Annotated in this window: 59 protein-coding genes and 1 tRNA gene (1 of these 60 cut by a window edge); 32 read left to right on the forward strand and 28 right to left on the reverse strand. The window is 38.9% G+C overall.

Translation table 11 applies throughout. The annotated features are described in order from the left end of the window. The 5 genes from PSF28_RS01610 to PSF28_RS01630 form a co-directional block, all read left to right on the forward strand. A protein-coding gene (locus PSF28_RS01610) for a tryptophan synthase subunit alpha (RefSeq protein ID WP_272684535.1) crosses the window boundary here: on the forward strand, positions 1 to 20 show its final stretch. It extends 199 nt beyond the left edge of the window; the window shows 20 of its 219 coding nt (coding positions 200–219); its start codon lies beyond the left edge, outside the window; it ends in the stop codon at positions 18 to 20. Between the two features lie 77 nt (positions 21 to 97). Continuing rightward, on the forward strand, positions 98 to 613 hold the full coding sequence (locus PSF28_RS01615) for a hypothetical protein (RefSeq protein WP_105880961.1): 516 nt from the start codon (positions 98 to 100) through the stop codon (positions 611 to 613). A gap of 184 nt (positions 614 to 797) precedes the next feature. Then, positions 798 to 971 carry a 3-hydroxybutyryl-CoA dehydrogenase gene (locus tag PSF28_RS01620; RefSeq protein WP_080641485.1) on the forward strand — a complete coding sequence of 58 codons (174 nt, stop codon included), beginning with the start codon at positions 798 to 800 and terminating at the stop codon, positions 969 to 971. Then, positions 971 to 1,312, forward strand: a complete 342-nt coding sequence (locus tag PSF28_RS01625; protein ID WP_240105954.1) for a hypothetical protein — start codon at positions 971 to 973, stop codon at positions 1,310 to 1,312. Before PSF28_RS01620 ends, PSF28_RS01625 begins: the two co-directional genes overlap by 1 nt. Positions 1,313 to 1,323: 11 nt before the next feature. Further along, positions 1,324 to 4,671 carry a hypothetical protein gene (locus PSF28_RS01630; protein WP_272684536.1) on the forward strand — a complete coding sequence of 1,116 codons (3,348 nt, stop codon included), beginning with the start codon at positions 1,324 to 1,326 and terminating at the stop codon, positions 4,669 to 4,671. A 456-nt stretch (positions 4,672 to 5,127) separates the two neighbouring features. On the opposite strand, the gene PSF28_RS01635 is transcribed toward PSF28_RS01630, so the two are convergent. Next, positions 5,128 to 5,694 (reverse strand): hypothetical protein, encoded by a 567-nt coding sequence (locus tag PSF28_RS01635; protein ID WP_187128951.1) that lies wholly within the window; start codon positions 5,692 to 5,694, stop codon positions 5,128 to 5,130. Between the two features lie 72 nt (positions 5,695 to 5,766). Then, on the reverse strand, positions 5,767 to 6,186 hold the full coding sequence (locus tag PSF28_RS01640) for a hypothetical protein (RefSeq protein ID WP_272684537.1): 420 nt from the start codon (positions 6,184 to 6,186) through the stop codon (positions 5,767 to 5,769). Between the two features lie 647 nt (positions 6,187 to 6,833). On the opposite strand from PSF28_RS01640, the gene PSF28_RS01645 reads away from it, so the two are divergent. The 7 genes from PSF28_RS01645 to PSF28_RS01675 all read left to right on the forward strand — a co-directional run bounded on the left by PSF28_RS01645 (position 6,834) and on the right by PSF28_RS01675 (position 11,788). After that, complete coding sequence (locus tag PSF28_RS01645; protein ID WP_004266229.1) at positions 6,834 to 7,022, forward strand: hypothetical protein; 189 nt, start codon at positions 6,834 to 6,836, stop codon at positions 7,020 to 7,022. Between the two features lie 37 nt (positions 7,023 to 7,059). Next, positions 7,060 to 7,479 carry a DUF5681 domain-containing protein gene (locus PSF28_RS01650; protein WP_004266228.1) on the forward strand — a complete coding sequence of 140 codons (420 nt, stop codon included), beginning with the start codon at positions 7,060 to 7,062 and terminating at the stop codon, positions 7,477 to 7,479. Further along, positions 7,466 to 7,687 carry a hypothetical protein gene (locus PSF28_RS01655; protein ID WP_004266227.1) on the forward strand — a complete coding sequence of 74 codons (222 nt, stop codon included), beginning with the start codon at positions 7,466 to 7,468 and terminating at the stop codon, positions 7,685 to 7,687. The genes PSF28_RS01650 and PSF28_RS01655 overlap by 14 nt, the downstream gene beginning before the upstream one ends. Further along, the gene (locus PSF28_RS01660) at positions 7,671 to 7,886 is read left to right on the forward strand and encodes a hypothetical protein (protein ID WP_004266226.1); all 216 of its coding nucleotides are present in this window, start codon (positions 7,671 to 7,673) and stop codon (positions 7,884 to 7,886) included. Before PSF28_RS01655 ends, PSF28_RS01660 begins: the two co-directional genes overlap by 17 nt. Positions 7,887 to 8,304: 418 nt before the next feature. Next, positions 8,305 to 8,493, forward strand: coding sequence for a hypothetical protein (locus PSF28_RS01665; RefSeq protein WP_272684538.1), 189 nt, complete (start codon positions 8,305 to 8,307; stop codon positions 8,491 to 8,493). A 1,090-nt stretch (positions 8,494 to 9,583) separates the two neighbouring features. Continuing rightward, positions 9,584 to 10,621, forward strand: a complete 1,038-nt coding sequence (locus PSF28_RS01670) for a hypothetical protein (protein WP_272564493.1) — start codon at positions 9,584 to 9,586, stop codon at positions 10,619 to 10,621. Positions 10,622 to 11,659: 1,038 nt separating this feature from the next. Further along, positions 11,660 to 11,788 carry a hypothetical protein gene (locus PSF28_RS01675; RefSeq protein WP_272684539.1) on the forward strand — a complete coding sequence of 43 codons (129 nt, stop codon included), beginning with the start codon at positions 11,660 to 11,662 and terminating at the stop codon, positions 11,786 to 11,788. Between the two features lie 65 nt (positions 11,789 to 11,853). On the opposite strand, the gene PSF28_RS01680 is transcribed toward PSF28_RS01675, so the two are convergent. After that, positions 11,854 to 12,222, reverse strand: coding sequence for a MerR family transcriptional regulator (locus tag PSF28_RS01680; protein ID WP_210835311.1), 369 nt, complete (start codon positions 12,220 to 12,222; stop codon positions 11,854 to 11,856). Positions 12,223 to 12,300: 78 nt separating this feature from the next. On the opposite strand from PSF28_RS01680, the gene PSF28_RS01685 reads away from it, so the two are divergent. From PSF28_RS01685 to PSF28_RS01710, 6 genes are all read left to right on the forward strand, one after another. Further along, a complete protein-coding gene (locus PSF28_RS01685; protein WP_210835310.1) occupies positions 12,301 to 13,083 on the forward strand; it encodes an SDR family NAD(P)-dependent oxidoreductase in 783 nt (260 codons plus the stop codon). A 412-nt stretch (positions 13,084 to 13,495) separates the two neighbouring features. Then, entirely contained in the window at positions 13,496 to 14,179 is a 684-nt protein-coding gene (locus PSF28_RS01690) for a DUF2103 domain-containing protein (protein WP_247605227.1), read from the forward strand. 211 nt (positions 14,180 to 14,390) lie between these two features. Further along, entirely contained in the window at positions 14,391 to 14,666 is a 276-nt protein-coding gene (locus PSF28_RS01695) for a GNAT family N-acetyltransferase (RefSeq protein ID WP_164529360.1), read from the forward strand. Between the two features lie 27 nt (positions 14,667 to 14,693). Then, a complete protein-coding gene (locus tag PSF28_RS01700) occupies positions 14,694 to 15,587 on the forward strand; it encodes a pirin family protein (RefSeq protein ID WP_272665288.1) in 894 nt (297 codons plus the stop codon). Between the two features lie 244 nt (positions 15,588 to 15,831). Then, positions 15,832 to 16,590, forward strand: coding sequence for a YnfC family lipoprotein (locus tag PSF28_RS01705; RefSeq protein ID WP_272684540.1), 759 nt, complete (start codon positions 15,832 to 15,834; stop codon positions 16,588 to 16,590). A gap of 16 nt (positions 16,591 to 16,606) precedes the next feature. Beyond that, positions 16,607 to 17,035 carry a TOBE domain-containing protein gene (locus tag PSF28_RS01710; protein ID WP_210835299.1) on the forward strand — a complete coding sequence of 143 codons (429 nt, stop codon included), beginning with the start codon at positions 16,607 to 16,609 and terminating at the stop codon, positions 17,033 to 17,035. A 54-nt stretch (positions 17,036 to 17,089) separates the two neighbouring features. Here the strand turns inward: PSF28_RS01710 and PSF28_RS01715 are convergent, their stop codons facing one another. Next, on the reverse strand, positions 17,090 to 17,770 hold the full coding sequence (locus PSF28_RS01715) for a Crp/Fnr family transcriptional regulator (protein WP_272684541.1): 681 nt from the start codon (positions 17,768 to 17,770) through the stop codon (positions 17,090 to 17,092). 132 nt (positions 17,771 to 17,902) lie between these two features. On the opposite strand from PSF28_RS01715, the gene add reads away from it, so the two are divergent. Continuing rightward, the gene (add, locus tag PSF28_RS01720; protein ID WP_210835295.1) at positions 17,903 to 18,928 is read left to right on the forward strand and encodes an adenosine deaminase; all 1,026 of its coding nucleotides are present in this window, start codon (positions 17,903 to 17,905) and stop codon (positions 18,926 to 18,928) included. Positions 18,929 to 18,978: 50 nt separating this feature from the next. On the opposite strand, the gene PSF28_RS01725 is transcribed toward add, so the two are convergent. Continuing rightward, positions 18,979 to 19,422 carry a hypothetical protein gene (locus PSF28_RS01725; RefSeq protein ID WP_210835292.1) on the reverse strand — a complete coding sequence of 148 codons (444 nt, stop codon included), beginning with the start codon at positions 19,420 to 19,422 and terminating at the stop codon, positions 18,979 to 18,981. A gap of 364 nt (positions 19,423 to 19,786) precedes the next feature. Here PSF28_RS01725 and PSF28_RS01730 point away from each other — a divergent pair, with 364 nt between their 5' ends. Next, the gene (locus PSF28_RS01730) at positions 19,787 to 20,077 is read left to right on the forward strand and encodes a putative quinol monooxygenase (protein ID WP_210835291.1); all 291 of its coding nucleotides are present in this window, start codon (positions 19,787 to 19,789) and stop codon (positions 20,075 to 20,077) included. Between the two features lie 60 nt (positions 20,078 to 20,137). On the opposite strand, the gene PSF28_RS01735 is transcribed toward PSF28_RS01730, so the two are convergent. Next, positions 20,138 to 20,716 (reverse strand): NAD(P)H-dependent oxidoreductase, encoded by a 579-nt coding sequence (locus PSF28_RS01735; protein ID WP_210835290.1) that lies wholly within the window; start codon positions 20,714 to 20,716, stop codon positions 20,138 to 20,140. Positions 20,717 to 21,094: 378 nt separating this feature from the next. Between PSF28_RS01735 and dkgB the strand changes: the two genes are divergently transcribed. Continuing rightward, the gene (gene dkgB / locus PSF28_RS01740; RefSeq protein WP_210835288.1) at positions 21,095 to 21,898 is read left to right on the forward strand and encodes a 2,5-didehydrogluconate reductase DkgB; all 804 of its coding nucleotides are present in this window, start codon (positions 21,095 to 21,097) and stop codon (positions 21,896 to 21,898) included. A gap of 34 nt (positions 21,899 to 21,932) precedes the next feature. Here dkgB and yafC read toward each other — a convergent pair whose 3' ends face one another. The 3 genes from yafC to PSF28_RS01755 all read right to left on the reverse strand — a co-directional run bounded on the left by yafC (position 21,933) and on the right by PSF28_RS01755 (position 24,068). After that, complete coding sequence (gene yafC / locus PSF28_RS01745; RefSeq protein WP_210835286.1) at positions 21,933 to 22,832, reverse strand: DNA-binding transcriptional regulator YafC; 900 nt, start codon at positions 22,830 to 22,832, stop codon at positions 21,933 to 21,935. Between the two features lie 121 nt (positions 22,833 to 22,953). Further along, complete coding sequence (locus PSF28_RS01750) at positions 22,954 to 23,535, reverse strand: TetR/AcrR family transcriptional regulator (RefSeq protein ID WP_210835284.1); 582 nt, start codon at positions 23,533 to 23,535, stop codon at positions 22,954 to 22,956. After that, entirely contained in the window at positions 23,532 to 24,068 is a 537-nt protein-coding gene (locus PSF28_RS01755) for a dihydrofolate reductase family protein (protein WP_210835282.1), read from the reverse strand. The genes PSF28_RS01750 and PSF28_RS01755 overlap by 4 nt, the downstream gene beginning before the upstream one ends. Before the next feature lie 296 nt (positions 24,069 to 24,364). On the opposite strand from PSF28_RS01755, the gene PSF28_RS01760 reads away from it, so the two are divergent. The 4 genes from PSF28_RS01760 to fdnI all read left to right on the forward strand — a co-directional run bounded on the left by PSF28_RS01760 (position 24,365) and on the right by fdnI (position 29,689). Next, positions 24,365 to 24,688: a YnfA family protein gene (locus tag PSF28_RS01760; RefSeq protein ID WP_210835279.1), complete on the forward strand. Its 324-nt coding sequence runs from the start codon at positions 24,365 to 24,367 to the stop codon at positions 24,686 to 24,688. 406 nt (positions 24,689 to 25,094) lie between these two features. Beyond that, a complete protein-coding gene (fdnG, locus tag PSF28_RS01765) occupies positions 25,095 to 28,142 on the forward strand; it encodes a formate dehydrogenase-N subunit alpha (protein WP_210835277.1) in 3,048 nt (1,015 codons plus the stop codon). 10 nt (positions 28,143 to 28,152) lie between these two features. After that, a complete protein-coding gene (fdxH, locus tag PSF28_RS01770) occupies positions 28,153 to 29,040 on the forward strand; it encodes a formate dehydrogenase subunit beta (protein ID WP_004909723.1) in 888 nt (295 codons plus the stop codon). After that, positions 29,033 to 29,689, forward strand: a complete 657-nt coding sequence (gene fdnI / locus PSF28_RS01775; protein ID WP_210835275.1) for a formate dehydrogenase-N subunit gamma — start codon at positions 29,033 to 29,035, stop codon at positions 29,687 to 29,689. Before fdxH ends, fdnI begins: the two co-directional genes overlap by 8 nt. Before the next feature lie 80 nt (positions 29,690 to 29,769). Here fdnI and PSF28_RS01780 read toward each other — a convergent pair whose 3' ends face one another. Next, positions 29,770 to 30,336, reverse strand: coding sequence for a GNAT family N-acetyltransferase (locus PSF28_RS01780; RefSeq protein ID WP_210835273.1), 567 nt, complete (start codon positions 30,334 to 30,336; stop codon positions 29,770 to 29,772). Positions 30,337 to 30,338: 2 nt separating this feature from the next. Then, a complete protein-coding gene (locus PSF28_RS01785; RefSeq protein ID WP_210835272.1) occupies positions 30,339 to 30,779 on the reverse strand; it encodes a GNAT family N-acetyltransferase in 441 nt (146 codons plus the stop codon). A 220-nt stretch (positions 30,780 to 30,999) separates the two neighbouring features. On the opposite strand from PSF28_RS01785, the gene agp reads away from it, so the two are divergent. Both agp and PSF28_RS01795 read left to right on the forward strand, forming a co-directional pair. Next, a complete protein-coding gene (agp, locus tag PSF28_RS01790) occupies positions 31,000 to 32,253 on the forward strand; it encodes a bifunctional glucose-1-phosphatase/inositol phosphatase (protein ID WP_210835269.1) in 1,254 nt (417 codons plus the stop codon). Positions 32,254 to 32,361: 108 nt separating this feature from the next. Beyond that, positions 32,362 to 32,838, forward strand: a complete 477-nt coding sequence (locus tag PSF28_RS01795; protein WP_210835268.1) for a GNAT family N-acetyltransferase — start codon at positions 32,362 to 32,364, stop codon at positions 32,836 to 32,838. Positions 32,839 to 33,033: 195 nt separating this feature from the next. Here PSF28_RS01795 and PSF28_RS01800 read toward each other — a convergent pair whose 3' ends face one another. From PSF28_RS01800 to ttrS, 11 genes are all read right to left on the reverse strand, one after another. Continuing rightward, positions 33,034 to 33,471, reverse strand: a complete 438-nt coding sequence (locus PSF28_RS01800) for a universal stress protein (RefSeq protein ID WP_004909739.1) — start codon at positions 33,469 to 33,471, stop codon at positions 33,034 to 33,036. A 199-nt stretch (positions 33,472 to 33,670) separates the two neighbouring features. Then, on the reverse strand, positions 33,671 to 34,240 hold the full coding sequence (locus PSF28_RS01805) for a tetratricopeptide repeat protein (RefSeq protein ID WP_272684542.1): 570 nt from the start codon (positions 34,238 to 34,240) through the stop codon (positions 33,671 to 33,673). Between the two features lie 563 nt (positions 34,241 to 34,803). Further along, the gene (locus PSF28_RS01810; RefSeq protein ID WP_004909747.1) at positions 34,804 to 35,211 is read right to left on the reverse strand and encodes an acyl-CoA thioesterase; all 408 of its coding nucleotides are present in this window, start codon (positions 35,209 to 35,211) and stop codon (positions 34,804 to 34,806) included. A gap of 223 nt (positions 35,212 to 35,434) precedes the next feature. Then, on the reverse strand, positions 35,435 to 35,791 hold the full coding sequence (locus PSF28_RS01815; RefSeq protein WP_210835168.1) for a hypothetical protein: 357 nt from the start codon (positions 35,789 to 35,791) through the stop codon (positions 35,435 to 35,437). Between the two features lie 110 nt (positions 35,792 to 35,901). Further along, positions 35,902 to 37,320, reverse strand: a complete 1,419-nt coding sequence (locus PSF28_RS01820; protein WP_210835166.1) for an NAD(P)/FAD-dependent oxidoreductase — start codon at positions 37,318 to 37,320, stop codon at positions 35,902 to 35,904. A 271-nt stretch (positions 37,321 to 37,591) separates the two neighbouring features. Further along, positions 37,592 to 38,380, reverse strand: a complete 789-nt coding sequence (locus PSF28_RS01825) for a PhzF family phenazine biosynthesis protein (RefSeq protein ID WP_272684543.1) — start codon at positions 38,378 to 38,380, stop codon at positions 37,592 to 37,594. Between the two features lie 156 nt (positions 38,381 to 38,536). Next, positions 38,537 to 40,066: a peptide MFS transporter gene (locus PSF28_RS01830; RefSeq protein WP_210835162.1), complete on the reverse strand. Its 1,530-nt coding sequence runs from the start codon at positions 40,064 to 40,066 to the stop codon at positions 38,537 to 38,539. Positions 40,067 to 40,448: 382 nt separating this feature from the next. Then, positions 40,449 to 41,675 (reverse strand): multidrug efflux MFS transporter MdtG, encoded by a 1,227-nt coding sequence (gene mdtG, locus PSF28_RS01835; RefSeq protein WP_210835160.1) that lies wholly within the window; start codon positions 41,673 to 41,675, stop codon positions 40,449 to 40,451. 402 nt (positions 41,676 to 42,077) lie between these two features. Then, entirely contained in the window at positions 42,078 to 43,022 is a 945-nt protein-coding gene (locus PSF28_RS01840) for a Kdo(2)-lipid IV(A) acyltransferase (RefSeq protein ID WP_210835158.1), read from the reverse strand. A 58-nt stretch (positions 43,023 to 43,080) separates the two neighbouring features. Then, positions 43,081 to 43,677 (reverse strand): tetrathionate respiration response regulator TtrR, encoded by a 597-nt coding sequence (gene ttrR, locus PSF28_RS01845; protein ID WP_210835156.1) that lies wholly within the window; start codon positions 43,675 to 43,677, stop codon positions 43,081 to 43,083. A gap of 126 nt (positions 43,678 to 43,803) precedes the next feature. Continuing rightward, complete coding sequence (ttrS, locus tag PSF28_RS01850; protein ID WP_210835154.1) at positions 43,804 to 45,561, reverse strand: tetrathionate respiration histidine kinase TtrS; 1,758 nt, start codon at positions 45,559 to 45,561, stop codon at positions 43,804 to 43,806. A 254-nt stretch (positions 45,562 to 45,815) separates the two neighbouring features. Between ttrS and ttrB the strand changes: the two genes are divergently transcribed. From ttrB to ttrA, 3 genes are read left to right on the forward strand one after another with little or no spacing between them, the layout of a single operon-like run. Continuing rightward, entirely contained in the window at positions 45,816 to 46,553 is a 738-nt protein-coding gene (gene ttrB, locus PSF28_RS01855) for a tetrathionate reductase subunit TtrB (RefSeq protein ID WP_004909766.1), read from the forward strand. Beyond that, positions 46,535 to 47,581: a tetrathionate reductase subunit TtrC gene (gene ttrC / locus PSF28_RS01860; RefSeq protein ID WP_442958797.1), complete on the forward strand. Its 1,047-nt coding sequence runs from the start codon at positions 46,535 to 46,537 to the stop codon at positions 47,579 to 47,581. The genes ttrB and ttrC overlap by 19 nt, the downstream gene beginning before the upstream one ends. Further along, positions 47,574 to 50,648, forward strand: coding sequence for a tetrathionate reductase subunit TtrA (gene ttrA / locus PSF28_RS01865; protein WP_272684545.1), 3,075 nt, complete (start codon positions 47,574 to 47,576; stop codon positions 50,646 to 50,648). Before ttrC ends, ttrA begins: the two co-directional genes overlap by 8 nt. 168 nt (positions 50,649 to 50,816) lie before the next feature. Here ttrA and PSF28_RS01870 read toward each other — a convergent pair whose 3' ends face one another. Further along, entirely contained in the window at positions 50,817 to 51,818 is a 1,002-nt protein-coding gene (locus PSF28_RS01870) for a nickel/cobalt transporter (RefSeq protein WP_247605219.1), read from the reverse strand. Next, entirely contained in the window at positions 51,809 to 52,444 is a 636-nt protein-coding gene (locus PSF28_RS01875) for a DUF1007 family protein (RefSeq protein WP_210835148.1), read from the reverse strand. Before PSF28_RS01875 ends, PSF28_RS01870 begins: the two co-directional genes overlap by 10 nt. Before the next feature lie 333 nt (positions 52,445 to 52,777). On the opposite strand from PSF28_RS01875, the gene bla reads away from it, so the two are divergent. Both bla and trhO read left to right on the forward strand, forming a co-directional pair. After that, positions 52,778 to 53,635: a class A beta-lactamase gene (bla, locus tag PSF28_RS01880; protein WP_210835146.1), complete on the forward strand. Its 858-nt coding sequence runs from the start codon at positions 52,778 to 52,780 to the stop codon at positions 53,633 to 53,635. A gap of 216 nt (positions 53,636 to 53,851) precedes the next feature. Next, positions 53,852 to 54,898, forward strand: a complete 1,047-nt coding sequence (gene trhO, locus PSF28_RS01885; RefSeq protein ID WP_210835144.1) for an oxygen-dependent tRNA uridine(34) hydroxylase TrhO — start codon at positions 53,852 to 53,854, stop codon at positions 54,896 to 54,898. A gap of 48 nt (positions 54,899 to 54,946) precedes the next feature. On the opposite strand, the gene PSF28_RS01890 is transcribed toward trhO, so the two are convergent. The 4 genes from PSF28_RS01890 to PSF28_RS01905 form a co-directional block, all read right to left on the reverse strand. After that, complete coding sequence (locus tag PSF28_RS01890; protein ID WP_272665257.1) at positions 54,947 to 55,540, reverse strand: LuxR C-terminal-related transcriptional regulator; 594 nt, start codon at positions 55,538 to 55,540, stop codon at positions 54,947 to 54,949. A gap of 209 nt (positions 55,541 to 55,749) precedes the next feature. After that, positions 55,750 to 56,004: a biofilm formation regulator BssS gene (gene bssS, locus PSF28_RS01895; protein ID WP_004909784.1), complete on the reverse strand. Its 255-nt coding sequence runs from the start codon at positions 56,002 to 56,004 to the stop codon at positions 55,750 to 55,752. Positions 56,005 to 56,223: 219 nt separating this feature from the next. Continuing rightward, on the reverse strand, positions 56,224 to 57,273 hold the full coding sequence (pyrC, locus tag PSF28_RS01900; RefSeq protein WP_210840044.1) for a dihydroorotase: 1,050 nt from the start codon (positions 57,271 to 57,273) through the stop codon (positions 56,224 to 56,226). A gap of 212 nt (positions 57,274 to 57,485) precedes the next feature. Then, positions 57,486 to 57,561 (reverse strand) — tRNA-Asn (locus tag PSF28_RS01905). Between the last annotated feature and the right edge of the window lie 110 nt (positions 57,562 to 57,671).

Here is a 57,671-nt window from a genome sequence, read left to right on the forward strand (position 1 = left end):
TGATTAGGCGTTACAGATAGTTATTAGTTGAACACCGCCAACGCATAAGCCGAGGCGGTTATGTATAATTGGCCTTATCAACTAAAGGGATCACTAAATGAAAAAAATCATGATAACGGCTCTATTGGCTTTGTTTCTATCGGGATGTGATAACAGTCCACCAGCACCCTACGGATTTAAGTGGGGGCAATCGGTGGAGGATATCCAAAAGTTAAACTTAGATGGGATAATATGCTATGAGGGGGCTGTTTGTAATGTTGAAGAAATGCCAGACCACGCCCGCGGACAGGCCGTGCTAATGTTTAACAAAGAATCAAAGTTAGTTGAAATACTTTATACAAATACGCTTGAAATCATGAATACCAGCGAAGAGCAGGCGCTTAATGAATATGAACGGGCAATCACCAATTTGACTGCGGTTTATGGTAGCCCAATACAAAATATAAAAAGATTGGATGATGCCTCTAATTTGTTTGGGTGCTTACAAAAAGCTGGCTGTGCTGAATTTGCCACCAAGTTTAATAAAGATGGATATGCCGTAAACTTGTATATGGTAGATGGTAAAAATGACGCCGTATTTATACTAACAGAGTATACAATCCCCAAAAAATGACTATTTAAAACTTAGAAATGAAAGCCGACCTTGAGTCGGTTTTTTGTTGTCTTAAATTTCAATTAAATCAAATTAAGTAGAAAATATTTCTATATTTATATCTTTTTATAGCAATATATTATTGTTTATTTTTCACTCTGAATTATAATTGTGGTGTATATAACAACAGGGTGGATAAATAATCATGGATAAGCAAAAAAGAACCTTCAAGGCAGTGTCAATTGAAAGCGACATAGTAGACCGTGTTAAAAAATTTAAAGAAAAACAGGGTGAAAAAGATGTTTTCATTCAACGAGCGCCTATTGGTCAATTAATTCAAGGTCTATTAAGTGATGCCTTACAGCGTGAGGGGTTCTAATGGAAAAGTTACAGCAGTTAGCAAGTACCATAGCTCAGATTTATGTTGATGGGCTAAAAGCGGAAACGGGAACAACATTAGTGACTTATAACGGCATTACAGGCGAGGTGATCCCTGAATTGCTGGCGGCAGGGCTATTTGATAATGCGGTGTATATCGTTAAAACGGATGGAGAGCAAATTGACGTTGAAGGTAAGGCGTTTAATTTACTGTCACCACTAATTAACCTTTCAACAAAGCCTTACTCACTAACAGAGCGTGCTTATGACGTGATTAATTTTTTAAATGCGAAAGCATTAAAAGCGCGAAATATTTTATCCAATAAAACGAATTGTAATTAATAGGTGATGATATGGCTGACAGTCAAAGTGTAGGTGGTATTCATTATGATGTAGACATGAATATTGAGGGGTTAGTCGGAGGTGGAAAGGCTGTAGAAAAAGAACTAACCAAGCTTGAGAAAGGGTTTGATGGGGCCAGTAAGGGGATTGCCCGATTAGATAAAGCAGCAATGGCAGTATCTAACTCATTAAAAATGCCCGAGCTAAATAGGCTATCCAGAGATATGGCTCAATTATCAGGGAAGATGGGGGCTAACTCCATCGCAACAGATAAGGCCATGCAGTCACATAATAGATTTACAGGTGTACTTAGCACCGTATCAAGCCAATTAAGCGCTGGATATATTGGTAATGTAGGTAGCGCTACGGCATCACTAATCAATCATACTAAAGCAGCCTTAGAAGCGACACAGGCGGAATTAGCGAACGCTGAAGCCAACAAGAAACAAGCTGAGACCTATCAAGCATCAGCGGCGCAAATGGTGTTAAATGCCAAAGAAGAAAAAGCAGCCGCACAATCAGCAATTGAACTCGCTAAAGATAAAGTGGCAGCAGCAGATAGCTTGACGATATCGTTAGAAAAACAGCGAGTAGAGCTAGAGCAGCAGGTAAAAGTCCAAAGGCAGATATTAAGGGACGCTAAAGAAACATATAAAATAGCGCCAAAAGATGAAAATTTTCAAGATGTTGTTGTCGCTAGAAATAAAATGATGGCTACCGAAAAGAAAATACAAGCCATCGGTAATCAGATAGACAAAGAGCAAGTTTCCGCATCACAGGCCCTGAAAAAAGCTAAAGAAGCAGAAATAGCGGCAAGCGCAAAAGTAACAGCCGCTACAGCGCTTGAACAGAAAGCTAAGGCGACACTGGCAACCGCCAATGAAGCAGTTGCTACAGCTAGCGCAAAAGCGACAGCGGCAACCAAAGCACAAGCTATAGCGATGAATGGCTTGCGTGGTGTAATGGCTTTGCTTGGCGGGCCTACTGGTTTATTTCTTTTGGCAGCCGCAGGAGTTTATGCTCTCTATGAGGCAATGACTGATGACACAGCAATAAAAGAGTACAACGCTAAAATCGATGAGATGATCACTAAGATTGACTCTCTGACATCTAAGCAGGCGGAGGTGGTATCGAGGGAGCTAGGCGTTAGGATAGCTAAAACAAAAGAGGAATTAGTAAAAAGCGTTAATGAAGTCAAAAAGCTAGAAGGTGCCCTAGAAAGGATGAATGCCATCCCCAATAAGAACTCGGATGTATTACAATCTATCAAGTTGGCTACTAAACAGTTAGGGGAATACAATCTTGTTATTGTTGAGGGAACAAGAAGAATAAGAGAGCAAGAAGCCCAACGAAAACAACTAAATAAAGTTGAAGCAGATAGGAAAGGACTTAAAGATGAACGCGTAGATGCGATGAACATCTTTAACGATGCTGCTAAAGGTGCTATTGAATCCAACAAAATGCTAGCCAAAACTATAGAGCTAGGCTCTCCTGCGCTGGCCAAGATGGAAATGGAAGTTTCCGCACTTGAACTAAGTTTATCTGCGGCTGGAATTAGCTCAGAAGAAGCTGAAACTCAAATTTCCAATTTAAAGCAAACATTAGAAGCTGGAAGGGCTGACAGCTTTGAATTAATGCTTCAAGGCATTGAGGAAAACGTCCAAGCCTTAAAGATAGAGATGGAAGAAGGCAAAGACGCTGCTATAGAGTATTTGGCTACTGTCCAAATGGCTAAGGCTGGCGTTAGCGATGATGGTATGCTTGATCGCTTAATTAGTGGATTAAGAAAGCAGCATGAACTTCAAACGCAAATATCTAACGGAAAGAAAAAAGGCAGTGGCGGCAAAAAAGATAAGGCAGGAGACGAGCTTAAACGCCAACAAAATGAAGTCGCCGCACTTAATAAAAGGTTTGAATTACTTAGCACTGGTGTAGCTGATGCTAATAGAGATATGGCTATGTTTGAAGCCGTCCAGAAGCTAGGCGCTAAGGCTACAGATAAGCAAAAAGAAGCCACTGAAAAAGAAGCAGCAGAAATATATGACCTTACTCAAAAGGTCAATGACTTCATCCAAGCGCAAGAAGCCACACCAGAATTAAAGCTGGCTCGTGAGTTCGGAGAGGAAGCTAAAACTATTCGCCGCATGTTTGATGAGGGATTCATCGATAAAGAAACGTTTACGCAATTAGGCCGTGAAGCAACTCAGGCATTTGAGCAGGGCATGTCTGATATTCGCATAGAAACAACCTCAAATAATATCATCACAGATATTGGTGAAAACCGCGCTAAATTCGACCCTATCCAAGCATTGGATAATGAAAACACCCGTAAGCTTGCAATGATGAAAGAGTATTACGATCAGGAACAGAAGCTACTGGATGATTCATACGCTAAGCAGCAAATGACCCACGAGCAGTACACAGCGGCTAAATCTGCAACCGATATGCAATATCACCTGTTAATCACAGCAATGGATAAACAATATCAACAGCAGCAATTAGCGGCACAATGGGAGCTAATGAGACAGCAGAACCTAGGCTATGAAATGTTAGCTTCAGCGGTTGATTCTCTGGCTGGAAATGCTTCAAACGTTATCACTGGGTTAATGACGGGTACTATGTCAGCGGCTGATGCTATGCGCTCGCTGGGTAATACGATTCTAAACAGTGTCGTTAACTCAATCGTGCAGGTTGGCGTTGAGATGCTGAAAAACTTCATCATAGAGCAGACTATTGGTAAGGCCTCTCAAGTTGCCAATGCCTTAGCAGCCAAAGCTGGTGGAGCAGCAGCATTAGCAGCATGGACGCCAGCAGCAATAGCCGCTTCAATTGCCACGGGTGGGGCCGCTTCAGCGACAGGGTTAGGCGCTTTCCAAGCATCAATGCTATCTGGTCAAGCTCTTTCTATCGGGTTAGCCGGTGCGAGATATAACGGTGGGCCCGTAAAAGGTGGTTCAGCCTATGAACTTGGTGAGAAGAACCTGCCAGAATTGATGCAAATAGGAAACAAGCTCATCGGCATACCCGGTAATAACGGGAGGGTGTTCAGTTATGACGAAATAACAGGCGCACCAGTGATACCCAAAGCGCCTACAGGTAAGCAGTATCTGAACCACAAGAATAATGAGCGAGCAATATCGAATAAAGATATGCAAGGGGCTGGCGTTGGTGGTGGGCTTACGGTAATTATCAATAATTCAGGGCCACCAATGGAAATTACAAATCAAAGAGAGTTTACAGCTCAGGACGGGCAAAAATTCTTAGAGTTATGGTGTCAGAACTTTACTATAGGTGGCATTACAAGAGATACGGTAACACGGTATACAACCGCTAATAGTAAAGCTCATGGGTCACTATAAGCAATAAGGGCAGGTTTCTGCCCTTTATTTTTGTGCTTTCGTGAGCAGTACGCGCGCGAGGGCAAAATATGACTTTTCGGGCACGTTAGCAAAGACAGTTAGATAGTTTTTATACATCGCATAGTGGGAGTTTTTACACACGTTAGACGGAATTATCGGACACGTTAGCAGCTAATTTTCGGACATCGTAGGAAGCCCATTAAATCAGGTTTAATAGCGACAAATATAGACATTAAATCTTAACAATTCTTAACGTTTATCTAATGCCAAAATCCTAACGTTAATTCAGATGAAATCTTAAGGTTTCTTAGGGTAAATGATAAGGTTTGATAAGGCATGCGTTAACAATTGTAAACGTTTGGATGCTAACATTTGCTAACGTATTTCGGTTAACTCCACCTAATTAAACCTCGCATCTCAATCCTAAAGTTTTAAATATTAGTGAGCGGTAGGGGATTACTGTGCATAAAAAAAACGTCTTATCCCTTCAATTGCTAAAGATGTAAAGATCCACATATTTTCAGGCGTGACGCAATATGCTGCGGTAGTGGTGGTTACATTTATCACTAACCACAAAAAATCATATTTTTTTTGTAGCTCAAAAATGCCTGTTATATAATCTTTGTCTACGAAGAATCTGGTTCTTGAACAATAAATAACTCTTTCCTCATCTGATATATATGGCGGCTCCGCACTTTTTAATAAGAGATATGACATGTGGTATTTATAATATAGAAGCTCAAGAATGCTACCTTTAAAACACCTAGTAAGTCTTGAGCTTGGTATGTAAATGGATAAATGCTTTTCTATAGAAAATCTTTTTGGGTTATATCCTGATTGTACGGTCGAGATTATTTTTATGGAATTGAGTAATGACATCCCGAAGAGTAATTCTATTAAGGTCAACCAAGCCCATTTACAGCGAGTAACTTGAGATTTAACCAATTCACTCCGGCATAAAATTATTTTTAAGTACGGAGTTTTTAAATTATCAGTTTTATCAACTACTTTATAATTTTTCATCTAGATAAGCCTATTTTTGATGAATAACGATGGCATAACTATAGTTAAAATTGTCTAAAGTTAAGCTGTTTATTAAAAATCAAGTTTACTTATGATGTCTTTGTGGCGCTTCCACGCTGAGTAAATATCCTTGTCCCACGCTTTACCGCCTTTAGTTTGATAACCAGCCTCGTTAATTCGTTCTGCGATAATCCGCCCGTTATCTATACCCTCTGATAGCACCAAATTAACCACAGAAACGACAGCAGACTCATTATAAGTATACGGTGGGATATCTGCCTTACCAGCAATTAAAGACGCCACAGACGATTCTAGGCGTTCCACTAGCGACAGCATACGAGCATCAGGATTACTGTCTGGGCGGTTTAACTTCTCTTTGATAGCTGAGACTATCCACGCTGTTTTATCGCTACCAGAGTTCGATACAGCATCATTAAACAGTGCTTGCAGTTCAGCAGGTAAACGAAAGGCAATAAGATTAGATTTACTCATGATAATAGTCCGTTATTAACTCAATGAGTGCTTATTATATCAGCGTATAACGATGTTATACAGATTAGGAAATGTAAAATTGCTGGTGGATTTAACGAGTAATTGTATAACTTAATATAACAAAGTCAGGGTAACTTACTGTAAAACAAGCAAAGCGTATTATTGCGCCTTGTAACTGATTGAATACATGGCAAAGCTCAAATTTGAGCACAGTCTAATTTTACCAATAGAATCAATCGGCTCATTTTTGAGCCTGTATTTATCAATAGAAACAGTGCCCTCAAAATTGAGGAGAGGTAACGATTGTGATTATGACCATAGTCGGAAAGGGTGACAGTTGAAATTCTACCCTTGATACTGAGGACGGCTTGAAATGAAGCTCTCATATCAAAACTACAAATTAGTGCCTTTAGCCAAAGTAGCTAAATATTAGCCAGTACAGCTAACCACTCAAAAACACGGTGTAGTTATTTTGATATCAAAAAGAATCGCGGTAATAACGTACCGAAATGGTACTAACATAAACCACGGTGATATATCTAAAGAGAGAACAACCCTCAAACGTTTACTTCTCATTGTGTTGCTATAATAGGGATAATAAATATAATTATTGCAAATACTGAAATATTAAATGAGAGGTAATCTTTATGGCCTATAACCCTAACTTTAAACCTGTAATGTTAACGATGGCGCAGATGGAGAGAATCCGAGCTATTCAGGATGCCGAGAAAGATAAGTCACCACTGAATCTAGCCCCAACAATTAACGCGATCGCCAGAAGTTTAGTAGATACCGCACTCAATCAAATGGAAAAACAAGTTAATGCCGTTCGGTGAGTTACTTTCTGGATGGCTTATCGTAAGAGGTAAGTAAATGAGTAAGCACCCTACAAGGTGGCAAAAAGGACAATCTGGCAATCCATCAGGTAGACCGGGCAAAGGCGCAGAAATAAGGCGTAACCTCATGGATATGACCCCGCAAGCGATTAAATCAATTCTTGCTGGCATTGAAAGCGGTGATGCTACTTGCCTAAAGATATGGGCTGACCGTTGCGACCCCGTTTCAAAATCCACTATTCAGCCTGTCGAATTCCTTTGTGACACTACAGACTTATCAAGCGCAGCTTTGAGCGTTGTATCGGCTATCAGTCAGGGGCTAGTGCCGCCAGATGTGGGAACCGTGATTTTAAAAGGTATTGCTGATGCTTCTAAGATTATTGAGGTTGAGAGTTTACAGCGTGAAGTTGAGGCACTGAAAGAAGCGATGGAAGAAATTAAAAATGACAATTCGTAATACGTTAAAGCAAATCCGAGAGCAAATATCAGTTATTAAGCCTGATGATAGGATTACAGCTATTAAGTTAATGGCGGTTGAAAAAAATAAAGACACAGGCGAGCTATTCTATTCAGGTCATACGCTTTACGACATAAAAACAAGGGAATCAGTAACGGAAATATACTCAGATAATGACGAGAGGCGAACCTATGAGCACGAAGGTTAGAATTAAACAGATTAAAACGATGATTAAGCAATATGGCGTTACGGGCGAAAATGCCGATTCTATGGTGATTAAGGCTATTATGGATGAGATAGCTTTAATTAAACCTGAAGGTACAGCAGAGAAAATAGTCAAACAACTACATAAGCGCACTGGTTATACTTTCCCAGCAAGCGATGAGCTAAAACGGCTCTTTTCATAGCTTCCTGATAGCACGAAAGAACAGGACGATAACATTGCCGCTATTATTGTCAAAAGTTGACATTAGAACCTGTCAAAACCTGACATCACGTCAAACAAATTTCTAAACCCCGTTAAAAATTAAATGGTACGCAGTAGGTACGCAGCAAAATAAGGGTAATAAGTTTTGACTAGTCTTGACGGGTTTAACTTGGTCGCCACCATGAAACATAACCTATTGATTTATCCAAGACCGTCACTTTGGGTTCGCCATGAGATAGCGTATTTTAACCTGTGCGCGTGGTTGCCATCTTAACGGTTGCCACTCTGGTTGCCAGCAAAACAGCATGTTTTATGCTAGTGGATTGATAGGCTTTGATTATTCCAATTCAGCACAATCAAGGTATAGCGATAATCACAACACCTTTTGAGGTATAACCATGTTACAACGTGAAACAATAGAGGCCGTTATGATGGAGTTAGCCCACCAGCAAGGGCAATCACTCAATGGACGCGATAGGTTAGCAATTAGAACGGGTGTAGCCCAGACAATACAGGCTAAAGAAAGGCACTGGCGGAGAATGACAGCACCAACCTACCAATGGACGAAGCCAGCACCAAAACGGTGATGCGAAGATAATCGCAATGGTCAAATATTAAGCGATGCAAGAAAAAGTGCGACGGTATACAGGCTATAGGTTGCCTTGAAATCAAGGGCACTTAAGGCGACTTAATAGGACTCCTTGATATTAAGGAGTCATGAGGCTCTGAAATTGGAGGCTCGTCACTGGCTGGCAATATTCCAATAATGGCCACGAGATAAAAGTAACCACTTTGGTAACCACCAAAAGTAACCACAATGCAAATAAGCATTGCGATACCCACAGGACAATTTTGTCCTCTGAATAAATATCAATGAGTTACCGTGACGCAAATATGCGTTACCGAGTAAATCAATAGTTTATCTACTCTGAACATGAATAACCAAAGCTAAAATAACGGTCCTATTACGGTCCGTGTAATGCGATTGAACGGCAAGATTACGGCAAGGTTAAACGGGGAGGTTACGGGGAGGATTAAGCCAATAAATAACGGTGAGATTACGGTGAGGATTAAGTCGAAAACGGTAAGGTTACGGTAAGGTGTTAACCCTGATGTTACCCTAATGTTTCAAGTGGTCGCTGTGACCTCTCGTAATGAAAACAATGCGTTGCCACCTATTACCATTGGTCACTGAAACGATGACCAATGAGAGTTAATCTGGTTTTGTGACAGAATTAAACGTTATCAATTAGTTATATTTTGATTCCGTCGATTTAACGGAATTAAGCATAATCAATAGCTTATATCTACATACGGGATTATCCCGTATCATCATGGATAAATTAACGTTTAGATCACCCCTAGAAACTGGAATTATTATCCAATCTTCCAGAGTCCTATCAGCATTTTATTTTAACCAATAGCTTATATTGTGATGGTATCAAGATGAATAAACCAGAAATGAGAAATGCAATATCAATCAGGATCACCACATCAGGGACAGTAATAAAAGTTCTAGGTTAATAATTAGATATCAACATGCTGGTTAAAATAACAGATAACAGATCGTTGTCAGCGTTGTTAATATATTCAAAATTTTATTACATAAGGCGTTGTCACATAGCCTTCTGTTTTAATTCAATTATTAAAAATGACAAATAATATAAAGGAAACTAAGTGAATAACACTGAACTCGTTGATATTTCAACATTTGAAGAATTTGAAAGTTATGTAACTCAAGCTATTGCAGACCCGGAGTTTAGCTTGGATATAACTAACTTAAAGTTTAGCATACTTGATGCCTTTAAAATGAAGATAGAAGGGGATGATTCAAAGTATTATGGTGGAGTAAACACAACTTTAGCCCAAGGTATGAGTGATTTTCAGGTAGAGTTAAACAAAATCTTTGCTATCATTCGATACAACACCGATAATCTACAGAGGTTATCTTCACAGGATAAGAAAGACCTAGAGCTTACTTTTCTAGTTAATGCTGGGTGTACTGAAATATTAACTAGCCTGACTGAATTTGTAAAATCAATAGGAGATGCTGGAGCAAAGGTCATGAATGGAATGACTCCAAACCAAAAAACACTTTGTGTTTTATTTACTGTCGCTGTAATTGGCGGAGGATGGGGTATTTCTAATTATGCTAACAATGTTCATGATGAAAATATGGCTCAGATACAATCTCAACAGTCAGCATCTGAGAGGCAGTCTGAATTAGATAGACTACAACTTCTTAAAGATGGGATGTTGGACGCTATTAATGCCACTAGCAATACAGAATTGAAGGAAAAGTCGGTTGGAATAGAAAACCATGGAGCTAAGGCATATACGGATATAATAAAATCAGCTAGTGATGCAGATAACATAACCATCAGTGGGTTAACAAATATTTCGCTGGACCAACAAGGCATACAAAATGTAATCAGAAACCCTACAGAAAAGCTTGAAAACAAGGAAGATACTATAGAAGTTGAAATAGAAAGTATCAAAAGAAACGCAGATAGCTTGTCAGTGGCATGTAGAATACCTGGTATGGATTATGTGTTTTCAATAAGTGTTAATACTGGTTTTATAGATAGGGATGAGACAGATTTATTATTTGATGCGATGAAAGAGTCAAAAACTGTAAAAATATTAGGTAATTATAAAACAAGAGGCGGAGTGGTTGAGAAGGGGAACGCTTCATCAATCATTATATCTAATTAATAAACGCCTAATTACAGCCCTTATTTTGGTAATGAGGGCTGTTAAGTTCCCTCATATAATTCTGCAAATCACCCTGCGCTATATTTGACATTATCCACATCAATTTTGACGCTACGTTAACCTAAAGTCTTAGAAATCGTTGACATTACGCTGGTGGGCTTGCCTATATGTTTGACGTTATCGAAAATCACCCTTATACAAATTAATTTCTATAAGTCCGAATTGACCATAGTTAAATATGTGATAAAGCCAGTTGTATCAATGCTTACGGAATGGTTGATAGATAAAACATACGTCAACGTAACGTCAACAATATAAGGTGTTTTTTGTTGATCTAATGGCGTATTTCTCTGTATTTATTAGTCTCTGAAATTTCAGCCTTATAGCTCACGGTAAATAGGCTATTTCTCCTATTTAAACTAACCCACAATTAGTTACCTACCTTTAACTGACTCTCTTTAAGATGACCAGCTCAACTACCCCGAAAATATCGGGGCAGTTCGAATATATCCACCAGCTTACCTATTCTATTTTGTACACCTCATATTGAGGTGCGCAAATCAACTAGAACTCTTTAAGAGTTACACTTATCAGATGAAAAATATTTTTCGGTTGCTATTGCTCCGTTTGAAACGGAGTCGTGAAAAGACGGGCAGGGTTATTTTTGGTTTTTGTTTCATTATCTGCAATGAAATTGCCATTGATGATATTTATGCAATGATGTTACTGGAAAGTGTAGGGCTAACATTGAGATTAAAAATCACCTCAAAACAGGCATGACAAAAATATTAGGGGGTACATTTGGGGGTATCTATAAAGTTAGAATTTAAATAACTATTAAGTATCAATTAAATAAGTTCTTTGTATGGCTCTCTCCTCACCGCCATTTCCACTTCTAGTAACGTCTTCCAAAGTCTTCCAATCCCAAGTAAATCAAGCATTCCAACTAAATTCCATTATTCCAACGTTTACTATCGTCTATTGAAAACTTCCCCCTTTAGGTAGTACATCTATACTCCATGATTTGAGTACCTCCCAATGGAGCTAATCATTATACTAACTGATACCAGAAGAAAGCGTGATGATGCAAAGAGATTGCTGGCGGATGAAATTGACCCAAATCAACAACGTAAAGAGCAAAAGCTGGCGGAATGGGTTAAAAAATAGCAGGGGAATTTATTAAGCACCATAATTCACAATAAGATATGGTGCTTGTGAATTAGCCGTGTAAGTTAATTGGTATTCATTTTTAATTGTTCTTGATAATGCTGAATTTTAAGCTTTAAGTTACTTAAGTGTTCATTTAGAGATAAAATTTGCTTTTCAAGATTAGCGTAGTGTTCAGTAAGCAAATTCATTCTCTCAAATGAAGTTGATGTTCCTATATTTCTTAGTACCGCATATTCTTTAATCTTTTTTAAAGGCATGCCAGTTTCTTTTAAACGAGTGATAAACTTAACCCATTCAATATCATCTTCAGAATAGTACCTATGATTGTTTGCTTGTCTGGATGATTTCAATATTCCTTCTTTTTCATAGTATCTAAGGGTGTATATGGTGAATCCGGTTAGTTGTGCAAACTGACTGATTGAATAATTCATGTATTACCTAGAAATTTCTTGACCTAGAGTTAACTCTATCCTTTACCCTTTTGAAACTTTTGTCAAAGAGGGTATGTCATGAGAAATAAACATTATGCGGTTATTACAGGTGCGAGTTCAGGTATTGGTCGTGCAATTTCAATAAAATTAGCTGAGCGTGGATTTAATATTATTGCTGTAGCAAGGCGAGATTCCTTGTTGAATGAATTGAAAATCAAATTGCGTAAGATTAATCAATACATTGAGGTCGTAACAAAATCATGTGATTTATCTATTACAGATGATGCTATTTCACTTTATGAGGAACTGAAAGCTTTTGATATTCGGGTATGGGTAAATAATGCAGGTGTTGGATATTATGGGGAAGCATTCTCTCAGCCAATAAAGGATGCACAAACTTTATTAAATTTGAATATCAATACACTCGCAGTTCTATCGTTAATGTTCGTGCGGGATAATCAGAATATTGATGACTCACAGTTGATCAATGTAAGCTCTGCAGGAGGATATACTATCGTACCTACAGCCGTTACCTACTGTGCATCGAAATTCTTTGTTAGCTCTTTTACTGAGGGATTGGCTCATGAATTATTGAACTTGGATGCTAAGGTTAAAGTAAAATTACTGGCTCCAGCAGCGACCAAAACAGATTTTGGTCGAATTGCTAACGGAGTAGAATATTATGATTACGATAAAGTTTTTGGTACATATCATTCTAGCGAGGAACTAGCTGATTTCTTCATTCAGCTATATGATTCAAACAATGTTGTTGGATATGTAGATAGAGAGAGCTTTAGCTTTAAATTACTAGATAATAAAATGCCTTACGCAAATAACAATAAATTTAATCAAAAAATATAAGTACGAAAAAACCGCCAAAGCATAAGCTGAGGCGGTTATGTATAAATGGTCTTATCAACTAAAGGGATAACCAGATGAAAAAATTATGATAATAAAGCCAGTTGTGCCAATGCTTATATGATGCTTTCATGGCAGAATATACGTTAACGAAACGTCAATAATATAAGGTGTTTTTTGTTGTTCTAATGACGTTTTTATTTGTATTTTTTGGCTTGTTCAGACATGAGAGTAATTAGCACACAGTTTTGAGTTACCATCCCACATAACTAAATGATGATTAATACCATGGGTTATAACTAAATCATCAAGGTTAGTTTCATCAAAAAATTTCAGTGGATAGAAAAATAGTAACTTGTTGAAATTGTTTTATAAATATAATATTTAATATCTTAATGCCATGGATTTTATCAAGATGAATAAATTATTAGTTCCAGTTTTTTGCATTGCTTTTTTATCAGGATGTGCGGTGACTGAGTATAATTATGTTCCTGACTCACAAAAAATCAGTGAGCCTAAAATAGGTCAGGTCAACCATATTACAGTAGGGCAACCCTTAGTTAGAGAAGGCAATATTAGTGAAATAGATGGAATTAAAGTATTAAACCCTGTACAGATAGATTTGGCATACAAAATTATTCCGGGTGTATTCAAAAAAGTGGGTTCAAGTGATAAAGGCGATTTTTATATGCCAGACCAAATAATTGACTCTGGTTCGGTCGCTGTTGAGGTTTTAGGGCAACCTTGGAATTCACTTTTAATTAAAAAAGGATCTAGTCCTAATGAGATTTGTATCGTAACAGATGTCAATGTTGCTGTTTGTAGCGATAAAGCACAAATCGAACAGGTGAAATTAAACAATTCTGATGGTAATTCATTTGAACAGGCTTTAATTTTCAATGGGATAAATGACCAAGTTGTCGATATTAGTTATCAAAAAATAGGTTCGAATATTGAGAACCAAGGATTTGGCGATACGATTCAGTATAACCTTAAAAATAGCGACATTATTTCTTATCGAAATGTAAAATTAAAAGTTATCGATAGCTCAGAAAACTCATTAACCTATACAGTGATAAGCAACTTTTCTGACAATTAATTAATGTGTGTCACATTAATTAACCAATTGAAAAACAGCGTTTAACTAAATTTAATCTCTAGTTAAGCGCTGTCGTGGCATCTTTTCTTACTTTGTTATCTCGCTAACTTCAAAATATTTGGATCACATCGACAATTGTAGAATATTGTCTTTTTAGTATACGTCACATACTCTAAGTTAAATTGATTTAACTTAGAGGGTGTTATTTATGATGAATATCCAATCTGACCACAATAGCTTTTTTATTTTATCCGATGACAAGCAAACTCGTCTTGCCGAGATAACTTTTGTTTATACTGGCGATGAACTGGTGATTATTGACCACACCGTGGTTGATGAAAGCTTAAAAGGACAGGGAATTGCAAAGTTATTAGTTGCTAAGGTTGTTGAGCGAATGAGAAATGAAGGACGAAAAATTATTCCATTATGCCCTTTTGCAAAAGCAATATTCGATAGAACACCTGAATACAGTGATATCCGCCAATAACATTTGCTAATTACTGATGAGGTAAGTATGAGTATTCAATTTAATGATAAAATACCTGATTTACAGTTGATTACAGCACGTTCGAAGGATGTTGGTGGGCTTCTTGTTGCACGAGTTTTGCCAACAAGGGAGCGTAGGCTAATAGGAGCTTGGTGTTTTCTTGACCACGCGGGCCCGACGGTTTTTAAAGGCGACTCAGAGGGAATGAAGGTATCACCTCACCCTCATACTGCTTTACAAACATTCACTTGGATGATTGAAGGTGAAGTATTGCATCGAGATAGCCTTGGTTATGAGCAGGTTATTCGGCCAGGACAGGTTAATTTAATGACAGCAGGTCATGGGATCAGTCATTCTGAAGATACCTATGGAGAGAGCCGGCAGTTACATGCTGTGCAATTATGGATTGCTTTGCCCGAAGCAGTTAAAGATATTTCCCCACGCTTTGACCATTATCCTACGTTACCTCGTTGGGCTGAAGGCGAAATCTATTTCAATTTATTAGTTGGGGAATATGGCACTTATAAAGCACCAACATTGACATTTTCACCGTTGATCGGGCTTGATATTATTGCGAAGAAAACCGCTCGACAAGTTTTAACTTTACGATCTGAATTTGAATACGGTATTTTTGCCGTAAGTGGAAGTGCCATTATTGAAGGGCAGCAAATTAAGAGTAATGAATTAGTTTATTTAGGCAAAAATATAACAGAAATTTCTATAGAGCTAGCTTCAGATAGCCACATTTTATTACTTGGTGGTGAGCCTTTAAATGAGTCAGTACTAATGTGGTGGAATTTTATTGGTCGAACTAAAGCCGATATTCATGCCGCAGTTGAGGAGTGGAACCAAGGAAACCTACGTTTTGGCCGTGTTTATAACGATGAGCGCGAGCCAACACCGGCTCCAATTATGCCATAATCAATTTAAGTAACTCCTTTATTATTATTTTAAAAAAAGGAGTTACAGTCATTGTTATTGTTTATTATTTTTTCGTATTTATATTTGTCTTTAGCCGAAAATGGCTTTTAATTTAATTTAAGACTCGTTTTATACTCAGTTTATGAGTTCATAACCTGACTTTTATCGAAAAACTGATAATATGTATACAAAAGGCTATTTTTAAGTCAAAACAAGCCGTAGCCGTTAGAGGTAGACGATAGAAATGAGTAAAAAATACCCATTGGGAATCGTTTGTTTAAGTTTATTCCCTGTTTCTTTTGTATCATTAGCGTTTCAAGAACAGCAATATAACCCAGTGGTGTTTAATCTGGCTCAACTTTATGATTTCAATCCTGTCAGAGGTGCTGTTAAGCAAATAAAATCAGTTGTTTATAATGAAGATAAATCAATTAATTATGAATCAATGTTAAAAATTGGTCATGATGGTTGTGTGGAAAGTTTTACTTTTGATCAAAAGAAAGATGAGTATTTAAATGGTGCTCATAACTATCTTTTTGTAAAGCGAGTTAAAAATAAATTGATTGGTAGGGATGTTAGTGGTCCTGTTGAAATGGTGATAGGTGATAACTGTCAAATAATGTCTAAAAAAGATTCAAATGGTGAATTAATCTACCAATATAACCAAGATGGCATTATTTCTGGCTCATTGCTTGCTGATACGAAAAAACAATATAGCAAAAATGATTATAATGAATTTAAACTTCCAACAACGATAAAATATTTTAAAGATAATACACTCATCTCAGAGACTATAGTTACTTATGGGAAAGATATGAGTAAGCCGTTTGATCATACGATGGATATCCGTGCATTGGGACAAACGATATTATTAGTTAATTCTAAGTGCGATTATAATACTAAAAATATTGCCTATAAATGCAACTTTATTTTAAATCTTAATTCGAATGGTAATAATATTAAATTACTAAAAAATAGTATTACTGAGGTCAATTTTTATTAAATATAGGAGATGTTTAATGGCTATTTCTGCAAGAAATCAACTTACAGGTGTTGTTGAGTCGGTTGTTGTCGGCTCAGTAAATGATGAAATTATTTTAAATTTAGGTAATGGAGAAAGCATTGCTGCAATCATCACTAAAAACAGCACTAAACAATTAGGATTAGAAAAAGGTAAACAAGCAGTTGCGGTGATTAAAGCACCTTGGGTTGTTCTTGTTTCTGATGCACAAGAATACCAATTTTCAGCACGTAACCAATTCAATGGCAAAGTAGAGTCTATTGAAAAAGGTAGTGTAAACTCAGTCGTTAATTTAAAAACGGGTGCAGGAACATTATTATCAGCGGTAGTAACGAATAACAGTACAATTGAAATGGGGTTAGCAGTGAACAGCAAAGTAACTGCGATAATTAAAGCCTCTTCGGTTATTTTAGCAACCAAAAAGTAATTATGTCCTTATTTTATAAAAAGGCTGCCATTGTGAATGAAGTGGTGGCCTTTTCTATTTCTGACATGAAGTTAAGAGCTGTTTAGTATTTAATATCTTAATTTTCTTACCTTTTTTCTCAATCAATTTATCACTGACGAGTTTAGATAGTGTTCGATTTAATTGCCTAACAGAGACGCCTAGCATTGCGGCTAAAGAGTCACGATTTTCTAATTGAAAACTTTCTCCATTCTGCTTTTCAGCAAAAGTAAGATAGCGTCTTAATTTATATTCAACTGAATATGATGCACTGGAGTGTAACTGTGATGTGTTATAAAGCTTTTTGCTAAGGTGCTGACAGATAAATTGCAAAAATAATGGAGCGTAAATTTCTTTTTTTCGGATCATAGATAAAGGTAGTGCAAGCAAGTCTGCATCTGTAACTGCTTGGATCGTATTATAGATACGGTCATTTTCAAGGTTACTTTGAAAAAGTTCTAAATCACCAATTATAGAAAATGCATTTTCAAATGAAAAAATGACTTTGCAACCGTTAGTTTCATAACGTTCAATTTGCAATTTTCCGCAAACAAGGAAGTAAAGGTGGCTGATTTGGCTATCTTGAAATATTAAATATTCTTTGGCCTTTATGTGGATAAGTTTTGTTTTTTTGAGAGTTTCGTCAGAAATGATTTTATCAAGTTGATGATGAGTAATAAATTCTTCACGCTTTATTGTAGAGTTTATTGCTTTCATTTTTATAACCATTTTCGCTTGAAATTATACTTAAATCATACTCGTTTTTTTCATTTAAAAAAGGACATATGTCCTTTTTTAAATGGTAGTAACCTTGCTAGTTTATTAAAAAATAACTCGCAGGATATTAACATGAAAGTACCTTTAAAACCGTCAAGCGTATTTACTAAAAGCATAAAAACAGCAATTAACGTTATGCCAAAAATTGAACTACACGTGCATTTAGATACATGTTTAAGTTATTCTTATGTTAAACAAACCATCCCAACACTAACGTTTAATGAGTTTAAACAAGGCTTTATTGCACCAGTAAGATGCGAAGATCTTGGCGATTTTCTACGTTGCATTAAACCTCAACTTAATATATTACAGACAAAATCTGCTATTGGACTCGCTGTTGATGATTTGTTTGAGCAATTAAAAATGGATAATGTAATTTATACAGAAATTCGGTTTGCTCCTTTATTACATACTCAACAAGGTCTTTCAAGCCGAGAGGTTGTTGATATAACATTAGATGCGATGAATTCGGCAGTTGTAAAGTATGAAATAGAAGCTGGCTTGATTTTGTGTACTTTGAGGCATTTTACTGCCTCTCAGAGTCTTGAAACGGCAAAATTAGTTGTAGAGTATCAATCTCGTGGTGTTGTAGCACTAGATTTAGCCGCAGATGAGGCTCGCTTTTCATTAGATAATCATGAAATTGCATTTAACTATGTCAGAGAACATGGCGGCAATGTTATCGCACATGCTGGTGAGGCTTTAGGCTATGAAAGCGTGATTGAAACATTAGATAAGCTAAATGTTTCGCGTATAGGACATGGAGTTAGAAGTATTGAGAATTCAAATACGATTGAAAAGCTCAAAGTGTTAAATGTATTACTTGAAGTTTGCCCAAGTTGCAATTTGGTGTGCAATGTCTTTGATAGTATCGAAAACCACCCTATTAATAAGTTGAAACAGCAGGGCGTTAAATTAAGCATAAATACAGATGCGCGAACAGTTGCGGATGTAACATTAAATAAAGAGTACCAATTATTGCATGATATATTTGGTTGGGGTATTGCTGACTTTACTGAGTGTAATGTAAATGCATTACTGGCGAGTTTTATTGCAGAAGAAAAAAGAGCATTGTTAATGAAAAAGCTACTAAACTAATAGGGCTGATAGAAAAAGAAGGAGGGCTTTATCCTCCTTCGCTATTGTGATTAATTATATGTAATACCATTCAAACTCCAATGATGAGTAATCTCTCTAATGATTAATAAAAAAGCACTGAATTCGCTATTTGTTGGCAATTGTGTTGAATGAATGGGGCTACCATTAATCACATCGACCAATTCATTAAAAGCATCTTCAATTTGCGGTGTCGTGATAAAGTTACCATTAATATGCCTACTTTCTATCAGTAAATTTAATTTTTTTTCATGACTAAAAAGCAATATTTCCCCTGCAGGGAGCTGTTTTTTTATCGGAATAATCGCGTTTTCTATATGTTCAATTGCCATTTCAGCTTCATAAGCTGTAATAGGGGAATGCTGAAACTTAAAGCCATTAAAGCTCTTAATGCCAATAGGTAAAATTATTTTATCCGATAGGTAAGATAAAGTGGCTTCATTGTCTTTAATATCCAATTGAATATGATTTTTCATTGTGGCCTCATTCATATATTATGATTTCATCATGCTACGCTGGTTAGTATTATCTGTATAGTAAATCCATTAATGTGAATGAATTGTTAATGTGTTACCCAGCACGGTAATGAGTATAAATTGAAAATTCCCATCCCATGATGGGCTAAAATTCAGCCTTTGCTCATCAGCGAAAATAAAATGTAATGAAACGATAAAGTTGATTGTATTATCTTTTGAATTTACACTATTTTTGCAATATAACAACATGATTAAAGCTGGAAAAGTATTTTCTAATTTATAGAATAATAAAGGTTAAATTCTAACTTCGAGTTATGCTATAAATAGATGAGTTAAAATTATCTATTTATAACAGGGTGAGCTTATGTCAGAAATAAGAATTGTTGCAACAGTAATTGCAAAAGATAATGAAGTTGATTTTGTGAAAGCAGCAACTAAATCAATTGTTGAGTCAAGCAATAAGGATGAAGGTTGTCTTCAGTATGAATTACACCAAGATAATGCTAATCCAAACATTTTTATTTTCTTTGAGATTTGGAAGGACCAAAAATCATTAGATAAACATAATGGAACACAACATTTGAAAGACTTTATTAAGAAAATAGAAGATAAAATTGATTCATTAGATGTGAAATTAATAAGCAAAATTGCATAATATTAATTAATAATGACTAAATAATAAAAAGGAATACAAATGTATTCCTTTTTAAGTTGATTATCCAAAAATTTCGGTGAGATGTGCTTTGTAATCATTGATGTATTTTTCAATATTAGGCTCTTTGATCACGTCATTAACCATAAAGGTTGGGAATTTTTTCAATCCGAGAAATTGTTGTGATTTATGAAAGGCAAAATAGACACCATCGACACCTCGACCATCAAAAAAATTATCAAATTCATCAAATGCATCAAGAGGAGCATTCCAAGTAACGGAAAGCATATATTTTCTTCCATGAAGTAGGCCTCCAGTACCATATTGCTTGCTTGGATCTTGGCGAGTACGGCCATCATTTGCATATAAATGGCCGTGACCGAGGGTATAAACGTCATCCATATATTTTTTTACCATCCAAGGCATCATCATCCACCAGCCAGGCATTTGGTAAATAATCGTATCCGCCCAAAGAAATTTTTTAACTTCATTTTCGGAATTGTAGCCCGACTCAATATGCGTTTCTTGAATAGTGTGCCCTAACTTACTTAGCGTGGTTTTGGCTACATCATGTAACGTACGATTAAGTTGGCCTGCCGAGTGAGCAAATGTTTGCCCACCATTGAGAAGAAGAATTTTCATTTGTATTGCCTTATTCGTTAATTGCTAAGTTATATTTAGGCTAACAAACTAAAATAAAGATGAAAAGTAGAGTAATAAAATGTAATTTATTGTTTTTATGGTTTTATTGTCTTATTTGATAATTTAATTAGGCGAAGTTTAGTCAAATATCACTATAAAGACTATTTTTATAGTTAAAGCTATTAATAATAGGGATTATTGATTTTTTAGCAAAAGTCTATTGAGCTTACGGCTATTTTTCTCTGCATTATCTCATCGTATTCTTTGTCGTATTCAAATTGTCGCAGTAATTATGGGGTAGTTCGTAGCGAATGAACATGGACTATCCAGATAATTACCCGTGAAGCTTAATGTATAAAATTTAAGAAAGGTAACACAATGACTATTCCTGTAATTGGTGTGGGTACATTCCGTTTAAAAGATGATGTGGTGATTGCTTCAGTAAAAAATGCATTAGATGTTGGGTACCGCGCCGTTGATACTGCACAAATTTATGAGAATGAAGCTGCGGTTGGGCAGGCTATTGCAGAAAGCGGCGTTGAACGCAGCGAGCTTTATATCACAACAAAAATTTGGATTGAGAATTTAAGTAAAGATAAGCTCATCCCAAGTCTGAAACAAAGTTTAAGTGATCTGCAAATGGATTATGTGGATTTAACACTAGTGCATTGGCCATCTCCAAATGATGCTGTTTCTGTTGAAGAGTTCATGCAAGCATTATTGGAAGCGAAAAAACAAGGGTTAACACGTGAAATTGGTATTTCTAATTTCACTATTCCATTAATGGAAAAAGCAATCGCGGCAGTCGGCGTTGAAAATATTGCGACAAACCAAATCGAGCTTTCACCTTATCTGCAAAACAAAAAAGTCGTTGAGTGGGCAAAACAACACAATATCCATATTACTTCTTATATGACATTAGCGTATGGTAACGCATTAAAGGATGAGGTTATTGCGAGTATTGCACAGAAACACAATGCAACATCCGCTCAGGTTATTTTAGCGTGGGCGATTGGTGAAGGGTATTCTGTTATTCCATCATCAACAAAACGTGAAAATTTATTAAGTAACTTGCAAGCAACTCAATTACAGTTAGATAGTGACGATAAAGCGGCGATTGCAGCATTAGATTGTAATGACCGTTTAGTTAGCCCAGAAGGTTTAGCGCCAAACTGGGACTAACTGATTATTCTATATGCCCAGAGGCTAGAATTTGTTATGGCCTCTGAACTTCTGCAAGATATTGAGTTAAGCTATCAATAAAAACCCGAATACGCTGGCTGACAACGCGGTCACTGTAATACACGGCATGGAATGGTAAAGGAATAGGCTGCAATTCATCTTTTAATACTTCGACAAATTGGCCATTTTGAATATCTTTATTCACCATAAAGTCAGACAAACATGCAATCCCATTTCCAGCTAAACAAAGCTGTCTTAGCGTCTCTCCGCTATTTGATGATATCCCTGCAGTAACTTCTATTAGTTGCCCATCAATGCCTTTAACTGGCCACATATTTAATGATACGGGTTCAGTAAAGGTTAAGCATGTATGATGCAAAAGATCTTGAGGGTATTTAGGTTCATCATGTTGTTCCAGATAATTTGGAGACGCAATAATCTTGCGGTAACTCTTAAATAATGGGCGAGCACGTAAGCTGGAGTCGGTGAGATGTCCTGCTCGAATTGCAACATCAACTTTCCGTTCAATTAAATTAACAAAGGTTTCCGATGAAACTAACGACAAATGAATGTCTGGATATTGTTTGCGAAAAATAGCAACAAAAGGGATTAATATATGCAATACAATCGGTGTTGCTGCATCAATTCGTAATAGGCCTTTTGGAGAGCTTTGTGTGTCATATAATTCATCTTCTGCCGCTTGCATTTCTTGCAAGATAATTTTCATGCGTTGAAAATAAATTTCGCCCTCTGCAGTTAAGTCAATTTGCCTAGTGGTACGGTTAAGCAAATTGACCCCCAGTTTTTCTTCCAATTTTTTGACGATTCGGCTCACTGCTGAATTTGCTAAATTAAGTTTAGCAGCCGCTTTACTAAAACTTTTTTGTTCTACCACTTCTATATATACACGGGCTTCTTCAGATGTTGCTCTCATAATAATTTTATTAGCCAATAAGATGATAAAATTATTATAGTAACAGCAATAGGTCTTAAAATTTAAACTAAAAATTTAGGAGCATGGAGCTTGGTTTGATTTTTAACCTAATCATATTAACTTATGGCTTATCGATATTTTTTAAAAGAATTTTTAATGCTTCAGTATAATTTTCTTGTGCATTGCATATTCTTTCATCTGCGTGATGTTCATTACGTAAGAGAGTGGATGTTGCTAATGCTTCACCGTGAGTATAGTCGATGAGAATATACCCCCGCTGGGTTGCTTGTTGTGTTGATAACCCTAGCTCAGTGAGTAACTGAATTAACTCATTAGTTATGCGAGTGGCTTGCTCAGGAAATAATGCGGAAGCATTAAATATTGCTAACGTAATTTGTGGGTACTGAATCACCTTTTCTCGATATTGGCATAGAAGGCTTTCTATTTTAGGAAAAGTGCCCGTGACATCAGCAACATTAATACAGTGATAAAGGGTGTTACCAATGGCCTTAATTAACGCGTTTTTATCGGTAAAATAATGGTAAAGAGCCATCGGACTGATTGTCATTTCCTTAGCAATCAGTCGCATGGATAATTGTTCAATTCCTTTTTCATCTAATATCTCTATTGCCTTTGCAATAATATTTTCAGAGGAAATATTGAGTTGTTGTGCTTTCGGACGACCTGGTTTTCGCTCCGTCATTTTACTATCTCATAATGGGATTGAATAAGCCCTGAAGGGAAGCTTTGAGTATTTAAATGCTTGAGCAAGATATCTTGAGGTAGTGGGCCAAATAACGGGCGTCCTTCACCTAATAAAACAGGAATTTTAGTGATAATAAGGTCATGAATTAGCCCTTGCTTTAAAAAGGATTGAATGACTTGTCCGCCATCGATATAAACACGTTTACAGCCTTCAGACTCTAATATTTGCATGACTTGCTCTGGCGTCTGGCTTGAAAAACGCACCTTACCGGCTAAATGCTCAGGAACGGGTTGCAGTGTGAGTGTGGATGAAAGAACCACAATAGGTTGCTCATAGGGCCAAGGCATGAAGCCGCAAACGGTTTCAAATGTCCCTCGCCCCATAATGATTGCATCGATGTTATTGATGAAGTTTTCGTAGCCATGATTTTCATCAGGAAAATCTTGTTGTAAAAGCCACTCAATATCACCATTTTTTCGGGCAATATAACCATCTAGGCTGGTTGCTATAAAGACATGTCCTGAAATCATATTAATACCTATTCAAATTATTATGCACTGTATAATAATGGGTGTGATGGTAAAAATACAGGTGATATTGTGCTCTTGTATGGAATTTGTTAAATTATTGATAAAAATTCTACAAATTATAGAGTAAGGCTGAGTTGTTCATAGGGCTCGTCAGTGTTTATGTTAACCTTGGCGTTTTTTATGTCTTACTGGTTGCAAGACGTATTTCACTGATATTAGTGAAAACCACATAACAGTGTTGATGAAATTTGCTAATATCAACGTGATATTTATGGGGCTATTTTGAATGGGTTTTTATGTCGATAAAAATTATTGCTTTATTCTTTATCACTGCGTTGGCTGAAATTGCAGGCTGTTACTTTCCTTATCTTTGGATGAAAAAGCAAGGTGGGGCTTGGTTATTGATCCCTGCGGCGTTAAGTTTAATGCTATTTGTCTGGTTATTGACATTGCATCCGGAAGCAAGTGGCCGAATTTATGCTACTTATGGCGGGATATATATTGCCACCGCATTAGTTTGGCTGAAAGTGGTTGATGGTGTGTCTCTTACCGTGACTGACTGGGTAGGCGCTCTAGTTGTGCTCTTTGGTGCAGGGATCATAATTAGTGGTTGGAAATAGACGATAGTGTTATCACGTCACCTTGAAAAAAAATTATTTGTTTATTTTAAGATGACGTGGCATTTAAGGCGATCACAAAATTATTCCTTTATGTTTATTTCATCAGATAAATACTAAATCTATATTTAAATTAAATTTAAAATTTATTTTTTCTAAGAAATAGACGTATTCTCTTTTACGAAATGTTAATTGAAATGGAATTTAACTAAAATAGTTTAAATGTAACATTTGATCCAAATCAATTTAACAATAAATACTCTATTGGTAGTAATTTTAATTGATGTTTAACTACTCAGTTAATATTAATTAAACTTTTATTTTCACTTTCATTGATTTTAGGCAATATCTAATCATATTAGGCTGCTATTCTCTCACCGATTTATACAAAAAATATAAAGAGGTAGCAATGAACGTTAGTCGCAGAAAGTTTTTTAAAATCTGCGCTGGCGGGATGGCAGGTACAACTGTAGCTGCGTTAGGTTTTATGCCTGGAATGGCAATAGCTAATGTACGTGAATATAAATTACTTCGCTCTAAAGAGACGCGTAATACTTGTACCTACTGTTCTGTCGGTTGTGGATTACTAATATATAGCATGGGCGATGGTGCCATGAATGCTAAATCCGCGATATTCCATGTCGAAGGTGACTCAGACCACCCGGTAAACCGTGGTGCTTTATGCCCTAAAGGGGCTGGCCTGCTCGATTATATCCAAAGCGAAAATCGTTTACGTTATCCTGAATATAGAGCGCCAGGCTCTGATAAGTGGGAACGCATTAGTTGGAATGATGCTTTTACGCGCATTGCACGCTTGATGAAAGATGACCGCGATGCGAATTTCATCGAAAAAAATGCGGAAGGAACAACGGTAAACCGTTGGTTATCAACAGGGATGCTTTGCGCATCAGCTGCTAGTAACGAAACGGGAATGTTGACACAAAAATTCGCCAGATCGCTAGGTATGCTAGCGGTTGATAACCAAGCGCGTGTCTGACACGGACCAACGGTAGCAAGTCTTGCTCCAACATTTGGTCGCGGTGCGATGACCAACCACTGGGTTGATATCAAAAATGCCGATGTTGTCGTCGTTATGGGCGGTAATGCTGCGGAAGCACACCCTGTTGGGTTCCGCTGGGCAATTGAAGCGAAAAATAATAATGATGCCACACTGATTGTCATAGACCCGCGTTTTACGCGCACCGCATCAGTTGCTGATCATTATGTCCCAATTCGTTCAGGAACCGATATTACCTTTTTATCGGGCGTTTTGCTGTACCTGATTGAAAATCAAAAAATTAATGCTGAATATGTTCAGAACTATACCAATGCATCATTGATTGTTAGAGATGATTTTGACTTTAACGATGGCTTATTTAGTGGCTATGACGCTGATAAGCGTAGTTATGACAAAACCAGTTGGAACTATAAGTTTGATGAAAATGGTCACGCATTACGCGATGACACATTACAAGACCCACGTTGCGTGTGGAATTTACTTCACAAACACGTATCACGCTATACGCCTGATATTGTTGAGCAAATTTGTGGAACACCAAAAGCAGACTTCTTGAAGGTTTGTGAAATCTTAGCGACAACAAGCGCGGCAGACAAAGCCGGGACTTTCCTGTATGCATTAGGTTGGACACAACATACTGTTGGCGCACAAAATATTCGTACCATGGCTATGATCCAGTTACTGCTAGGTAACATGGGGGTTGCTGGTGGTGGTGTGAACGCGTTACGCGGGCACTCGAATATTCAAGGCTTAACAGATTTAGGGTTACTATCAACCAGTTTGCCAGGTTACCTGACACTACCTTCTGAAAAACATCAGAACATTGAAAGCTACCTTACTGCGAATACGCCAAAAGCAACATTGCCAAATCAGGTGAATTTTTGGAGCAACTATCCTAAGTTCTTCGTGAGTTTGATGAAGTCTTTCTATGGGGATTCCGCTCAAGCTGAGAACCAATGGGGTTATGACTGGTTACCTAAATGGGACCAAGCTTATGATGTGATGAAGTATTTTGACATGATGAGCAAGGACCAAGTGACTGGCTATATCTGTCAAGGGTTTAACCCAGTAGCGTCATTCCCTGATAAAAATAAAGTGGTTAGCTGCCTTAGTAAACTGAAGTACCTGATTGTTGTCGACCCATTAGTCACTGAAACGGCTAATTTCTGGCAAAATCATGGTGAGATGAATGACGTTGATACGGCTTCGATTCAAACCGAAGTGTTCCGTTTACCATCCACTTGTTTTGCGGAAGAAGATGGTTCGATAGCCAACTCAGGCCGTTGGTTACAATGGCACTGGCAAGCGGCAGATGCTCCAGGCGAAGCGCGTAACGATGGCCAAATATTGACCGGTATTCTGTATAAGATCCGTGAATTGTATGAAAAAGAAGGCGGCCAAGGCCAAGATCCTCTGATGCAAATGAAATGGAATTATAAGCAGCAATTCCATCCTGAATCAGAAGAAGTGGCGAAAGAAAACAACGGTGTTGCGCTGGTTGATCTTTATGATGCCGACGGCAATTTACAAGCGAAAAAAGGCGAGCTACTCAGCTCATTTGCTTTATTGCGTGCAGATGGTTCAACGGCGTCTTCTTGCTGGATTTATACCGGTAGTTGGACTGAGAAAGGCAACCAGATGGCAAATCGTGATAATAGCGACCCATCCGGAATCGGTAACACACTGGGTTGGGCATGGGCATGGCCTCTGAACCGCCGTGTGATCTATAACCGAGCTTCTTGTGACACCCAAGGTAAACCGTGGAATAAAGACCGCATGCTTATCGAGTGGAATGGTAAAAAATGGGTCGGTAATGATATTCCTGACTTCAATGCTTCTGCTCCTGAAGTAGGAACTGGGCCATTCATCATGCAACCAGAAGGTTTAGGTCGTTTATTTGCTATCGATAAGATGGCAGAAGGGCCATTCCCTGAGCACTATGAGCCATTTGAAACACCACTTGGCACTAACCCGTTGCACCCGAATGTAGTTTCTAATCCAGCGGCGCGGATTTTTGATGAAGACAAGAAACGTCTTGGTGACCACAAAGATTTCCCTTATGTCGGAACTACATACCGTTTAACAGAGCATTTCCACACATGGACCAAGCATGCTCGCTTGAACGCGATTGCCCAGCCAGAGCAATTTGTTGAAATCAGCGAAACATTAGCGAAAGCCAAAGGAATTGCGTTAGGCGATAAGGTCAAAGTCAGCAGTAAACGTGGGTTTATCAAGGCAGTTGCGGTTGTCACTCCTCGATTACAAACGCTGATGGTGGATGGAAAACCAATTGAAACAGTTGGACTACCTATTCACTGGGGCTTTGAAGGTGCGACTCAAAAAGGGTTTATCACCAATACGTTAACGCCGTCTGTCGGCGATGCTAACTCTCAGACACCTGAGTATAAGGCATTCTTAGTTAACATTGAGAAGGCGTAAGGGAGGGAACATGTCCATGCAATCTCAAGACATTATTAAACGTTCCGCGACCAATAGCATTACGCCTCCGCCACAAGCGCGTGATGATAAGCTTGAAGTCTGTAAGCTCATTGATGTGTCGTCTTGTATCGGCTGTAAAGCTTGTCAAGTGGCATGTTCTGAGTGGAATGATATCCGTGATGAAGTTGGCCATTGCGTTGGAGTTTATGATAACCCAACGGATTTAAGCGCAAAATCATGGACGGTGATGCGTTTTAGCGAAACCACTGAAATGGGTAAACTAGAGTGGTTGATCCGCAAAGATGGCTGTATGCATTGTACCGACCCAGGATGTTTGAAATCTTGCCCATCAGCAGGAGCAATCATTCAGTACGCAAATGGTATTGTGGATTTTCAATCAGAGCACTGTATTGGTTGTGGTTATTGTATCGCAGGTTGCCCATTCAACATTCCTCGATTAAATCCAAAAGACAATCGAGTGTACAAGTGTACTTTGTGTGTTGATAGGGTGAGTGTTGGTCAAGAGCCAGCATGTGTGAAAACCTGTCCAACGGGGGCTATCCGTTTCGGTACGAAAAAAGAAATGTTGGAATACGGTGCAGAGCGCGTAACGAAATTACAAAATCGGGGATATGCGCAAGCGGGAATTTATGATCCTGAAGGTGTGGGTGGTACGCATGTTGTTTATGTGCTTCACCATGCTGACAAACCTGAACTGTATCATGGCCTGCCTAAAGACCCACAAATTGATACACCAATCAATCTGTGGCAGGGCATCTTGAAACCACTTTCTGTCGTTGGATTTATCGCGACCTTTGCAGGGTTGATTTTCCACTATGTGGGAATTGGTCCAAACAAAGAAGTGAGTGATGAAGAGGAGAAAGATGACCATGAGTAAGAAAAGCAAAATGATTGTGCGGACAAAGTTTATTGATCGCGCGTGTCACTGGACGGTTGTCATCAGCTTCTTCTTGGTTGCTTTGTCGGGGATCGCGTTATTTTTCCCAACATTGAAATGGTTGACGGAAACCTTTGGTACGCCGCAAATGGGACGGATTTTACATCCCTTTTTTGGTGTGTTGATTTTCGTCGTGCTGATGTTTATGTTTGTTCGCTTTGTGAAACACAATATTCCAGATAAGCAAGATTTACCTTGGATTAAAAATATTGTCGAAGTATTGAAGGGTAATGAACATGAAGTGGCTGATGTCGGTAAATATAACGCCGGTCAAAAAATGATGTTCTGGAGCATCATGAGCCTGATTTTTGTGCTCTTGATAACTGGTATTATCATTTGGCGCCCTTATTTTGCACATTTATTCCCAATGTGGGTTGTGCGGTGGGGGTTATTGCTTCATGCCGTTGCTGCGATTGTATTGATCCATGCCATTTTAATTCATATGTACATGGCATTCTGGGTTAAAGGTTCAATCAACGGAATGATCGAAGGGAAAGTTAGCCGCCGTTGGGCGCGAAAACATCACCCTCGTTGGTACCGTGATGTAGAAGCGAAAGAAGCCAAAGCCGAAGCTGAAAGTAAAAAATAATTTACGCAGTAGGTGCTAAATAGCATTAAGCCATCACATTGTGATGGCTTTTTTGTGGGCATTTTTGTCTGAATAGTTTCTTATTGATGAGACTTGTTTAAAAAGTCACTGGCCTTGATGCGATACAACACATGCTCTTGCAACCAATGGCCATCAGGGAGTGCTGGGTGATAAAAGTTATTTAGTTGTTTTATCATTCCTAGTCTTTTCATTACGGATTCTGATGGTGAATTAACCACTGCCGTAAATGCAACCAGTTCGGGCAGATTTAGTTTATCAAAAGCGTATTCGATGACACGACTCGCTCCTTCAGTGGCGTAGCCATGATGCCAATATTCCGGTAACAAACGCCAACTTAATTCGACACAAGGTGAAAAAGGGAGTGTTGCTGAAGGAATATTTAAGCCGATAAACCCAATGAATTGTTTATTGGATTTTAATTCAACAGCCCATAATCCCCATCCCCCTTGTTGAGCAAATTTATCTATGATGGTTTGCATAAATTGTGCATTTTGCTGCTCATTAAGCACCGAAGGAAAATAATGCATGACATCGGGATGGCTATTCATTTGGTAAAGTAATTGCTTGTCTTCTTCTTGCCATCCACGCAGCCGTAAACGCGTTGTTTCTAATTCAATGATTTTCATAACTACTTCTTATCAAGACGCATATGAAGAATAGGGAATGGATTACCTTCGCCGTCTAATTCAGAACGTGCATATTGTGTAAAACCCATATGTTGATAGAACCCGATAGCTTGAGGATTTTGTTCGTTAACATCCAACTCAGTAATGCCTAAGGTATCAATGGCATATTGAAGCAGTTTTTTCCCTGTACCTTGGCCTCTACTTTCTTGGGAAATAAACAACATTTCAAGGCGGTGTTTATCGCACCCTAGAAAACCGGTCATATTGCCTGCGCTATCGAATGTCACAAAAACAGCTAAATGCGGTAAATAAATATCTTTGATAGCAATTTTTAGTTCAGCAATTTTTTCTTCAGTTAAAAAATGGTGAGTTGCTCTCACTGAAGACTCCCAAACACGAATAATATCATCATCGTGTGCACGTGTTGCGCTTTGGACTATCATTATATTATCTCCGTGTATTGACTGGAAAATCTTAACTTCTCGTTTTTTTATGTCAATCGTTTGTTTTTAATTTACCTTAAGGTTGTTTTTGAGATATTTATCGCAGAAAAAAAAGTCAACTTCGTCATTATTAGATAAGTTGCGGTGTGATTGTTCGCTGAGTTCTTTATATAGCGATGAACGTATTTTTCTTTGTTGCTTTAATTGTAGGGGTATATTAATGAAATATAAATTGCTAACTCTCTGTTTATCTACGGCATTATTAACACCTATTGCACCTGTATTAGCGAGTACAGATAGCAAAACAGATATGGTTTTAGATCAAGTTTTAGTCCTTAGCCGCCATAATTTACGTACACCTATCGTAAATACCGGTATTCTTACTGAAGTAACTGATAAAAAATGGCCTGCATGGGATGCACAAAGTGGTTATCTCACTACTAAAGGCGGCGCACTTGAAGTCTACATGGGGCATTATTTTAGGGAGTGGATCGACCAAAACAAATTACTTGCAGATGAACTGTGTCCAACAAGTAATGAGGATGTATATCTTTATACAAATAGTCTCCAAAGAACGATAGCAACTGCCCAATTCTTTGCTGCAGGCGCATTTCCAGGATGCAAGGTAAGTATTCATCATCAGCCTGAAATTGGTAAAATGGACCCTGTTTTTAACCCAATTATTACGAATGCGTCTCCCGAATTTAAACAGCAGGCTCTCGCTGAGATGGAGCAATATTTTAAAGGGCTATCACTGACTGCGGGTTATGAAGAGTTAGATAGTGTACTGAATATTCAAGATTCTCAAAAATGTAAAACAGACAAATTATGTAATTTAAATAGCCAAAAAAACAGCTTTATTATTGAAGCCGAAAAAGAACCGGGCGTTAGTGGTCCATTAAAAATTGCAAATTCAGCGGTGGATGCGATAGACCTTCAATATTATGAAGGGTTTCCTGCAAATGAAGTGGCTTGGGGGCTTGTGAATACCCCTGAAAAATGGAAAAAACTGAATACGTTAAAAAATGCTTACCAAGAAACGTTATTTACGCCAAAAATCATTGCAAAAAATGTTGCTCATCCAATACTCAATTATATCGATAAAGGCTTTGTTTCGGTCGATAAAGGAGAAACAGCAAAATTTATATTCTTAGTCGGTCATGACTCGAATATTGCGTCACTCATGTCAGCAATGGATTTTAAACCGTATCAATTACCAGAGCAGTATGAACATACCCCGATTGGGGGGAAATTGGTGTTCCAACGCTGGACTGATAAGCAAGCGAATAAAGATTTTATGAAAGTAGAATATGTCTACCAAACTGCAGACCAGCTTAGGGATAATACATATTTATCATTACAAACACCGCCTAAACATGTCACATTAGAGCTAAAAGGGTGCCCAATTGATAAAAGCGGCTATTGTTCTTGGGAAGATTTTCAAAAAGTCATGGCGACAGCCTTAGAACAGTAATCACGGTATATTGATGCCCTACTAACTTGAGTGGGGCATCATTTTTTGGGAAGATAGCGAAATTATATATTGGGTTTATTAATATCTTATGTGGACAAAATAGTCACTATGCCTATTCAGTTTTTTCAGCTAAATCAAATTGCTACCGCAGATCTTATCGCATTGAATACTCATCCAGCTGTACTTGAACATATGCCTTTAGGGAGCAGCCATTTCGATGAACAGGCCTGCCAGCAGTGGGTCGCAGGAAAAGAGCTGCATTGGGAGCAACATGGCTATGGAGTATGGGCCATTATGATTGATGACCAATTTGCCGGCTGGGGAGGGTTACAAAATGAAGCGGGTGATGCAGATTTAGCTTTAGTGTTACATCCTAAGTTTTGGGGAAAGGGAAAATCTATTGTTAAGAATATTATTAATAAAGCTTTTACATCACTGAAGGTTGAGTCAGTTACAATACATTTACCGTTAACTCGCAAGAAGATATCCGCGATTTTACGTTATGGTTTTACTGAAGAACTCATTGTTGATTTTGATGGTATTCCTTTTAAACGTTATAGATTAAGCCATTCATCAGTTTTATAGCATAAAAAAACCCCGCTAAAAAAGCAGGGCGTGAAAATCACGAAAATGTTTATGAGCCTTTAATTTACCCTAAATGAACACATAAATAGCCCTATAAAGTGTATGTCTTTGCTGTTTTTTGTAACAATCATTAAGGCTAAACCTTTTATTTGTAAAATGGGTTTACTTAAGCTTAAAATAGCACTTTAGTCTTTATTATCTAACCACTAATACACTGGTTTTTGCATAACGAACTACTGAGGCGGCATTAGAACCCAGCAAATAGGTTGACATACTCGGGCGGCGTGAACCTAATAGAATAATATCGGCGTTGATATCTTCTGCGGTTGCCAAAATTTCGTCTTTAACAGAACCAACGGTTGCTTTCGCCTTTATTTTATCTGCTGGGATATCAAATAGTTTAATTTTTTCTTTTAATTCGGTAAGAATAATTTCAGCTTGCTTTTCATCGTCAGGGAAGTCCCCTGGTAAGATGGTGCCACCATAGCGTAAGTAGTTTGAAATTGGTGCGGTTACGGCAAGAAAGTGCACTGTTGCATCATTCAATTTTTGTAGCGAATTAACATGAGGAACTAATAAATTAGTGAGAGCATCTTCGGTTACATCGATCGGAACTAAAATTGTATTGTACATAATATCTCCCTTTCTCTTTTATATTATAAGTTTAGAACAATATCATACATTGTGAAATTGATTATTAATAGTAATGAATTTATTGGTGGAAGGGTGTGAGCAAGTAGCCGTAATAAGATTTTTCATCAAAAAAAGAGGGGGACCTGATGCCATTATAATGAATAACATCAGGTAAAATGCAGGAAATATTGGGGTAGATTTATTTTTTTACGCAAGCTTCTTTTAAGCCAGCTTTGCAGGCTTGAGCTAGATATTCAACTGCAGATTTTTCATTGATTTCAATTCCTTCACCACTTTCTAGCATTCTACCGACTTGGTATTGTGCGGGTGGAAATTTTTTATCAGCAGATTTTTTGAACCATTCAAAAGCCGTAATATAATTTTGTTTTACACCAATACCTTGATAGTAAAACTGGCCCATATAATTTTGGGCTTCAACATTGCCTTTATTGGCTGATTTTTCGAATAGATCCATCGCTGTTTCAAGGTTAGCCTCAACGCCATTACCATTTAAATACATGTCCCCTAGAAACAACTGAGCATCAGAATTGCCCTTATTCGATGCCATCGTTAACCATTTTTTTGCTTTACCATAGTCCTGTTTAAGCTCATTCCCAAGGTAATAGCCAATTCCTAACATGACTTGCGCTTTTACATCGCCTTTTTGTGCTTCCTGTTCGATACGTTTGATAGTTTCTTTGGGAACCGCAGCGACACTTAGGTTAATTGAAAAGGCACATAAAATAATAAATGAAAGAATTCTAAGCATAATTTGATATCTTATTTTAGCGTTGTTTATTTCTATTTTTAATAAAATGTCTCAATGAGATTTATTACCAACAAAGTGTATTACATAAAGAAAAGTTTACATCAAAATACGTAATATAAAATAAGCTATAAGCCTGAGAGGTTTACGCATTTTTAGAGTTATTGGCATCATCTATACTCTACGATTTTAATTTAAAAATATCAATATATAATAAAAATATACAATATATAGTGTATGGGATTTCCTATCTTTTAGCCACGTTATGTGTTTGTTGTAACAAGATATTAATAAGAAAAATGATTAAGAAGTCATACCAGGCAAATGAAAAGATAAGGGAATGGAATATTAGTTGATATTTTAAGTGTGGTTTAAGGCGTTAGGGTGATTATTTTATAAAAACATTTAATACGAATAAATTTTCGATATAAAACACATCAGGAGTGAGAAAAGTGAATTAAATAAGGGGTGGCAGATGTGTTATTAGAAAGGTGTGAATTAAAACTTACAGAATTCACACCTTTAGCAATATAAACAAAACCTTTATGTTGATGGCTTAAAAACGCTTATGACTCAAATAATGGGGTAGGCTTGCCATTGTCATCAATTGCAACAAAATTAAACTGGCCATGTATCACTTCTTCACGACCTTCTGAATACATATCTTCTAAAAAAATCGATACATTGACGGTTAAACTGGTTCTTCCAACTCGAATGACTTTACCCACCAGCTCAACAATGGTTCCTGAAGGGATTGGATGAGTAAAATTAATTTTTTCAGTGGAGACCGTAACGAGGCGCTTACGGCTAAAACGTGTTGCGGTAATAAAAGAAACTTCATCCATCCAAGCGAGAGCAGTACCACCAAATAGGGTGCTGTGGTGGTTCGTCGTTGTTGGAAATACCACTTTAGAGACGCGAGAAATGGATTGCTCAATTTTTTGTGTGATGACATCGTCAGCGATGGAACTCATGGTCTACCTTACAATTGTTACTTAGTATGCTAGTAATTGTTAAAAGCAATAATGTTAAAGGCTAAGTGTAATACTCATTTCAAACTAATTCAGCAATAAATGTGAAGTGAATCGTTCCGGCAGGGGAATTTTTGATAATGTCAGCTGTAGCTAAAATCAGAAGGGAAATATTAAAGGCCCAGAGTTCAAATTATGAGCCTTTAAATTATAATGAGGCATGGAATTAATTATCTAAATACTCTGCGCTCATACGAACAGCTTTTGCGTTGTTGCCACTTTTAACACAAGAAACTAAAAACGCTTTCGATTCAGCCCAAATAGTGGCAGAAAAATCTTCGCCATCAATATCTTTTTCAATGGTAACAGGGTATTTTTCAACACCTTCAAGCCACTCGATTAACCCTGATTTACACGTTGGGAAATCATCTTTTGCGATAGAACCATCTAGAACAGGGGCTGCAATTTGTGGTTTGTTGTTATCAGCAATCATGTCCTCTAATTGCTCTACGGTGTAACTTTTTTCAGCGAACGCTGTGGTACTTAACAGTGAAATCGCTATTGCCAATAGTAATTTATTCATAATCACTCCATTTGATTTAAGTCTCGAATACTAAGCAATAGAGCCATAATAGGCAATAAAAAAACCCTTCATATTGAAGGGTTTTTGTGAGCAAATTTTACAAACAAGTATTAGCTGAATCTGTACAGGCTAAATGGTTTCACATTCAGTGAAGGTTCTTTGCCTAATAACAAGTCAGCGGTGAGTTCGGAAGAAACAGGGCTTTCTGTCATTCCCCAGCCTGTCGCAGTATTGATAACCAGGCCTGGGTATTCATTGACTTGAGAAATGATTGGGTGCTCATCTGGTGCGATGGCCATAGCACCACTCCATTGGTCAATCAGTTTAGAATCCTTAAATGCAGGGAATTCTGTTTTTAATTTTTCAAATGATGCATTCAGCTCAGGCAAGTCAGGTAATGCAGTCATATTTCTGTGTTTTTCGAATGGTGAAACTTCATCCAGCTTCCAGCTTGTTGGTTCAGTAAATGAATTAATTAATTGTTCATTTAATGAAATATGCACTGGGAAATCAGGCATCGATAGCAGTGGAATGTATTTGTAGCCATAGACGAATGAGTCTTTAACAACCGGAGCAACAATCACGCGAGGGGATGTTGCGTAGGTACCATCCGCTTGTTCACGGAAGAAAATATTGCCTGGTAAAGCAACGTTACCACCTGGTGCAGTTGGTGAACCGGTGATCAGTTGCTGAGATTGATAAGCTGGTAATGTTGGGACATCAACGCCTAAGTTTTGCATAAATAGTCTTGACCAGACTCCACCTGCAACAACAACACGCGAGGTTTTAATAGGCCCTTTCTCGGTGACGACATCAGAAATAACACCAGCTTGTGTTTCTAAGCCTCTAGCAGCACAGTTAGTGTAAATTTTGATACCTAATTTTTTCGCGTAATCTGCCATGACAAAGGTCGCAATTTCAGCATCTAAGCTACCGGAGTCTTCTTCAAAACCTGCGATGGTCCATTTAGATTGTGCACCATTTAAGCGCTGATTGAGCTCAGCACCTTCAATAATGCGCGTTTTGAATGGAATATCTGAACCAACATTTTTACTGCGAGTATCAATCCACTCTCTGACGTTAACTAAATCTTCTTCATCAAGAGGAACTTCAACGCGACCTTGAGTACGATAGCTAGTATCTGCACCGACTTTCGCATTCATCTCTCTCCAGCGTTGTTTTCCTAAGTGGTGGAGTAAGAAGGTTTCATCTGGCATTTTATACGTGATAACTTGGCCGTAGAAGCGGGATGATTGCTCGCCTGCAATGTTACCTTTTTCAACAATAACAACATCTAAGCCGCGTCCAACCAGTTCAATTGCTGTCATAATTCCTAGAATTCCAGCACCAATAACAACGACGTCAGCTTGCTGTGGTAGAGGGCCTTCTGTTCCTGCGACAAAACCATGTCGCGGTTTACCAGGAACAAATCGACCTTCACGAGTTAACATTGGAGTTAAAATTCCGGCTCCTGCGGCAACGGCAACAACGCCACCACCAATCAAAAATTTTCTTCTAGTAATAGCCATTTTATTAAGTTCCTTATATCGAATGAGTTTTTCACAATTGACCAAAGCTTCAATTAGAAATATTTATAATTGTAATTATATCTTTAATAATGATTATAATTGTAAACTAAATTGAGCTGGAATTAAAATTTTTAGTTAAATGTTAAAAAAAATTTTCTAGTATGAAATGAGTGCCAATATTTCAAGAAAAATAATGGCACTGGCGGAATTTAAGGAAGGGAAACAAATTAAAAAAAAATGGCTTTTATTTTAATCTTTTGATTTATAAAGCTTAAAGGTGGATTTGGCCAGTTAGGAACAAAACGGCATTACCCGTTAGTTTTACTCGATCAGAGGTTAGCTCGCAATGAACCACTCCTCCACGTAATGAGATCTGATGACCAACTAACTGCTTTTTATTCAGTCGTTCTGCCCATATTGGTGTAATGGCACAATGTGAAGTGCCTGTTACAGGGTCTTCATCAACCCCTTTTGCAGGGGCAAAATAACGAGAAACAAAGTCATAATCGCTATTAGCACTTTCTGCTGTAATTGTTAATCCAGGTAGAGAAAGCTGTGAAAGCTTTAGCATATCTGGCTGGCAGTTTTGAACGAGTTCTGCACTTTCAAGAAAACACAGGTAACGGTCTTTCGCTATCCAAAGCTCTTTGATTTTAACTCCAAGGATGTCAGCGAGGTGTGGATATTGGTCTGGATGACTTTGTACAGATTCAATAATTGGAAAATCGAGTGTAGACCCTTGGGCATTTTGTGTCACAACCAACTCACCGGATAAAGAGCTAAATGTTAAAGGATGAATGTTTTGTTGGAGCACATGGTTTAACACAAAGGCTGCGGCAAGTGTTGCATGACCACATAATTTTACTTCGACTTTAGGGGTGAACCATCGAATATGGCGACCGACTAAAAATGCGGTTTCTGACAAGTTAATTTCTGCAGCAATTGCAATCAGCTGTTTATCTGATAACCAGTTATCGAGTAATACAACCGCTGCGGGATTACCGTGAAAAAGGGTATCTGTAAAAGCATCAACGTAGTAAATGGGAGCAGAGAGGCTCATTATAGGGTTTCCAAGAGTCATTATGGGATGATGAAAGGCCAGTATAGCGCCTATTTTATGAAATATAATAAGCAAATTATTAGGTGGCTAATGAAGCTGGGGGAGATCCGGTAGCGTGTGGGTTGCTACCGGATAAAAGACAATTAATCCGCGTTATTAAGCATTTGCTTCATTCTTGTCTGCATTTTTGAGCATTTTCCTGACAGGGATAATCAACGCTGCCAATACGACTGCACAGATCACCAGTGCAATAGAGACATGGGAGAATAGTTCAGGCATTGAATCCAATTGATCTTTACGGATGTTACCACCCATAATACCTGCGGCAAGGTTACCCAACGCACTTGCACAGAACCATAGGCCCATCACTTGACCACGCATTTTTTGTGGTGCGAGTAAGGTCATGGTTGCCAACCCGATAGGGCTCAAGCACAGTTCTCCTAATGTCAGTAATAAGATACTGCCCACTAGCCAGAAAGGGGAAACGCCACTTTGTGTTGCAAGCACTTGGTTTGCTGCCACCATCATGATAGCAAAGCCACCTGCAGCAAATAAGATACCAATCACGAACTTGGTCATGCTGCTTGGGTTCATATTACGTTTAGCTAGAGAAGGCCAGAACCAGCTAAATACTGGGGCTAACAATATAATGAACAACGCATTGATTGATTGGAACCAAATGGTTGGGATTTCAAAACTGCCCATTTGGCGGTCAGTATAGTCGCGAGCAAAGATATTAAATGAAGTCGGTTTTTGCTCAAAAGCGGACCAGAAGAATGCGGCTGCAACCAATAAAATTAAGCAAGCCAGTAAGCGAGAACGCTCACTGCTGTTTAAACCGCCAAGGAAGAACATAAATAAGAAATAGATGCCCACACAGGTCGAAATAACATAAGCAGAGCTTTTCGCGATGATTGAGGCATTAAATGGAATCGTACCATTATCAATCAAGACAACCAATATGGCCAATAATACCATGGCAAAGGTCACCCATTTCCCCACATTTTTGCGCTCAACCGTTGGGCGGTTCCATGTGGAATCAAGGCCAACTTCTTTATCATAGCGGCGCATTTGAGGAATGGCGTAAAAACGGAAAATTAACAGGGCAATCAGCATTCCTAAGCCACCAAGGCCAAAACCTAAATGCCAACCATATTTTTCATGAAGTGGACCAATAATTAACGGGGCAATAAATGAACCCATGTTAATCCCCATATAGAACAGAGAGAAACCGCCATCACGACGTGTATCTTCTTTCTTATACAGCGTTCCTACCATCACAGTAATACAGGTTTTAAATAACCCCGTACCTAATACGATGAGTAATAAACCAACGAAAAAGAAGGTATTTGATAAAAAGGCAGACATTGCGATGGATAAATGGCCAAACGCAATAATTAATGAGCCGTACCAAACCGCGCGGCGCTGGCCTAACCAGTTATCGGCTAACCAACCACCCGGCAACGAGGTGATATAAACCCCACCAGCAAAAATACCGACAATAGCGGAAGCTTGTTCAATGGGTAATTCCATTCCACCTTGTAATAATGCCGCACTCATAAATAGGATAAGTAACGGTCTAACTCCGTAAAAAGAGAAGCGTTCCCACATTTCTGTGAGGAAAAGCGAACTCAATGGGTATGGATGCCCAAAAAAAGTTTTTGTTTTAGTCGCAGAATTGTTCATCTGTGAACTCCCATAAATACTCTCTTGAGAGGTTGTGCATGATATAAAACACCAAGCCGTGCGCTTGAATGTCAATTGTTATTGATATGTTAACATAAGTATGTGAAACATATTTTTAACATACATTATTATAGAATCACCTATATACAGAATGAATTTATTGTAAAAGGTGTGCTTTTAAGGTGAAAAGTCGATATAACTCTCATTTCTCACGATAAGCTAGGGGAAGATACAGGATTTTAGTTGACAATAAAAGAAAGAATTTTGAATCGATTAAGTTATTTAAAATCAATTGGTTGAGGCTTTAAAATTTTAATTTTAAGCAAAGTGAGACAATAAAGCGTATAAATCATCAGGTTTTTGTACAAAAAATAGCAAGGGGTTATTGGTCGGACGGGGAAGCGCGTAGACCATCGGATTGGCGCCTAATAACTAACCATGAATAAATTAAGTTGAAGAGAACCAACGCCGCAGTGAAAAAGAATACGGCTCTGAAACCATAGGTGGCAGCGACAAACGAGCCCATTAATGGCCCTGTCACGTTTCCAACATCGCGTAATGCTTGGTTATAGCTGAAAATACGCCCAGTCACTTGGTGAGAAATATTATAGATAATTAACGTTTGTACCGCAGGTAATAGTGCAGCATTTAGTGCCCCAAGCATAAATCGGAGAAAGCCTAACTCCCAATAACTACTTACCAACCCCATTGGGAATAATACAAAAATAGATGCGCCCAGCACGGCGAGTAACACTTTTTCAGGGCCTATTCGGTCACTGAGTTTACCTAACATGGGCGCACTGATTAAAGCCGCAACACCGGGAATGGAGGCTATCACGCCACTGACAAAAGCCAAGTTTTCTAGGGAGCTAGATAAGTCACGTACATAGAGTGTGATAACAGGGTTGATTGAGCCCATTGCGGCTTGGATGATCATAGTGGTGAAAAAGAGGCTAATGACTAAATTTTTATTACGAAGAGAGGCAAAAACTTGTTTGCTCGTTAATGCATCTTTGCGAGAAACTGGCGTGAAGCGTTCTCTAACATAAAAGAGCGTGACAAAAAAGCAAACAAACAGCACCGTTGCGGTAATAAAAAAGACGGGGCGTAAGCCATACTGGTCAGCAAGAAAACCGCCGATTAATGGGCCAATAAGTGCGCCACTGACCGCACCAGTCGCAAGGACGCCCATAGCCCAGCCGCTTTTTTTCACGGGAATTTGAGTTGCAATCAACGCGTTAGCATTAGGAACAAAGCCACCCAATAAACCTAATATGGCTCTTAAGGCTAATAATTGCCAAATATTCTGCGCAAAGCCGATTAATACCATGACAATCGCCATGCCCAGTGCGGATCGCAATAGCATTAATTTTCGCCCTTTGCGATCGGACAATCGCCCCCAAAATGGAGCGGCAATGGCAGAAAATAAAAAGGTAATACTAAAAACGGCACCAGTCCATAAATTCAACGAAGCATGGTCTTTGACGCCAAGTTCTTCAATATATAACGGGAGAAAAGGCATGATCAGGCTAAAGGCGGCACCTGTTAAAAAACAGCCGAACCACACGACGTATAGGTTACGTTTCCAATACTCTGTTTTTCCCGTCATAATTTTCCCGTTATATTCAGTTCTATAGCGTTGTTGGCCTCATTCAGCTACCCGAGTCACTTTTCCCGTCATATTCAGTTCTACAGCGTTGTTGGCTTCATTCAGCTACCCGAGTCACATACTTATGTATGCTCCTCGGGATATCTTCATTTTGCCGCCTAGCTGTAGACCCGACTATTTAGGGAAAACAGTATGAAAAACAGCAAGAAAAGCATCATAAAAAACAGTTGAAAAATCACGCCATATTTAGAGAAAACAGTATGAAAAACAGCAAGAAAAGCATCATAAAAAACAGTTGAAAAATCATGCCATATTTAGAGAAAACAGTATAAAAACAGCAAGAAAAGCATCATAAAAAGCAGTTGAAAAACTACGCCATAATTTATCTGCTTACGCTAATTATTAATGATGGATTTTGTCTAAATCCCCGTATAACGAAGGTTCCCCTTCAGGGCGTGTTTTAAAGCGGCGATGTAGCCACATATATTGTTCTGGCGCTCTGAGGATTTCTTTTTCGATAATTTGGTTCATCATGGTTGCGGTAGCCACATTATCTTCAATTGGGAAATCATCAATGGCAGGTTGAATGATTAACTCATAACCTTTACCGTTAGGTAAACGCCTTGGGGTAAAAGGCACCACTAAAGGCGAAGCTAGGCGCAAAATAATTTGTGAGCCATTGGTGGTGGCCGCATTTTCTACCGCGAATAAAGGGGCAAATGTACTATTGCGTGGGCCGTAATCATGGTCGGGGGCATACCATAAAATTTCCCCATTTTTTAAGTCACGTACCATGCCTTTCATATCTTTGCGATCCAACATATATTTATTGGAACGCAACCGCCCACGGGTTTGTAACCAATCAAGCAGGTCATTATCATTGGCGCGATACACACCAATACCCGGATTTAACATACCAAAGGCACGAGCACCGATTTCCAAGGTTAAAAAATGAACGCCGAGCGCGATAATCCCTCTGCCGGTTTGGCGAGCTGCAATGGCATTTTCTTCCCCAATGACCTTGATCCAGCGACGAACGCGCCAATCAGGCCAAAACCAAGCCATACCCGTTTCAAATAAGCCCATGCCGACAGATTCAAAGTTTTTGTCGATGCAGTGCTGCCGTTCTTGCTCACTCATCTCTGGAAAGCATAATTGCAAATTTCGCTCTGCGACTTTCACTCGCTTTTTCAAAAAGCGCTTGGAAAATAAACCTAAACGAGTTCCCATCCAATAAATGACAGGGTAAGGCAATAAAACAAGAAGATATAATACGCTAATGCCTAGCCAAGTTAGCCAGTAACGAGGGTGGAGGAACCGTTTTTGAAATTTTGGAGCTAGTATCATTATTATCCGAATATATTAGTCATAAATTAATAAAAAGGCATGATTAAACTATATCAAATTATTCGTTTAAAGCGTTAACTGCCTGCATGGTGCTCATTAACTCAGCTAAGTTGCGAACAGCCATTTTCTCCATGACACGAGACCGATGAACCTCAACGGTGCGCACAGAAACACAGGCTGCCTCCGCAATCTCGCGGTTAATTAAGCCTTGCAACACATAGCCACAGATATCTTTTTCACGAGGGGTGAGCGTTTCATAGCGCTGTTTAATTAAATACCCTTCAGTGGCTTTAGTGGTTTGTGAGCGAGCTTGCTCTAAGGTCTTAGCAAGCTGTTGGCTATCAATGGGTTTTTGTAGAAAATCAACGGCACCCAGTTTCACTTGTTCTACCGCCATCGGGATATCCCCATGGGCAGACAAAAATATCACGGCTAATGTGCTGTGTTGTTCTCTAAGGTATTGGTGAACTTGCCGACCATCTAATTTAGGCATGCGCATATCCAATAACACCACACCTTCTTGGTGTAATGCCGCATTTTGGATAAATGCTTCACTGTCATTCCAAACGGTAACGCTATAGCCCAATGTTTCGAGTAAGAATTGGCAGGCATCCGTCACATCGGGGTCATCATCCACGAGATGGATCACTGGCATACATATACCTCGTCGTGTAGAGGGTGACAAAATAGAGTGCTTTATGTAATGAGCATTGATTATCGTAATAAAGCCATTGTCACATATAGTTAATGTGAATGTTATCAATTAAGTGGCAAAACATGCTCAATCCACGATTTTATTGTGATAATTGAAAATGAGAGTGACCATTAGGCCATGTAACCCATCATCACTCAGGTTATTTTCGATACGAATATCGCCACCTTGGCTTTGGATCAAACGCTGGCAAATCACTAAGCCTAACCCTAAACCTTCTTTTTTAGTCGTAGCAAATGGGGTGATCCCTTGCTCTAATTGACCCGCAGGCATACCTCCGGCATTGTCTTGCAAGACAAGTAAAAAATGCTGTTGTGAAAAATGAAACTCGAAACGCAGTAGGGTTGCCCCTGCTTGTAAACTGTTGCTGATTAAATTGGAAAGTAATTGTTCAAGTAACGTATCAGGCAACATCAGGGAGATGTCAGGCGTTTCAGGTAAAATTAACCTTGAATCGGGGTAGTGTTGGTCTGCACGCAATAATTGCCAAATATGATTAATGGCCTGTTTAACTGATTGTTGGCTCAAGGTGACAGCCGGGTCAAGACTCGGTTTACCTGCCCAGAGGCGTAAATTACGAATGATATCGGCTCCACGTTGAGCTTGGTCGTCGATTTTCGTTAATGCGTTAATTAATGGGTGGCTTTCAGACTCTTTAGTCAGGCGTAGAATGCACCCTTGGGCATAGTGGCGGATTGCAGACAGGGGTTGATTCAATTCATGAGCAAATCCAGAAGCCATTTCCCCCAAAATATTTAACCGCTGCGCCTTTTGTAAATTGGCTTCTTGTTCTCGTAAGCGGTTATGCGCTTCTTCTAATTGGCGGCTACGGCGCCTAACCAAAAAGGCAATCCAAACATGATTAACGCCAAGTAACACAAAAAATAACGCAACAAGGCTAAGGGTGATTTGGTTTTGAATGGTCCAACTGACGATATCTTGCCAGATTTGGCGCTGTTGCGGGTGTTGATTAACGTCCCTGAGCAAAGTTTCAACTTGAGTCACCGAGGCCGGAGCTCCCCAACGCATGGCGGCTTTATCGGTTGATAATAATGTTTTGGTGACTTTGTCGACTAAATTGTCCGGCACTTTACTTAAGGCAGCAAAAGACCAGTTTGGATACAGTTCTGTGCTAGTTAAACAAGACAGAGAGCTTGGATGTTGAATTAGTGGACGAAATTGTGTTTTATCAATCAGCCCTTCGCTATGCATATTTTCTAATAAACAGACAGGAACAATTGCTGCAGATAATGAATCATCACGCAGTGCATATAATAATGCATCAGCAGGAAAGCCTAAAAATTGCATCTTAAAGTCTTTAGCCGCATCGTAGCCCATATCCCTTAATACTTTGTAACCTAATAAATAGCCACCAAAAGCATCCGGCGAGATAGCGCCGACTTTTTTGCCAATCAAGTTTTTAACTTCTGAAATATCACTGTCTTTGCGAACTAATATTAAGCTGCCAATAACATTACGTGTCGTGCTGTTGGGCTCCACATCAGAACGAAGGGAGAGCAACCAACGTAAATGATAGCGGTTATCTAACTGAATAAATTGGGCCGGATTCGTCAGCAAAAAATCAATCTTACGGTTGGAAATTGCTTCTTTCATTTCATCTAAATTGAGTGGTTGTAACGTAAAACGCTCCCCAGGAATAGACTCATTGAGAGTGTCAATAAGTGGTTGCCAATGAGATTGGGTGGAACTCGGCCCGCGCAAGGCTAATACCCCGATAGTCCATTGTGCCGAAATTGCAGGCAAAGACCACGTTAGTAGCATGATTAATAGTATGTGATACAACGGCCTAGGCGATTTTTTTAACATATTTGAGTTATTCGTTGCGTTAGATCAATTTAGCTACGGGTATGTGGTAAACCACAATAGGGCGACGGCTCCACACTTCTTACAATGGCACTACACGTTTTATCAAGATAACTCATTTGGTTTAAAGAGAAATAACAATTCCACGGGTTATCTTAACGAGACTGTACCCATTGTCAATAACGCATGTAATACAAATAACATATTGATTAATAACTTTTATTTTCGCATTAGCAATGTCAGTACTGGAGCCAATTATGGATCTGAGTAAACGAAAATTTCTACAACAAATTGGGGCAGTGACTGCGGGAGCTTCGTTAATTCCTATCGCAGAAGCTGGGCTCAGTTTTTCCCCGACACGCCGAGAAGGCAACCCAGAAAAACGTTATGGAATGTTGATTGATTTGCGCCGTTGTATTGGTTGCCAATCTTGCACAGTAAGCTGCTCGGTTGAAAACCAAACCCCACAAGGTCAATTTAGAACGACAGTGAATCAATATCAAGTTGCAGTGAAGGGTGAAGAAGGTTTCACCAACGTATTATTACCTCGTCTATGTAACCACTGCGATAACCCACCTTGCGTACCCGTATGCCCAGTTCAAGCGACTTTCCAACGTGAAGACGGCATTGTTGTTGTTGATAACGAACGCTGTGTTGGGTGTGCTTACTGCGTACAAGCATGCCCATACGATGCGCGTTTTATCAACCACTCTACGCAAACTGCGGATAAATGCACATTCTGCGCTCATCGCTTAGAAGTGGGTTTATTGCCAGCTTGTGTTGAGTCCTGTGTAGGTGGCGCGCGTATTATTGGGGATTTAAAAGACCCGAACAGTACTATTCGTAAAATGCTGACAGAGCACGAAGCTGAAATCAAAGTCCTCAAACCGGAAAGTGGCACATTACCTCAAGTTTTCTATATCGGTTTAGATGACGCATTCGTGCAGCCGCTACAAGGCAAAGGGCAGCCCGCATTATGGCAGGAGGTGTTCTGATGAATGGCCAAGTAACTTATATTTCAGAAGTCATGGCTCAGCCACAAGAATTCTTTTGGCTTCCTTGGGCGGTACAATATTTCTTCTTCATAGGAATTGCTGCTTGCGCGGTACTGTACGCTTGTTATCTTCATTGGAGAAATAAACCTGAAAACAGTCGCTTAGAGATGATTGCAGTATTTATTGCTATCACGATGGGCATTACCGCTCCATTAGCATTAACTGCGGATTTACACCAAACCGCAAGGGTATGGCATTTCTACGCTCACCCCACAATGTGGTCTTGGATGTGGTGGGGTTCTGTTCTGCTGCCATTATTCACCACGTTTATCGGCTTATATTTTGTTGCGTTAGTTGTGAAAATGATTTGGAAAAAAGAGTTTAAAGCAACACGTTGGGTGGCGTTGTTGGCCGCACTTTCAGCGATAGGATTACTGTTATATACCGGCCGTGAAGCCTCAGTATTAAATGCACGTCCAATTTGGTATAGCTGGTGGATACCAGTATTGATGTTCCTCAGTGCGCTACAAGTATTACCTGCATTGATTAACTTAGGAGCACGCCGTGAACCTCAATATCAAAACCGCTTAGCACGCTTCCAAGTTGTGACATTATTGCTGTTCGCCGTTTGTTTTGCGCTATGGCTCTCAGGTGATACAACCTCAGGTATTGCAGTACGTCAACAGTTAGATACAGCAAGCCCAGGGTGGTGGATGTTGATGGGAGTTTGTGCATTGTGGGTAATCACTTTTGCGATGTCTGTCAGTAATTTAAAAGCGATTCGCTCGGTTGCATATATCACTGTTCTCGCTTTAATTTCAATGGCATTTGCCTGGACGCTCCGCTGGATTTTCCTTATGGAAGTTCAAGCGGTACCAAAATATAACATTATCGCCAATCCATATCATTTCCCTCTGGGAACCGATGGTCTATTAGCTATCGTTGGGACATTCGGTCTTTGGATTGCATTAACAATTATTGTTCGTGAAGGTGTTCGCTGGTTTGCGAGGAGAGTGCAACATGGCTAAATTCTCAAGACGTCAATGGCTTAAAGGTGGTTTGGTTGTCGGTGGTATCGCATTATTTGGTGCAAGTTACCGTGATGTGGCCAAACGTGCAGTCGATGGTCTGGTTAATGGCACCTCCGGTAAAGTCACACTTGACCGCATCAATGGTAACTCTTTACGTCCGGAAGGTCAGGCGTTAAATGGTTGGCAAGAAAACCCAGAACAAGTGGTCGCCATGACACAGTGTTTCGGTTGCTGGACACAGTGTGGTATTCGTGCCCGTGTTGATACGGCAAAAAATGAAGTATTGCGCATTGCGGGTAACCCGTATCACCCACTTTCACACGAAGAACATTTTCCTTATGGCATGCCGCTGAAAACCGCATTCAATAAAATGAGTGGGGAATCTGGGTTAGAGCACCGCTCAACCGCTTGTGCTCGTGGTGCGACGCTAATGGAAGGCTTAACAAGCCCATTACGCATCTTAGAGCCAATGAAACGTGTTGGTAAGCGCGGTGAAGGAAAATGGGAACGCATTAGTTTTGAACAACTGATTAAAGAAGTGGTTGAAGGGGGAGACTTATTTGGCGAAGGTCATGTCGATGGTTTACGTGCTATTCGCGACTTAGAAACGCCGTTAGACCCATCGCAACCAAAACTGGGCCCCAAAGCTAACCAATTATTAGTGACTAACGCAGGTGATGATGGCCGTGATGGGTTTATTCGTCGCTTTGCTCAAAATGGTTTTGGTAGCAAAAATTTTGGGGCTCACGGTTCTTATTGTGGTTTAGCTTACCGTGCCGGTTCTGGGGCATTGATGGATGACTTGGACAAAAATGCCCACGTTAAACCCGATTGGGATAACGTACGCTTTGCACTGTTTTTGGGAACTTCACCTGCGCAATCTGGTAACCCATTTAAACGCCAAGGCCGTCAACTAGCGACTGCGCGGTTACGTGATTCATTCAATTATGTGGTGGTTTCTCCTGCATTACCACTGACAACAACTCTCGCTAATGATCATGGGCACTGGGTGCCTGTACAGCCAGGAACTGACGCGGCATTAGTGATGGGGATGATCCGTTGGATCATTGCAAATGAGCGTTACAATGCCAAATACCTCAGTGTGCCAAGTGAAAAATCCATGGAAGCGATGGGGGAGAAAAGCTGGACTAACTCAACACATTTAGTCATTACGGATGATAACCACCCATTAGCAGGCAAATTGTTAATTTCTTCTTATATCACAGGAGAAGGTGACGATGAGAAAGCCTATTTAGTGCAAGATGCTGCGGGTGAATTAAAATTGGCTGATGAAGCCCTTACGGCTGAGCTATTTGTGACACGCCAAGTGACTTTGCACGATGGCAGTGAAGTGACGGTTAAATCTAGCTTCCAGTGCCTTAAAGAAGCCGCAAATCGCATGACTTTGGAAGAATACAGCCAGCGCTGTCATGTCCCAGTAAAAACTATTGAATCGCTGGGTAAAGCATTGACTTCTTATGATAGAAAAGCCGCAGTTATTTCCCATGGCGGTATGATGGGCGGTAATGGTTTCTACACTGCATGGTCAGTTATCATGCTTAACGCATTGATTGGTAACTTAAACTTGAAAGGCGGTGTTTCTGTTGGTGGTGGTAAATTCAACGGGGAAAACGATGGGCCGCGTTACAAAATTGCCAGCTATAAAGGTAAAGTGAAACCTAAAGGTGTGGTGTTATCACGCAGCAATGAAGTGTATGAAAAATCAGATGAATTCAAAGCGCGCCAGGCAGCAGGTGAGAACCCATATCCTGCTAAAGCCCCTTGGTACCCGTTTGCCAAAGGCCAACTAACCGAACAGTTAGCATCCGCCTTGATGGGGTATCCTTATGCACTGAAAGCGTGGATCACCAATATGACTAACCCTGTATATGGTATTGCAGGTATTCGTCAGGTGATGGAAGAAAAACTGAAAGACCCTAAACACTTACCGTTGATTATAGGTATTGATGCCTTTATGAATGAAACCACGGCATTGGCAGATTACATAGTGCCGGATACCCATAATTTCGAAAGTTGGGGGTTCAGTGCACCATGGTCTGGTGTGCAGGTCAAAGCCAGTACGGCACGTTGGCCGATTGTTGAGTCACGTACGGCTAAAACAGCAGATGGCCAGCCAGTTTCGATGGAAAGTTTCTGTATCGCTGTAGCAAAAGAACTTAATTTACCGGGCTTTGGTGATAACGTGATTGAAGATATGGATGGCAACATGCATTCACTCAATACAGCGGAAGACTATTACTTAAGAGTTGCTGCAAATATGGCATGGTTAGGGGAAAAACCAGTTCCTGAAGCCGCAACAGAAGATATTCAAATCAGTGGCGTGGAGCGCATTTTACCAGCGATTACGCGTACGTTAAAACCAGAAGAAGTTCGCCGTGTTGCTTATATTTTCACACGAGGAGGCCGTTTTGCTCCGTATGAAAAAGCATGGGATGGCGATGCAACAGGCCCTCAATGGAAAAAAGGCTTACAAATTTGGAACCCAACGGTGGCAATTAATCGACACGCTATAACGGGTGAGCGTTATAGTGGTTGCCCTACCTACTATCCACCGCGTATGGCAAATGGCGATGATGTGAATACGGTATTCCCAGAACAAGAGTGGCCGTTGAAACTGATGTCATTTAAATCCCATGTCATGAGCAGTTCCACGACAGTCATTGAGCGTCTACGCCATGTGAAACCAACTAATCTTGTTGCTTTGCATCCCGATGATGCAGCAAAAATGGGGGTAAAACATGGTGATTGGATTCGAATCACCACACCGGGTGGCCATGCTGAAGCCCAAGTGAGTGTTCTTGATGGTGTCATGCCAGGGGTACTCGCGATTGAGCATGGTTATGGGCACACCGAAATGGGGGCGAAACAGCATTATCTGGATGGCCAACCAATGCCAATGAATCCGGCAAATGGTTCAGGAATTAACTTAAATGACCTTGGGTTTGCTGACCCAACACGTGAAGTTGCCAACACGTGGTTAGACTGGGTTTCGGGGGCATCGGTGCGCCAAGGCTTACCTGCTCGCATTGAGTTAATTGGTTAAACGAAGTAGTAAGGATGGTTAGTGATGGGGACCTGCATAGCTTCATTATTAACCATCTGGTTGTTGGCAATAAGTAGTAAGCAGTTGACATTGCGCATAAAACGGTGTGCTACCACACCGTGACTTCGGCAAATGCCTGGGAGGGGGAGCCCTCCCTTTTTTAATGGTTTATCGCAACAGTGGGGAAACCGATTGTTCCAAACCGATGCTTTGAAGCATCAAAACGCCCATCAAAATAAATAAAATACCCGCCAAAATTTTTAGTGAGATTGCCCAATAAGGGGAAAATGATTTTCCTTTTAATTGTGATACGCGAACCGCATTATCACGCATTAAATGAACAAAAATGGCAATTAAACAAATGGTTAATGCAGTACCCATTGCCATTGCTAAGGCAGCGATAACCCCCCATGTATATACTTCTATCACATAAGAAAACAGCAATACGAGAATTGCCCCAGAACAAGGGCGAATCCCCATCGATAGGATAATCAATAGTTTACTTTTAAAACTGGATTGCAATTGATGAGACTGAATAACGTGTTGGTGGCCACAACCACAGTTGTCCGAGTGGCTAGAGGTTTTAGTTATTGCTTTCGTTGAAGAATTCAATGGCTGAATACTTTTTATGGTGAGTGGGGCTAAGTATTTTGATTTGCGGATTAACCAGCCACGACGTAATGCGCTGAAACATAAATAGCTACCCAGCAAAATAACAAATAGATAACTGACTTGCTCTGCATATAAACTGGCCTGGTTGAGATGTTTAGTAGAAAGTTGAAATAGGATCAAGACGAATGAAACTAAAGTAATCGCAACAAGCCCTTGTAAGAGTGATGCTAGTAAGCTAATGATAACACTCTGTTTTAAATGAGTCGCTTGGGTGGCAATATAGGTAGTGATAATTAATTTGCCATGTCCTGGTCCAAGGGCATGCAAAAAACCATAAGCAAAACTGGCAATCACCAGTAATCCACCTGCATACCATGGGCGAGAGGTGGTTTCTTGCAATAGGTAAGATAACCCTTGGTTTAACTGTTTTTGCCAAGCTAGGCTAAGTTGTAACCATGATCCCCAGTGGATGTAGAGCTGCCAAGTGACATAGGTAATAAGTCCCACAAGCAGCGCAGTAATTATTAATTTTTGCGTACGTAAAGGCATTATGGACATTGTATATCAACCCGTTGTGCAAACTGTTTGCCAAGTGCCAAATCCTCTTCTGGATTATCACTTTTGTCTAAAGAGAAAGCGTAGGCGCGCATTGAATCGGTCACATTTGCTTCTTGTAGTTCCATCTGACAATTTGCAGCAATATCCAACGGTAGGTTAATTTGTTGTTTATTTTGGTAAGTCATACTGACATAGAAAGTTGGGTCGTAAGTTTGAATTTCCACATGGGAACCTGCTATAGGCAGGGGTTGCATAAATGAAGCGGTAAAAAAGAAAACTAAAGAAAAGCCATCTTTTTCTAAATGGTAGCTATCTGGAATGCGTTTAAAACTAACTTTCTTCCCCTGATAATAAAAATCAGTGAAATAATCTTGCACCAACACATTTGCCATAATAATAGCTTCTTGCTGTTTCCAACGAGGGTCATCCGGTTTAATGCCTTTTAATTCATAGGCGATATCCGCTGATGTCATTGGGTCCATTTTCCAAACATAGCTAATCCCTGTGTATTTATCTTGTTTAGTTTCAAGGGAAATTTGCATCTCAATAAAACTGTGAGGGTGTGCCGCTACCAGTGGAGCAACTATAAACAGAAATAAAAAATAGAAAGGAAAAAATCGCATCATTCAGTCAGTCAGTTAAATTGGCTTATCAAGAAAATGTTATAACATAACGAACTGCAAACTAAAAAGAAAAATATTCTGAGAGGATTAAAATTAAGAAATAGGGAGCATTGCAAAACAACAAATGTCGGTCAGATTTTGTAGATGACCTAGCTATAAGTTTTTCTATGGTCTACTAGAAAATATAATCATTTGTTAACTTGGCAAAAAAAAATATAATTACCCTAATTAGAATAAATCCACATAAATCAATTCTTTAAATTAATCTGGAACAATATTAGTAAAAGAACTGAGCTAATTATTTTCTTTTATATATCTTAATGAATAAGGTTTTCTATGAATTTACGATTTAAAACGCTCACTGCATTAGTGTTAAGTATTCCGCTTGTATCTTCTGCTTTTGCTTTGAATTTAGATGAACAAGTCAAATTGTACGAAAAAGAAGGTTGGAAAGTAGGTTTATCAGTTCTATTTTCAGACAACAGAACTATTTCGATAAATGGAGATAAGCGTTTCCCTTTAGATAGCACTGTTAAGTCTATTGCCTGTGCTAATGTTCTAGCAAAAGTTGATGCAAAAAATATTTCATTGAACGATTCGATGCTGGTTACTAAAGAAAATATGGTGACCTATTCTCCAGTTGCTCAGGGTTATTTAAACAAGCCATTCACACTTGAACAAGCTTGTCAGGCTGCAAATGAATATAGCGATAATACAGCAGCAAACTTTGCTATTTTGTCAGGAGGAGGCCCTGAAGGGCTGACGGCATTTATGAGGTCCATAGGTGATACGGCGACTCGCTCTGATCGGTATGAACCAGAACTCACCATTAACCCTGAGAATGATCTGCGCGATACGACAACGCCAGATGCGATGAGTCGTAGTTTAAAAGAAATTTTGACGGGAGAAGTACTAACTCAAGCATCAAAAAACCAATTAAAGGAATGGATGGTCAATAATAAAGTGGCTGATAATATGCTTAGAGCCTCCCTTCCTGATGGATGGAAAATTGCGGATAGATCGGGGGCCAGTGAATATGGTATTAGAGGGATAACATCGATGGTTTGGTCAAACCAGCATGACCCTGTTTTCATCAGCATTTACGTAAGAAAAGAGGGCACTTCCTTGGATGAACGCTCAGAAGTGATCCGTATTCTAGGCTCGCATATATTCAATGAATACCTCAATAATTAATCCCCATTTTTTATCAACTAAAATGATTCATTGTTAAAATATATCAATACAGTAACACATCGAAAATAATAGCCAATAAAAACCCCTTAACATTAGGGGTTTTTTATTAACAAAATAACAGCGATAATATTGATAATGGTCGAGAGTGGACACTTCGTGAACACTACATGATTTTAAGCTTTAAATATTAACTAGTTATAAAGGAAAGAGAACACCATGCCAGTGTTACATAACCAAATCTCAAATAAAATCTTAAAAGAGCGCATGTTGGCTGAGGTCGAGCCGCGCACCACTATCTCTTTTTACAAGTATTTTAATATCCAAGACCCAAACGAATTTCGTAATCAATGGTACCAACAATTTAAAGCATTGAGTGTTTTTGGGCGCGTTTATATTGCCAAAGAAGGTATTAATGCACAAATCAGTGTGCCTGAATCCAATGTAAGCGCATTACGTGAACTCATTTATGCAACAGATCCCGCATTAGAAAACTTACGTTTAAATATTGCGATTGATGATGACGGTAAATCATTCTGGGTGCTACGCATGAAAGTCCGTGAGCGTGTAGTCGCTGATGGTATTGATGACGAAACATTTAACCCAGCAAATACGGGTCAATATCTAAAAGCGCATGAAGTGAATGATATGATTGATGACCCAAATACTGTTTTCGTTGATATGCGAAATCATTATGAGTATGAAGTGGGGCGTTTTGATAATGCGATTGAAATACCATCAGATACATTTAGAGAGCAACTGCCAATGGCGGTTGAAATGCTGCAAGAGCAAAAAGACAAAAATGTTGTGATGTATTGTACTGGTGGGATCCGTTGTGAAAAAGCCAGTGCTTATATGCTGCATAAGGGTTTTAAAAATGTCTACCATGTTGAAGGTGGGATTATTGAATACGCACGTAAGGCGAAGGAGCAAGGCCTGCCTTTACGGTTTAAAGGGAAAAACTTTGTTTTTGACAACCGTATGGGTGAGCGTATTACAGAGGATACATTAGCACAATGCCACCAATGTGGCGTACCTTGTGATGCACACACCAATTGCGCTAATGATGGTTGCCACTTACTGTTTATCCAATGCCCTAGCTGTGCAGAAAAATATGAAGGCTGCTGCAGTTCGTCTTGTACACAAGAAATGAAACTTCCTGAGCAAGAGCAACGTGCACGACGTGCAGGCCGTGAGGTCAGTAATAAAATCTTTAATAAATCACGCCACCGTTTATCCGATGGGTTATTAAATAAAGATAACTAGTCATTAATGTGACCTATAATAAGAAAGCCCTGAGATTAGGGCTTTTTTTTAATATAAATATTTAAATACATTATATATAAAAAATAACTCTATTCTGTTTTTGACGAAAACTTTAGAGGTAATATGCCTTTTTTGTGAATAAACAGTGCTATTGCTAATTCCTAGTTTTCGAGAAATAATATGATTAGGTGTTTCATTCATCCAGTTGTTAATAATATTTTGTTCTTTAATTGTGAAAATAGATGACTCAATATTATTGGCAAGCTTGGTGATTTTCTCTATTTGTTCATAGTCACGAATAACCTTATCAAGTGTTTGAATAATAATATCTTTTGATAGGATGAAATAATTATCCTTTAATAACAGTGGATTGTTTGTCTGTGGATACGGGGCATTAATATAAATATAAAATCGTATATTATTGGTATTGCTTAATAATTTCTGTAGCGTAGGGCAGTAATTAGAATAATTACAATAATACGTTAAATTCACTAGTATAATGCTTGGTGTGTTTATATTTATAAAACCAATGGCTTCTTTTATACAACCTGTACTAATAAATTCGAGTTTTTTATTTTTGGATAAATATTCTGTAATACCAAGACGTGTATAATAACATTCATCAATAACTAATATTCGCATTGGAACATCCTTGTTCAAGAAGATGCCTTACAATAAATTGGAATTGATAGTGAAGTCAACCAAGGATTAATAAAAACAATAAATAGTGTTCTTATTTTAAATTGCGAATTAGTAATTAATTGATAAGGTAATTATATAAATATATATAATTACCTGTATGGATGAATAAATTAAATGGATATTAGTGATCCTAATATCCATTTATTTCCCTAGTGTGTTTTAAAACCAAGCTCAACATATTCCCCTGATTCTATCTTGTCTACACCTGCTTGAAGAATATGAATGAGTTGTTTAGCCACATCAGTTGTTAGCCACATGGTTTTATCCACAATAGCGTCACCTGTGTGTTTATCTTGCTCGGGGAGGTAGTGCAAACGCAACATCATAGCGTCGTAATCATCGACTGTACTGATGTCCCAGCCAACTACTGGGTGGGTTTGAATGACATCATTTTTTTTATTCATATAAACCTCCTAATCAAACATCGTGATAAATAATAAATATCTATAACTGACTAAGAGCAATGACCTCGTGATGAGTCCACTTTTAGTATAAGGAGATTTTGCTAATAAGAAAGTAAATAAAACATTTTTTTTGTTTAAATGGCAGAAAATGCATAAAACGGATAATAAAGATTGCAAAAATAGAATGGGAAGTATTTTGAACTTCCCATGGGTGTTAAACTACTGGCCCTGAGAGACTGTCCAGCGTGCATCTTCCCCTGCTAAGAAAGGCACTAATTTATCATTGCAGCAGTCAATGGATTCACAAATAATATTTTGTTCTTTAGTTAGCGTAATTGTCCCTTCATTCACAGGTAAGTTATAGAATTTAGGACCATTTAGGGAACAAAAAGCTTCGAAATGCGCCAAAGCACCAAGCTCTTCAAAAACACTCGCGTAAGCCGCTAATGCGGTGGGAGCATTAAAGACCCCAGCACAACCACAGGAAGACTCTTTACGTGATTGTATATGTGGTGCGGTGTCGGTACCAAGGAAAAAACGGTCACAACCTGAAGCAACCGCTGCACGCAATGCTTCTTGGTGCACATTACGCTTCAAAATAGGTAAGCAAAATAAATGCGGCCTTATGCCACCAACTAACATATGGTTACGATTAAACATCAAATGTTGAGGTGTTAACGTTGCAGCTGTAAATTCATTTGCTTCTTGGACATATTGAGCCGCTTCTTTGGTGGTGATGTGTTCAAAAACAACTTTTAGTTTTGGAAACTGTGCCCGTAGTGGCAACATAACTTGCTCAATAAATAAGGCTTCTCGGTCAAAAATATCGATATGACTTGCGGTGACTTCACCATGGATAAGCAGTGGCATTCCTGCTTGTTCCATCGCAGCTAATACGGGGTAAATCTTTTTAATATCGGATACGCCATGGCTAGAGTTAGTTGTTGCATTGGCCGGGTAGAGTTTACAGGCAGTAAATACCCCCTCGTTAAAGCCACGAACGACTTCAGCAGGATCTGTGCTATCAGTAAGGTAGCAGGTCATTAAAGGGGTAAATTGATGTCCTTGTGGAACCGCTTTTAGAATACGCTCGCGGTAAGCTTTTGCGGCTTCAATCGTTGTGACTGGTGGCACTAAATTCGGCATGACAATCGCGCGGCCAAAGAATTCACTGGTATAGGGAACGACCGTTTTTAACATATCATCATCGCGAAAATGAACATGCCAATCATCAGGGCGGCGGATCGTTAGGGTAGTTACAGTTGTCATTAAACCGGCTCCATAGGGGAAGAGTGAATGATGAGCGAGTGCTCAAGCCGGAATAGAATGATAAAGGTAAAGTGAAAAAATAGCTATGAGAAATCGCGATTATAGCTTATTTCAGAGGTAGGTTATGTAAATGACGTAAATAGCTAATGTATTCAGGCCATACAATAGCAAAAAGCCTGCTTAAGTTTCCTTAAGCAGGCTTCTCTAAATTTTGGCTCCTCCAGCTGGACTCGAACCAGCGACATACGGATTAACAGTCCGCCGTTCTACCGACTGAACTATGGAGGAACTCCTTGGTACGCAGAGGATATTAGCTTTCTCTTACTGTATTGTCAAAGGAGAATAGCGAAAAAATGTTTGTTTGCCTGTTATCTGTGCGAACTGTGGGAAGTTTGATC

It is taken from the genome of Providencia sp. PROV130 (assembly GCF_028482225.1).
In the GTDB taxonomy this organism is placed as follows: domain Bacteria; phylum Pseudomonadota; class Gammaproteobacteria; order Enterobacterales; family Enterobacteriaceae; genus Providencia; species Providencia rettgeri.

Coding starts and splice junctions, on each gene's coding strand:
- PSF28_RS01840 (WP_210835158.1), bottom strand. CDS start 43,022: ATGATACTAGCTCCAAAATTTCAAAAACGGTTCCTCCACCCTCGTTAC.
- PSF28_RS01650 (WP_004266228.1), top strand. CDS start 7,060: ATGAGTAAGCACCCTACAAGGTGGCAAAAAGGACAATCTGGCAATCCA.
- PSF28_RS01700 (WP_272665288.1), top strand. CDS start 14,694: ATGAGTATTCAATTTAATGATAAAATACCTGATTTACAGTTGATTACA.
- mdtG (WP_210835160.1), bottom strand. CDS start 41,675: ATGACGGGAAAAACAGAGTATTGGAAACGTAACCTATACGTCGTGTGG.
- PSF28_RS01725 (WP_210835292.1), bottom strand. CDS start 19,422: ATGAAAAATCATATTCAATTGGATATTAAAGACAATGAAGCCACTTTA.
- PSF28_RS01730 (WP_210835291.1), top strand. CDS start 19,787: ATGTCAGAAATAAGAATTGTTGCAACAGTAATTGCAAAAGATAATGAA.
- PSF28_RS01625 (WP_240105954.1), top strand. CDS start 971: ATGGAAAAGTTACAGCAGTTAGCAAGTACCATAGCTCAGATTTATGTT.
- PSF28_RS01715 (WP_272684541.1), bottom strand. CDS start 17,770: ATGAAAGCAATAAACTCTACAATAAAGCGTGAAGAATTTATTACTCAT.
- PSF28_RS01805 (WP_272684542.1), bottom strand. CDS start 34,240: ATGCTTAGAATTCTTTCATTTATTATTTTATGTGCCTTTTCAATTAAC.
- PSF28_RS01645 (WP_004266229.1), top strand. CDS start 6,834: ATGGCCTATAACCCTAACTTTAAACCTGTAATGTTAACGATGGCGCAG.
- PSF28_RS01705 (WP_272684540.1), top strand. CDS start 15,832: ATGAGTAAAAAATACCCATTGGGAATCGTTTGTTTAAGTTTATTCCCT.
- ttrR (WP_210835156.1), bottom strand. CDS start 43,677: ATGCCAGTGATCCATCTCGTGGATGATGACCCCGATGTGACGGATGCC.
- PSF28_RS01665 (WP_272684538.1), top strand. CDS start 8,305: ATGTTACAACGTGAAACAATAGAGGCCGTTATGATGGAGTTAGCCCAC.
- PSF28_RS01875 (WP_210835148.1), bottom strand. CDS start 52,444: ATGATGCGATTTTTTCCTTTCTATTTTTTATTTCTGTTTATAGTTGCT.
- PSF28_RS01815 (WP_210835168.1), bottom strand. CDS start 35,791: ATGAATAAATTACTATTGGCAATAGCGATTTCACTGTTAAGTACCACA.
- ttrC (WP_442958797.1), top strand. CDS start 46,535: ATGGCAGGAGGTGTTCTGATGAATGGCCAAGTAACTTATATTTCAGAA.
- ttrS (WP_210835154.1), bottom strand. CDS start 45,561: ATGTTAAAAAAATCGCCTAGGCCGTTGTATCACATACTATTAATCATG.
- PSF28_RS01615 (WP_105880961.1), top strand. CDS start 98: ATGAAAAAAATCATGATAACGGCTCTATTGGCTTTGTTTCTATCGGGA.
- PSF28_RS01870 (WP_247605219.1), bottom strand. CDS start 51,818: ATGTCCATAATGCCTTTACGTACGCAAAAATTAATAATTACTGCGCTG.
- PSF28_RS01680 (WP_210835311.1), bottom strand. CDS start 12,222: ATGAATTATTCAATCAGTCAGTTTGCACAACTAACCGGATTCACCATA.
- PSF28_RS01630 (WP_272684536.1), top strand. CDS start 1,324: ATGGCTGACAGTCAAAGTGTAGGTGGTATTCATTATGATGTAGACATG.
- PSF28_RS01635 (WP_187128951.1), bottom strand. CDS start 5,694: ATGAAAAATTATAAAGTAGTTGATAAAACTGATAATTTAAAAACTCCG.
- PSF28_RS01810 (WP_004909747.1), bottom strand. CDS start 35,211: ATGAGTTCCATCGCTGACGATGTCATCACACAAAAAATTGAGCAATCC.
- PSF28_RS01820 (WP_210835166.1), bottom strand. CDS start 37,320: ATGGCTATTACTAGAAGAAAATTTTTGATTGGTGGTGGCGTTGTTGCC.
- PSF28_RS01890 (WP_272665257.1), bottom strand. CDS start 55,540: ATGCGAATATTAGTTATTGATGAATGTTATTATACACGTCTTGGTATT.
- PSF28_RS01685 (WP_210835310.1), top strand. CDS start 12,301: ATGAGAAATAAACATTATGCGGTTATTACAGGTGCGAGTTCAGGTATT.
- fdnI (WP_210835275.1), top strand. CDS start 29,033: ATGAGTAAGAAAAGCAAAATGATTGTGCGGACAAAGTTTATTGATCGC.
- bssS (WP_004909784.1), bottom strand. CDS start 56,004: ATGAATAAAAAAAATGATGTCATTCAAACCCACCCAGTAGTTGGCTGG.
- yafC (WP_210835286.1), bottom strand. CDS start 22,832: ATGAGAGCAACATCTGAAGAAGCCCGTGTATATATAGAAGTGGTAGAA.
- pyrC (WP_210840044.1), bottom strand. CDS start 57,273: ATGACAACTGTAACTACCCTAACGATCCGCCGCCCTGATGATTGGCAT.
- PSF28_RS01675 (WP_272684539.1), top strand. CDS start 11,660: ATGGAGCTAATCATTATACTAACTGATACCAGAAGAAAGCGTGATGAT.
- PSF28_RS01620 (WP_080641485.1), top strand. CDS start 798: ATGGATAAGCAAAAAAGAACCTTCAAGGCAGTGTCAATTGAAAGCGAC.
- PSF28_RS01750 (WP_210835284.1), bottom strand. CDS start 23,535: ATGACGGAGCGAAAACCAGGTCGTCCGAAAGCACAACAACTCAATATT.
- PSF28_RS01785 (WP_210835272.1), bottom strand. CDS start 30,779: ATGATAGTCCAAAGCGCAACACGTGCACACGATGATGATATTATTCGT.
- bla (WP_210835146.1), top strand. CDS start 52,778: ATGAATTTACGATTTAAAACGCTCACTGCATTAGTGTTAAGTATTCCG.
- PSF28_RS01780 (WP_210835273.1), bottom strand. CDS start 30,336: ATGAAAATCATTGAATTAGAAACAACGCGTTTACGGCTGCGTGGATGG.
- PSF28_RS01660 (WP_004266226.1), top strand. CDS start 7,671: ATGAGCACGAAGGTTAGAATTAAACAGATTAAAACGATGATTAAGCAA.
- PSF28_RS01640 (WP_272684537.1), bottom strand. CDS start 6,186: ATGAGTAAATCTAATCTTATTGCCTTTCGTTTACCTGCTGAACTGCAA.
- ttrB (WP_004909766.1), top strand. CDS start 45,816: ATGGATCTGAGTAAACGAAAATTTCTACAACAAATTGGGGCAGTGACT.
- PSF28_RS01830 (WP_210835162.1), bottom strand. CDS start 40,066: ATGAACAATTCTGCGACTAAAACAAAAACTTTTTTTGGGCATCCATAC.
- PSF28_RS01825 (WP_272684543.1), bottom strand. CDS start 38,380: ATGAGCCTCTCTGCTCCCATTTACTACGTTGATGCTTTTACAGATACC.
- PSF28_RS01690 (WP_247605227.1), top strand. CDS start 13,496: ATGAATAAATTATTAGTTCCAGTTTTTTGCATTGCTTTTTTATCAGGA.
- trhO (WP_210835144.1), top strand. CDS start 53,852: ATGCCAGTGTTACATAACCAAATCTCAAATAAAATCTTAAAAGAGCGC.
- PSF28_RS01710 (WP_210835299.1), top strand. CDS start 16,607: ATGGCTATTTCTGCAAGAAATCAACTTACAGGTGTTGTTGAGTCGGTT.
- PSF28_RS01695 (WP_164529360.1), top strand. CDS start 14,391: ATGAATATCCAATCTGACCACAATAGCTTTTTTATTTTATCCGATGAC.
- PSF28_RS01760 (WP_210835279.1), top strand. CDS start 24,365: ATGTCGATAAAAATTATTGCTTTATTCTTTATCACTGCGTTGGCTGAA.
- PSF28_RS01795 (WP_210835268.1), top strand. CDS start 32,362: ATGCCTATTCAGTTTTTTCAGCTAAATCAAATTGCTACCGCAGATCTT.
- PSF28_RS01755 (WP_210835282.1), bottom strand. CDS start 24,068: ATGATTTCAGGACATGTCTTTATAGCAACCAGCCTAGATGGTTATATT.
- dkgB (WP_210835288.1), top strand. CDS start 21,095: ATGACTATTCCTGTAATTGGTGTGGGTACATTCCGTTTAAAAGATGAT.
- PSF28_RS01735 (WP_210835290.1), bottom strand. CDS start 20,716: ATGAAAATTCTTCTTCTCAATGGTGGGCAAACATTTGCTCACTCGGCA.
- fdxH (WP_004909723.1), top strand. CDS start 28,153: ATGTCCATGCAATCTCAAGACATTATTAAACGTTCCGCGACCAATAGC.
- PSF28_RS01800 (WP_004909739.1), bottom strand. CDS start 33,471: ATGTACAATACAATTTTAGTTCCGATCGATGTAACCGAAGATGCTCTC.
- agp (WP_210835269.1), top strand. CDS start 31,000: ATGAAATATAAATTGCTAACTCTCTGTTTATCTACGGCATTATTAACA.
- PSF28_RS01655 (WP_004266227.1), top strand. CDS start 7,466: ATGACAATTCGTAATACGTTAAAGCAAATCCGAGAGCAAATATCAGTT.
- ttrA (WP_272684545.1), top strand. CDS start 47,574: ATGGCTAAATTCTCAAGACGTCAATGGCTTAAAGGTGGTTTGGTTGTC.
- add (WP_210835295.1), top strand. CDS start 17,903: ATGAAAGTACCTTTAAAACCGTCAAGCGTATTTACTAAAAGCATAAAA.